This is a genomic window from Shewanella hanedai, assembly GCF_007197645.1.
In the GTDB taxonomy this organism is placed as follows: domain Bacteria; phylum Pseudomonadota; class Gammaproteobacteria; order Enterobacterales; family Shewanellaceae; genus Shewanella; species Shewanella hanedai.
In genome coordinates, this window is sequence record NZ_VKGK01000030.1 from 1 (window position 1) to 57,671 (window position 57,671).

Below are 57,671 nucleotides of genomic sequence, written 5' to 3' on the forward strand. Positions count from 1 at the left end.
CAATATAGGGTGCTGGGTAACAGAATACGCCTTAGTGGAGGCTTGAGCCGTATGCAGTGAAAGTTGCATGTACGGTTCTTAGGAGGGCGGTACTTGGTAACAAGTGCCGCCTATCCGACAGAAACGTGTTTTATCACTCGCAGTAAAATCGAAGAGATGAATAACCCGATGTAGATGCGGCGGTGGGCTTCGGTTTCAGGGATGAAACCGCAGAGCGGCCAGGGATGGCTTCACAGCGTCCCACTGAAGCACCTACATGTGAGCATGCTGCAAGCAATAGATAACAATGAAGCCATGCTTACCTAAAAATAACCAAATACCAAAACCGCCCAATGCAACCAACCTAAAGATATTTGAAACTTGCTATCAGGCAAGTCAGCAAGCTTTTGTCCAAAAATGAGCTAGCTACTAGAAGAACCTAAATCGAAGAGATAAAGAATCAGGTGTGAATGCGGCTATGACCTTTGACAGCATGGACGCTGTCGGAGAGGCTATAGGGATATACTTGCGCCGTGTCATAGAAGTATTTACGCATAAGGCATGCTGCAAGCAATAGATATCAACAAAGGTATGCTTATCAGGTAATAGCTAAATATGAATTCTGCCAAATGAGCCCAACTAAGAAGATATTTGAAACTTGCTATCTGGCAAGTCAGTCGTCACGAGTGTTGCAATTTATCTTAACCTCGTTAAGATAAATATCTGGGTCGGCAGTCCACCTAGGCATCGCCAATGCACTTACTATTAAGCGCAACGCTAAACCTGCTGAAATTCTATTATTATCGATATCTTTTTGATTGATATCAGGCAACCTGAATATTTGTGTGCCTTGTTTGGAATGGCGATCACTGACCCTTGAATGCGAATGCATTCTCTAGCTAGGCACCCAGAATACGGGTAATTCCTATGTCAAAAAGTCTAACTCCTTTTAGCTGCGACGATATCTCGGCGTTGGCTAAATCACTGCGTAAACAGTTGCAACAACATGAATCGTTTCCCAGTCATGTAGAGATGCTCAACATCTTAGCCAAGGCCTCTGGTTTACAAAACTTTCAGCAATTGCGTCAGCAGCATGCTGAACAGTTATTATCTGAACAACCTGAACTCTCTGTCCCTATCCCAAAACGTTTAAAGCCCTTTATGAGCTCTGACTACATCATGCATAGTTGGCCGGCAAAATACGCTATTCAGCAGCAGAGTTTGTGGTTTTTCTGGTGTCGATTTCAATATCAACAGAGCTACACTGAGCAGCAAGTTAATGGAATTTTAAGCGACTATCTCGATTCTCTCGATTTTAAGGACTTTGCCTTAATTCGGCGTGAGCTTTGTAATCATAAGTTACTTAAACGCACCGATGATGGCGGCACTTATTGGCGTGCATCAGCAACAACACCGGATGGATTTGAGCCATTGGCCGATTTCTGGCCTAGCCCATTAAAGCCTAGCCAATTGCAGCCTAATCAATTAGAACATAACCAATTAAAAAGTGATAATGAGGAGAATTAAATGAATTTTCAAGTGATTAACGAAGAATCTCCTCAGCTGGTGGATGAACTGGTTGAAGGTGTGCGGACGTTTGTTCATGAACAGTTGGGTGATGAAACTACACTTCCCCTGTCAGTCATCGCCAGAGACGATGATGGCGCATTAATGGGCGGCGTGTCGGGACGAACGATATACAGTAACTTTTTGATTGGCGTTGTTTGGGTCGATAAAAAATACCGAGGTACTGGACTGGGACGGAAGCTGATGGAGTCAGCAGAAACCCAAGCCATAGGGCGAGGATGTAAAGTCTCTCAATTAGATACTTTATCAATCCAAGCTCCGTTGTTTTATCAGAAATTGGGCTTTGAGATAGTTGGTGAAGTCCCTGAGTTCCCAGGCAGTCCCGCGCGCTATTTCATGATGAAAACGATTAGTTAGAGTTAAGTATGAGAGCCGTAAGTTATTAAATATTAATGATGGCTGACGCGGTTAATTGCACAATGGAATCAATCACTATGGATCACGTTATGTATCTTGTAGATGTTATACAGCCTACCGCTGCAGAGTTTTCTAGCCTTAGAGTCAAAGTTGGTTGGGGAGCGACTAACTTGGAGATGGCTCAACGTAGCTTAGAAAACTCTCTGTTTCATGTGACTGCTCGTATTGATAATAAACTGATCGGAATGGGAAGGGTTATTGGTGACGGGGTCATGTTTTTCTATGTTCAAGATGTGGTTGTTGATCCTGATTTCCAGCAGCAAGGTGTCGGTGGTGCCTTGATGCAGGAAATTGAACAATATCTGTCTATCACGGCTCAAAAAGGCTCTACAGTCGCGTTATTATCAGCTCAAGGAAAAGAGTCTTTCTATGCTCGTTATGGTTACTCTGAACGTTCAGGTGATCCGCTAGGTAAAGGTATGTGCAAGTTTATATAGGCTAAATGATGAATCAGTATGAAAGACATATAAGCAGATTAAGAGAAGAGCTAAGGCAAAGAAGCTCTGATGAGAAAGCGGAGTCTAGTCGTCGCTATTTTCCTGATGGCATTAATTGTATTGGGGCGAACGCTGCGGATATTAAGTCGATTATTTCCGGCTTTCACTCCGACTCTCACTCCGAGAATGCAGAGCTAACTGCAGTTGAGGTATTGGCGATTGCTGAGCATCTTCTGTTGACTGCGCAGTGTCATGAGGAGAATCTTATTGCTTTCGGTCTGCTGAATAAGCTAGTCAAAAAGAATTATGATGATGACTTGCTGCTGCGATTCGAATACTGGTTAGAACACTATGCAAGTAATTGGGCTCAGGTTGATGATCTGTGTATCAAAACCATTTATCAGTTCCTGTTATCTCGTCCCCATTTGATAGTAAAAACCCAGCATTGGGCAACATCTGAGGTGTCGTGGTGTCGGCGAGCGAGCAATGTTGTTTGGGTAAAGTTCATCAAACGAGGCATGGGTAAATCGACATACTATTTAGATAAGCAGCTGGCCTTTAAAAACTGCGACTTACTTATTGATGATAAAGATGAGTTTGTTCAAAAAAGCATTGGCTGGTTGCTAAAAGTCACATCCCAACACCATGAAAATGATGTCATTGAATATATCGAGAATAATGCCACTAAGATGACGAGGCCAACGATGCGCTATGCCATTGAGAAAATGGATGCTGCAACAAGACAAAGGCTGTTATCTCTAAAATGAAGAAGTACTTAACATCCATTTTGGCTTTTGTAATAGGGATTGTGATTCTTGTTATGATTGCAATTTATTGGAATGAAGCTAGAAAAGAGGTGGTATTTCTTTGTGGGAACTTTGTGCAAGGGGTTTCTGAGCATAGTGTTGGTAAGCAATTAGATACAGGTAATTTGTTAAGGTACCGTACTCAACCAACTCCCTTTGGTAAATTGATCAAGGTGGATAGCTTATACAGCTTTAGGCTTTATACATGTACCATTGACATCGATGCCAATGGTATCGTGCAAAGCGCCCAATTTGAGTAACATAAATCGAGTGTTTATCAGTTTAGATAACTCAGTAATAGCAAGCTCAGCTCATGCTTTAATAGAGAGCCTAACTCTGATCATTTAACGATATGACTTACTCTGCGAGTAAGACCATTAACTCTGTGGTTTTACGCTGCATTAATTCAATATCGCCTCTGGACTCGACATTGAGTCTAACGAGCGGCTCGGTTTTAGAGCATCGTAAGTTAAAGCGCCACAAGCCATTGGTTGCAGCGGGATCAGTATCAGAACCCGAATTAGGATCCGAACCAGAATCAGAGCTGGGTAGGATCATGCTGAGCCCATCAGTTTCATCTATCTCTATCGCCACACTTTCATAATAACGACGTATTTTTGCTATGACCTCATCTGGATTTTCAATCTTAGCGCTTATCTCCCCCGATGCTGGATAGGCATCGATACGCGCCGCAACAGCTTGGGAAAGAGTGAGCTTATTGTTCGATAATAGCTCGACGATTAGCAGCCAAGGGATCATGCCTGAATCGCAATAATTGAAATCGCGGAAATAGTGATGGGCGCTCATCTCACCGCCATATACCGCACCATGCTGACGCATCAGCTGCTTGATGTAAGCATGGCCAGCGTTAGATTGACGTGCTTGGCCTGCATTTTCATTGCAAATATCGATCGTGTTCCAGATGAGTCTTGGATCGTGAACGATTGTTGCGCCTTGCTCCTTACGCAAAAAAGCTTCAGCTAAGAGCCCGACGATGTAATAACCCTCGATAAATTGACCTTTTTCATCGAACAGAAAGCAGCGGTCAAAATCCCCATCCCATGCGATACCCATGTCTGCGTGGTGTTCGAGTACTGCATCTGAGGTGGCTTGACGATTTTGTACCAGCAGCGGATTCGGGATCCCATGAGGAAATTTACCATCGGGTTGATGGTGTATTTTGATGAACTCGATGGGCATATGTCGTCTGAGTAACTCAGCTTCTATTTCATCAAGCACGGGGCCTGCAGTGCCATTACCTGCGTTGACGACGAGTCTAATGGGCGATGACTGAGTTGCTTTGAGTTGATTACAGTCAATATAACTCAGCATCTGTTGAATATATTCAGCCATCACGCTGATCTTCCGATAGCTTCCTTTAATCGCTGATTTTGGCTTAAATGCTTGAGATTCAGCAAGCTCTTGAATCGCGATGAGTCCATTTTCGCGGCTAATAGGTCGCGAGCCGGTCGTGACCATCTTCATGCCGTTATAGTCGATAGGGTTGTGGCTGGCGGTGATCTCAATGCCGCCATCGAGTTTTAGGTAAGAGGTGGCAAAGTAGATCTCTTCAGTGCCTGTCATGCCAAGGTCGAGTACATTGACGCCGCTATCCATCAAGCCCTGAGCTAATGCCTGTTTTAAACTCGCTGAGCTTAAGCGGCAATCGCCACCGATAACCACAGTATCCGCGTTAATGACCTCTGCAAAAGCGCGGCCGATGCGATAAGCAATGGTATTATTTAGCTCATGGCCTAGCTTGCCACGGATATCGTAGCTTTTAAAACAGCTCAGTAAACTCATTATGCTGCCTCTAGTCTCGACCATATTTGTCTTTAAAACGGACAATGTCGTCTTCACCTAAATAATCCCCAGATTGAATTTCAATGAGCTCTAATGGTTGCTTGCCCGGATTTTCAAGTGCATGAACCATGCCCACAGGAATATAGGTCGATTGGTTCTCATTGAGCAACAGCTCCTCGTCGCCTTTGGTGACTTTGGCTATGCCAGAGACCACAATCCAGTGCTCAGCCCTGTGGTGATGCATCTGCAACGAGAGCTTCTCTCCTGGGTTAACCGAGATACGTTTAACTAAAAAACGCTCACCATTATCGAGTGCATCGTACTTCCCCCATGGGCGATAGACCTGCTTATGCTGTTTAAGCTCAGGGCGTTGCTCGGCATCTAGTTGCTCAACAATCGCTTTAACGTGCTGAACCTCGGACTGCTTAGCAATTAAGATGGCGTCTTTGGTTTCAACCACCACCATATTCTCAAGCCCTAGGGTAGTAACTAGCTTGTCTTGTGCGTAGATATAGCTATTTTTGGTGCGATGGGCAATGACATCGCCGCGCATCGCATTGCCATGAGTGTCTTTACTTGATGCTTCCCATAATGCAGACCAAGTGCCGACATCGCTCCAGCCACAATCCATCGGTACAACTATGGCCTTGTCGTTTGGTGACACGGTATTACACAAGGGCTCCATGACGGCATAATCGATAGATTCAGCGGGGCAATCGATGAAAGCGTGCTTATCAATGCGGGTAAAGTCGAGATCCATAAGAGGGCAGGCTAACGCTTGCTCGCAAGCGCTATAAATATCGGGTCTGTGTCGATGTAGTTCGGTTAAATAGACGCTGGCCTTGAACATGAAAATACCGCTATTCCAATAATACTCACCACTTTCAAGATAAGCCTGCGCAGTATCGATATCGGGTTTCTCAACAAACTTATCGATAATAAAACCAGCAGATGATGCTTCAAGATCAGTTGTTTGAGCGAATGCATTCCCTCGTTTGATGTAACCGTAACCCGTTTGCGGCGAGGTCGGCACTATACCAAAAGTGACAAGCTTACCAGCTTGTGCAAAGGCATTGGCTGACAGGACAGTTTGGCAGAAACTGACCTCATCTCTAATCACATGATCGGCAGCAAGCACCAGCAAGACAGGATCCTGTCCATTCTTTATGGCATGAAAAGCGGCGAGAGCGATAGCCGGTGCGGTATTTCGACTCACAGGTTCCAGCATAATACCGCTATGGGGCAGCTGATTGGCCCTGAGCTGCTCAGCGACTGCAAACCTATGTTCTTCATTACAAAGCACCATAGGTGGCTGATGCGCTATGCCAGCCAATCGCTGCATCGTCGTTTGTAACATCGAATGATCACCATCCAGTGTCAGAAACTGTTTTGGAAAGCATTGACGAGACAAAGGCCATAAGCGAGTCCCACTGCCTCCGGCTATGATGATGGGTAATATCAATTTATCATTCAATTTTTGCAGGCTTGTCGGCTGGCCGTTCATAGTTATCGATAGGCATTCAAAGTTGATGTAGATAATACCATTAACCTCTGTTTTACCTATAGGGCAGGAGGTAAATAGTAAAGTTGGCTAACCTTCGAATGAAGACTGATTACATTTTGTTAGTGTAAATCTGAGAGTTGATTAAACTTTCGCTGCGAATGACTTCTTTGACCGTCATCCTGAACTAGTTTCAGGATCCAGCTTGAAGACTTTGGATTAGTTGGTATTTGCAGGTGTGCTTGAAGCTCGTACCTTTATGGTTGTTTATTGCCTCCAGCAGGGGAATGTGTAGTTACTTCTGCGAGACGCTGGCTCTTGATTTCATAAGAGTCATCCCTATACGCTCTACGACTTCAAACAACGTCCATGTTTAACGGCCAGTTCGGCGTCCCTGCCTCTCGTTCGAAGAGTATCACTTCGCGATACCTCACCCTGAAGTCGAAGCTCGCAGCCGCACCTACACCTGTTCATGAATCTCTTCGATTTTGACTTATCTGAGTAAATCGCTAACACGGAAATGCCCCAAAATCATTTTCACTGATAAGAATGGTAAGTAGCGCAATTAAAGCTTTGGGCTTATAAAAGCTAATGTGAAAGGTTTTTGCATAGTCTATAAGTTATGCCAGCCCTATCTTTTGATGGCATAGCGTCTCCTCACCAGAACTGTGCATATAAACAGTTATAATAGGCATAGTGAAGTTGCGTCACTATTTTGGTGTAAGAAGGAAGGGGATTTAGAGCTGGCAACTACTAAGTTACTGTTTAAAAGCATTTATATTCAATAGTTAAATCAAACCACATCACAAATATGCAAATTCTGGTTTTCACTATAAGAAGAGTCAGTGAAATCGCAGTTAATCATTTCGTAAGGTATTGAACATAATTCTATTTCAAGTTATTTTGCTAGTCTAAAATCAACTTGGCTTACTGTTTTTATTCGGAATTCAGCCTAATACATTGTTATACCTATCTGGAGAATGTCGTTGGGACGAGCTAAGCACTTCGCAATGGAACAGGAAGAAAGAGGTTTTTCTTCTGTCGGAGACAAATATGTCTGTAGTACATGTGTTGGTGATAAAGGTTTAGGCCGATTCATTAAAGACAATGGAGATAAATCTCAGTGTACATATTGTCAGGGAAAGCACTCTATAGTTTTACATTTCGATGAATTGATGCAATTTATCCTTGAGTGCTTATCTCAGGAATATGGTGATCCTAATAATGTAGGTGTCGCATGGGATAATGGTTGGGTCGGTGAGGTATACGATACTTATGATTTTCTAGATGAAATAGGAATTTCAATTGAGAACATGGATTTTCAGGATGATATTATTGATTCCTTATCGGATAGGCAGTGGTGTAAAAGTGACTTTTATAACTTATCTCCTGAGTTGGTATTAAGTTATGGTTGGAAAGAGTTTGTTGATACTGTTAAGCATAAGTCGAGGTACGTTTTTTATCGCGTACCAGATGAATCTGATTTTAGAGGCCATGAAGAAATACCCCCAAGCTACTTTTTAGATGCACTGTGTGGCGTAATTGACTCCTTAAGCTTATATAAAAAAATCGAAGTTGGTACTAAGCTAACTCGCGTACGTATACATAAAAAGGATGAAAAATTTACAAAGGCAGCAGAGCTTGGCCCACCACCTGTAGAGTATGCAAGTTACCCAAACAGAATGAGCCCCTCAGGAATTCCTATGTTTTACGGGGCTTTTAATCTTAAAACAGCTTTAGCTGAAACATATACTCCTGATGGAGAATGTAAAGTTGGAACGGTTGGGAAGTTTGAAACTGTAAAAGAGCTTACTTTAGTTGATCTTTCTAAGCTTCCCCCGATAAAAGGAATTTTCTCTGGTGCCAGTAGAACTTATTGGCACGGGTTGTCATTTTTAGTGGAATTTTTAGATGATTTTACAGCACCAGTCAGTAAAGATGGTAGGGAGCATATTGATTATGTTCCAACTCAAGTGGTTAGTGAACATTTAAGATTTATTCATAAAACGGGTGAAAATGTATCTATTGACGGAATAATTTACCCTAGCTCTAAAGATCATGGAAAAAAGGCGGTTGTTCTTTTCTGTGATAATGGAAGCTGCTCAGATGAATCGACTGTGAACGACGATACTTTGTTGAAGCTCACTAAAGTTAGTAGAGTAAATCCAGAACGGTATATATAGGTATAACAAGGCCTTAAAGTCGGGTTTTTAACAGTTGACTCGGTTCCGTTTCGCTTTACATTTTAGCCAACTGTTACTCACCGCTTAAGGCGGCGTTATATGGAGAAATATGAGTACAGAAGATAGGTACGGAGATCTTGTTCTTGTTTTAAAGGACGGCGATCAAGTTGCAACTACTGTTGAAGAAAATGACGTTATAACTTTGCTTGATTTGTCAGGAAAACAAATATTTCCAGAGTACTGCCAAGTAGGATTAGGTTACCATACAGCGAAAGGAAAATTTAAAGTTACAAATAGTGTACCTTCAAATAATGAGTCTATTTCAACTAACTTGTATGAGTTGCTTTCGAAGTATGATGTCCTTTACGCGATTGATACAAATAAAAAGGTAATTAATGGCGTTGAATACTGTATTTCTAGCAGAATGCACCTCCAACTAGAGCTATTGAGTCCTCAGTATTGGGAGCTTAAATTGACTCGCTTACCAGCGTATGTTTTTACTAACCCAACTAAGGGCGAACACGAAGAAAAAATTGGTTGGGTACAATTTATCTGCTCTGAGCAGTTAGCAAATAAAAATGTACGCATAGGTCTAGTGACAGACCATGAACTTGGTTATCTCCCTTTATTCAATCGCAGGCAAAAAGAAATTACAGGTATGGGGCTATTACCTGAAAATATTGAGTTTATCTATGCTAGTGCAGACCGTGACAAGGGGAGCCCACTAAATAAAGCTATCATGTCGTGTGATGCTGATTCGAATAAGTTACTCAAACAAATTGCACTAGGTAAAATGAACCTTACAGATTTGAGTGAATCATCATCTAGTTTGTATGAACAATCAGGGATATTGTGCCCGAAATATAACTAATTGGGTAGCCGGATGTGTCTAGCCTCCAGCTCGACACAACCCTGAATAGGGCAGTTCAATTAGAACGGCTAACCTACACTCTTTGCTTAGCTTCTTTTTTGAAAGTGAACTGATCCCTGCAATCCATCAATCTCTAAGTGAACTTAAACCTGCTTTCTTAAGATAGTCATTAGTAATGATAATGTGAACTGTAAAGTTTAGAGCCTAAGCACTAAGTGATTTATGTCCAAAAATGAGTTAGCTACTCGAAGAACCTAAATGTGATCACATACTCGAAGAACCTAAATCGAAGAGATAAACAATCAGGTGTGAATGCGGCTGTGACCTTTGGCAGCATGGCCGTTCTATGACATCCATGTCACTACGGCATTTGTGAATCCATTCACATCAGACGCTGTCGTAGAGGCTATAGGGACTCTTTCCGTTAATAGAAAGAGCGCCGTCTCACTGAAGTATCTGACATTAGGTCGCTCCTTGGCATCTGACCCATAGGGATATGGGAAATGTCGTTATGGTGTAGGGAACATTATCGACCGAGTGATCACTACATTCGTATATCCATATACAGCACCTGCTGCAAGCAATAAACAACATTGAGCTTATGGTATCCAGCAAACCAACCAAATACCAAAACCGCCCAATGAAACCAACCTAAAGATATTTGAAACTTGTTATCCGACAAGTTAACTAAGGTTTGTTATCTGACAAGTCCCTAATCTCTACTCTTACTGTGTCCTTGAGATTTATGCTGCACACTTTGTTGCTGCGCTCTCTGTTGTGAGCCTTGCTGAGAACGTTGCGCAGATTGCCTGACCTGTCTGACCTGCTGGCTTCTCACTTGTTGTGTACTTTCTCGTTGTTGCTTGTGCATGCGCCGTTGAGCTTGTTGGCTCTTGGGTTGATGCACATTCCTTTGTGGCTGATGACTTTTTACTTGCTGATGGCTCTTTACTTGTTGATGACTCTTTACATCCCGCTGTTGATGACTCTTGATATCGCGTTGCTGATGGATCCTCTTCTCATTTTGCTGTTGGTGCCTTGTGTCGCGATAACTGTCTGTCCTTTTTACACTCGTTCTCTCTGGTTTAAGGTTTGGCTTAGTTTGCTTGTGCAGTTTATTGGTAAACTTCTGCTCTCTGTGTTGTTTAACCTGTTTGTTGTAATGCTTGAGACTCTTGTCTTGGTTAGCGTAATGTTTAGTGTTTTTTACGCTGTGCTTTACGTTATTGTGAGCCAGAGAATTTCTCTGCAATTGTCGTTCTGAATGACGCAGTTGCTTGCTGTGGGCGACACTCGGTCTATGGCTGTTATAACGTTGCTTCACATGATTATTTCGATATGCAACGCCACGTCTGTGTTGAGGCTTATGATTCCACTTTTGAGAACCGTGACTAGTGACAATACGGCCTCGGTGACGGTAGTGGTGTGAACGGTGATGATCGATCACAACGACTCTGTGATTGCTCCAATGAAAGGCGCTGAAAAAGAAGTTAAAGCTAATTTGAACGCCACTGTTCCAGTAAAATTGACCACGGGGACGGCCGACATAATAGGGGTACGGTGCCCAGTAGACTGGTGGGTAGTTATACCAGCGCCAGTTACCGTACACGGTGCGTGGGTCGTAATAAGGCACATAAACAATCTCTTTTTGTACTGGCTCTATCACTATTTGGTTGTTAACTCGGGTGACGGCCATGTTTTCCATTTCAGACAAGCTATCAGCCTCGTCGGCTTGTGCTCTGAGCGACTGAATACTGGCGAGCAGTTTCACCTCATCTTGAAGGAAGGCATCGCCTAAATCTTGGGTCCAACTGAGATCGCTGCTGAGTTTCTCTAACACATTGGGGAAGGCGAGCAGTGCGGTGACGCTGGGATCCCAGTTCATCTTTTCTGCCTTTTCCATCAATTGAGCTGTGGGTAGCAGCGTGTTTTTACTCTGTAATCGATTGGCCTGTATCAGCTCTATCGGGTAAGTGGCGGCGATTAAGATATGAGTTAATAGGCTATCAGGATACAAGGCGATGGGCGCCAGCATCTGTTCCAATTCAGCTTCACTGAATGGCGTTAGCTCCTCAATGTCCTGTGTACTAGCAGCATTGGCTAGCGATGCTGTGCTTGTGATAAGCACAACAAGACTGCTAATGATCGCGGTAAGTATCGAGCGATTAATCCGTAGTATGAGCGATTTCATAAGCTCTCCTGATCCGTTTTATGACGTTAAGGTCATTATAAAGAACCGAAGATGAACATAAGCTGAAGGGGGTAAAGTCGATTTCTATGGCTTGTTGTACAGCCCTGAGCCCGCTTTGTTATACAGCCTTGAGCTAGTTTTTAAAGAGCCTTAGCTAGCTTTTTTATACAGCCCTGAGCCAGTTTTTTTACAGAGTCCTGAGTTCGTTTTTTTGGTTAAAGGTAAGCAAAAATTTAGCGCCACCTAAGGATTCAGATCGCGAGATAACGAGTTGGCCATTATAGCTATCGAGTAGATCCCGAACGATAGCCAGGCCTATGCCGTGGCCTTGTTCATAGGAATCTGCGCGGGTGCCACGCTCAAATATTTTACTTTCCTGTTCTGCACTCACCCCTAAACCGTCATCCTCAATGCTGATGTTCAATGCAAGCTCAGAGATACTAACGGTCAGTAAAATTTGCGACTTGGCCGCTTTGCAGGCGTTATCCAGCAGGTTACCCAAAATCTCGGTTAAGTCGGCTTCATCGCCGCGGAAGATAGCATCGGGATCGACATCTGCTCTGATTTGGCGTGGCGGTTCGCGGTAGATTTTACCTAAGGTGCGGATTAGTTTTTCGGATATCGGTGCGATTTTAACACCGAGATGCCAGGAGGAACCCGCCGCCGATTGTGCGCGTTTTAGCTGGTGGCCGATGATGCGATTAATGGTCGATACCTGCTCGATTGATGAGCTGTCGAGCCCTTTTTGACTCTGAATAACCGCCAGTGGCGTTTTGAGGCTGTGGGCCAGATCGGACAGGGCATTTCGGTAGCGTTTACGTTGGTTTTGTTCGGTGATGAGCAAGGTGTTGAGTTGGTAAGCCACGGATTGCAGCTCGCTAGGATAGTCGACGCTGAGTTGCATCGCTTTACCATTTTCAACATCTTGCAGCTCTTGTTTAAACTTGGCTAAAGGCTTTAATGTCCATAACAACCATGCAAGTTGCGCCATGCCTAACAGAGCCATGAGGACTAAGAGCCAGCTCCATAATTGTCGATTAAATTGGTCTATCTGCTTTTGAAAATCAGCTTGATCTTTAATGATGTGCAGGGTGATAGGAAAAGCACCATCTTGCTGTTCGAAACTGACACTGAGACTGTAGATGATATGAGGTTTGCCATCTAAGATTATCTCACTAAATTCTCGACTGCCTATTGCTGGTTGAGGCAGGTTTTTGGGCTCACTCAAACCTAAAAAAGAGTCTGAGTGCCAAAGCAGATCTGCACCGTTTTCATCCTTTGTCGTCTTGGCACTATTAACGGAAGGAGTGGAAATAAGTGCGTAGAGACCTGATTGAATCACATTGAATTGATTTTCTAATAGCAATTCTGGCATCTGCAGTTGGTCGTTCTCTACCTCAGTGACCGCTAAAACGGAATAGATATAGGCGCTCAATTCATTTTTGGCCGCCGTTTTGACCTGTTGCTTAAAGGCGTCGTTGAGGGTGAAGCCTATCAGGGGCATTAAGACTAAAATTAGCAACAGGGCACTGATAACAAGGCGTGCCTTAAGGGAGTTGAGTAGGGATAATCTGTTTGGTTTGCTGGCCTGTTTATTGTTCATGGCTGTCTTTTGCTGGTGCTAAAGGAGCCAGACGATAACCTTGTCCACGTAGGGTTTCGATAAGTCCGTGCTGGTTATCGGGATCAAGCTTTTTTCTTAATCGTCTGATGAAGACCTCAATCACGTTTGAGTCCAGATCAAAGTCTTGGTCGTAAATATGTTCGGTGAGCACTGTTTTTGATTTAACTTCGCCGGGGTGCAACATGAAGTATTCAAATAGTTTATATTCTGAACCGCTTAACGCGATAAGTTGTTCGCCTTTTTTGACCTCTAAACTGCTGGTATTAATGCTAAAGGGTCCATTGTGGATTAAAGGGCTAGCTTTACCCGCTGAGCGTCGGATCAATGCTTTGAGTCTGGCGACTAATTCTTGTGGATGAAAGGGCTTTGTCAGGTAATCGTCGGCGCCAGCATCGAGTCCTTCGACTTTATCTTGCCAGCTATCGCGCGCGGTTAAAATCAAGATGGGAAAATCTATCTCTTTACTTCTGAGGGTGGTGATCAGTGCAATACCGTCGAGCTTAGGCAGACCCACATCGATGATGGCTGCATCGTAGCGATATTCGCAACCTTGAAATAAACCTATCTCTCCGTCACTGGCGACATCAACCGTATAGTTTGCGTCGATTAAGTGCTGTTTCAGGTTGGTTTGAAGCTCAATATCATCTTCGACTAACAGTATTCTCATCGGTTGGTCCTCTCGCTATTTTACCGCGTTATCGTATTCGTCCTGAGCTTAATTCCTGCGCACACTACCGGTTTGGGCATCGACAGAGACGTAAAAAACCACGCCTTGGCTGGAGAGCATTTTGACTCTATAACCCTGATGACCATTGACTTGACTCGATTGCGCTTTGAGTACTTTACCAGGGTATTGGCGCCTTACTAACTGGATGGCATGATCGCGGCTTTTTACTTTGAGTTGGCGATTACCTTGCTTTGATGATTGTCCAGCGATACTCATTGAGCTTGTCGCTGCACTTGTTAGGTACGCGCTGGCAGCCTGTCCGGTAAAGGAAAGCAGTGAACCTATGACTAATGTCGTTGCCAGTATCAAGATAGAACCTAACTTCATTCAGTGTGCCCGCCTCAATCTAGAGAATGTTAATGGTCATAGTGTAAAAGATCCCATCCTATTAAGAAACTCCCTAAACCTGTTTCTAAGTGCTTGTTTACTCGCCGTTGAACTCATTATATATACCCAAACGACCTCAAGATGCTCATTTCAGAGCTCCCGTAGGATAGCTGAACAAGGCAGTGATTGAGAGAATGGTTATTCCCTTGTTGATAGCACTAACACAGTGCAGATATTCTACGGGAACTCCCATAGGGCAAGGCGTGAAGCAACATGTTTCTGCGTTATAAAATATTGAATTAGAAAAACTAGTCCAGCAATTTCATGAAGACCGCCATGGATGGCGGGAATGTCGTTAATGCAGGAGCAATTAACTACCTTGAACTCTATCACTTCACGACATGCTGAATCCTGCATCTTGAAGTGGCTTGGGTATACCAGATTACCGAGCGCCGATGAACGCAAGCTGAATGCTAATACCGAGTATAACCCCATCAATTGATTATTTTTTAACGTTCAGCTTGTGTTCACATTAAATCGTCTCTAATGGCCGCAACAACGTAGATTAGATGAGGCTTAAGATATGAAACAGTTAACACAAGCATTAGTGAACAGTAACAAGCGTACAAAGCTGCTGGGTGTCATTGCTGCAAGTTTAGCCCTTGCGGGGCAGGTGAATAGTGCCGAACTTGATGCCGAGGGTTTTGCTATTGATAAAACCCATCACTCTATTGGACGTGAGCTGAGTAAAGCTCAGGTGGTCCCCGTGGCTTCCGGTCGTATTGGCTCTGTCGCGGAACTTGATGCAGAGCGCTTAAATCAGCTTCATTCGGCGCAAGGCGTTAAAAAGGGAGGTGACGGTAAGTTGGTGAGTGGGCCTAAAACCCGTGAAGAGATGATCAACGCGCATAAAAAAGGCTTGATCCCGGTAAAATACTTGCCACAAAAAGCCATGGGTGATGCACAAGCCAATGTCCCTTCAGCTTTTGCCAACAAGGTTACTAACGAATTTGCTATCTATGAAGCCAGCAGTCGATTATTTGAAGATGATGACAATGACGGCTTCTATCAAACCTTTAGCGTCACTTTTGATGCTGACGTATACGGTTACTATCCCAATCAGCATGCGGATGTTTACGCTGAAATGTATCTGAGCCGTGATGGTGGGCCCTGGGTGCATTACTACACCACCGACATTTTTACCGTCGTGGGAGATTCAACTGAAGATGATTTTGAAGTGTTAACGACGCTAAATAGCGGTTATCCGGCAGATTATTATGATGTGTTGATTGACCTGTATGAGGTGGGTTATACCGATATTGTGGCAACGGTTAATTCTGATGATTTTGATAGTTTATATGCATTACCACTTGAGAGTAGCGATAGGGACTATATTGATAACGGCAATAGCAGCAGCGAGGGTCATGGTGGTGGGTCTATGTCATTCATTGCTCTGCTTGGTTTAGGGCTGTTTGCAAGGTTTAGGACGACTTGCAAGGCTGAAAAGGTTGTCAGTCACTAAGCCGGTGAAAGCCCATTTAATCTAAGTCATAAACCTCTTAATAAGCCGACATTTGTCGGTTTTTTTAAATCGAATGCTGCAGCCTATGGAAAGGCAACTCGGTGAAACACTTACCCCATTGTTATCAGCTTGTTATTGAATCAGTTTCTGATAGGCTAGCATTAGCGTAAATATTTGATAATAGAGTGATGAAAAATAAAGTTTAATAATAATTTTTGAGGGGCAGAATATGAATAAATTACTCTTAGCAGTAGGGGCTCTTTTTACACTGCTTCACACGACATCAGCAAGCGCAGCACCAGATATTCAAGGTTATTATATTGGCGGAATGGGCGGTTATAGTGAGCTTAGTTTAGGTGATTTCAAAGACTCAGCAACCAGCTATGGCGGCTATGCTGGTTACAGTTTCGGTAAAGATTTGGCAGTTGAAAGCACATTTTTTACCACGGCTAATTTAGCGGATGAGGGCGATGTTAAAGCAAGAACCGCGACGTTTGCTGCCAAATTGAATCACTTTTTTAGTCCTACTTACTCTATGTTCATTAAGGTTGGGGTTGCTACCACTGAGGTGTCTGCAGGTGTCGATGATTACTCAGCCTCTGGTTGGATGTGGGGAGCTGGTTTTAATATGGCCATAACCGATAGTGTGAATATTCGATTGGGTTATGAGATGATTTTGACTGATCTTACCCATGACACCTCAGATGATGTGCTTGACTCTGATCTCTCAAATGTCTATTTGGGCGTCAATTATCAATTTTAACTCGGTTCTGCTACCGACTTTATCAGGCGCTATTTAGCGCCTTTTTTGTGCTCATTACTGCTTAAGTTTTAATTTACTTTGTAAGTAACATCGCTAACTTAATAAAAAACAATACAAACTGCTCAACTTTGTATCAGTTGGTGAAACATCTATTGCATTGCTAATGATAATCGTTATCATTCCGCCATAATACTTATGGGGGATATTAACCAATGCAACAATTTCGTTTTTCGCTTCTTGCCGTCGCTTGTGCGTCAACCTTTCTATCGGGCTCTCTTTTTGCTGCTGACGTGGCAAAAATAAAGACCAGTGAGCAACAGCAAGAGGAGCTGAGAAACAAGGATGTAGAACGTATTACTGTCTACGGAAGACAAAACCAAGTGGTCATGAATTCAGGTTTAGCCACTAAATCAGACATGTCGTTAATGGAAACTCCGGCGGCGGTGGTTATCGTTGATCAAGCGTTAATCCAGGCGCAAGGGGCTGATAGTCTGCAAGATTTGGTGCGCAACATCAGTGGTGTGACCCAGGCGGGAAATAACTATGGTATCGGCGATAATTTAGTGATCCGTGGGCTTGGGGCTAACTATACATTTGACGGCATGTATGGGGGGGCGGGATTAGGAAATACATTCAATCCAACCCGTTCATTGACTAATGTCGAGTCTATTGAAGTGCTTAAAGGCCCTGCTACCGGATTATATGGAATGGGTAGCGCAGGTGGCGTGATTAACCTTATTGAAAAGAAGCCTGAGTTTGAGTCAAAAAATGAAATTGAGGTTGAACTGGGCCAGTGGGATAGCTACGCACTGTCGATCGACAGCACTGGCGGTTTGACTGATAACTTGGCTTATCGTGTTGTTGCAAAAACGGCCCGTAGTGATGGGTATCGTGACATTGGCACTGACAGAGATGAAGTCTACACCTCACTAAAATATGTTATTGATGATAGTCAGGATCTGATGCTATCAGCTTCATACGTCAAAGATTCCATTGCTGTCGATTCTATCGGTCACCCTATCCGTATCTATAATGCCGCTTCGGTTGACGGTAAAACAGCGGGGCAGGTGGGTTGGGAAGATTTGGTTAATGATCCAAATGGTAACGGGCTTATGCTGACTGACACCCAACGTCAGGAACTCGCGGCTTCTCTTGCCACTGGTGATGGCTTAACGCCTTTTGCATTCGGTAAGGCTGGGATTATTTCACCGATTGCAAAAGATAATGAAGGCGAGGAACTCAGGTTTAAGCTGACTCATAATATCTACTTTAACGACAATTTATTTTTAAATCAGCAGCTACAGTACCGAGATTACACCTCTGGTTTTGCCCGTCAAACTGGCGCTTATAACTATGTCTACTGGGACCGAAGAGGAACCATTAATGCAGACCCTCGTGCGCCACTGGTTGAAGATGGTGTTTTACATCCTTTTGCAGCGCGTCGTCAGGAGTACCGTAAAGTTGAAGCCGATGAGACCTCATGGCAGTACTTTGCCGATCTAAGATACGATTTTGAACTTGCTGGTATTGAAAATGAATTTTTAGTGAATGCAAATTTTGAAGATCGCAGTATTCGTTTTAAACAACACTCTATCTATGATGCCGATAAGGTGATTAAGAACAAAGCGGGTGATGTTATCTATCGAGGTGTACATCCCTATATCTACGACATTCGTAACCCAAATTGGGGAACGGGAAGTTTTGAAGATTATGATCCACTCTTAACCAGCAACTACAACAAGACGGTGAATGCATGGGGAGTGGGTTTACAACATGTAGGTTACTTGGGCTTCGGTTTTACCACTCGCGTAGGCGTGGCGTTTAACGAGATTAAGCAAAGCTATGAGCACTTAGGTGTTGATGCGCGCTATCGTGCCAGTGCTGCTGAGCCAACGCCTGAGCAAGATACTACCGATAACGGTATTACGTATAATTTAGGCGTGACCTATATGCCGACCGATAACCTCTCTTTCTTTGTTAATCACTCAAAAGGGCGCACCGCTTACAGCATTTTGGGCAGAGTGACTGGTGATAACAGTGACAGACCGGACTCTGAGTCGGTCAGTGATGACTTGGGGATACGTTATAAGGCTTTTGGCGATCAAATGTTGACCTCGCTGGTGTTTTTTAAGAGTTCACGAACCAACCTTAGATACACGATTAAAGATAAGCTCGACCCTGAAGTGGTTGAGTACTTTTACGATGGCGAGGAGGAGACTTCTGGGGTCGAGCTGGATATGAATGCTGATCTGAATGATCAATGGTCAATCAATGTGAATGGTGTTTATCAAGATGCCAGAGACAAAAAAGATCCCACTCGGGGAAGTTTTGATACCCGCCAAAAAGGTGTGCCTTATGTGACGGCGAGTGCTTGGGTGACGTATGGTGCTGAGTGGTTTTCTCTCAGCAACCCACTCAACATCAGTTTAGGAGCTAAGTATGTTGATGATCGAAGTACTAATTCGAGCTCATTCGGTATTCCAGACGGATACGTGCCTAGCTACACAGTGATGGATACTGCGATAAGCTATCAGGCTGATAGCTGGAAGTTGCAGCTTAACGTCAACAACTTGCTCAATGAAAGTTATTATAGCAAGGCGATGTTCCTCGGCGGCATGCCAGGCGAAGAGCGTAATGCCAAGCTGACCTTTAGCTATCAGTTGTAAGTGATAAAGCGATCCATGTGAGATAAAACGCAGCCTGAATGCTGCGTTTTTTTGTTAGCCCTACATACCACTGAATAGTAGATTGGTCATTTTAAATGGTTTTTAAATAAACAAAGTACAACCCCTGTGATAGGTTGGTAATAATTTAAAAACAGCTGTTTAAAATAAGAAGATACCCAATGAAACTAACAAAAACTTCTTTAGCACTTTCACTTTCTTTGGCGTTAACTGCTAGCTTCTCTTCCATTTGTTATGGACAAGCAGATGATCTTAATCACTCTGTAGCCCAATCTATGCCTAAGCTTGAAAACTTGTATCTCCACCTGCATCAACATCCAGAACTCTCTTATCATGAGCAAGCCACGGGTCAACGTATGGCGAAGGAGTTATCGGAATTAGGCTTTGAAGTGACGGATAATTTTGGTGGCTATGGTGTAGTTGGGATCTTCAAAAATGGAGAAGGACCTGTAGTGATGATCCGCGCCGATACAGATGCGCTGCCTATCATTGAAGAAACAGGCAAACCTTATGCTTCTAAAGTGACGACAACCGATGCGGATGGTAAAACTCAGGGAGTCATGCATGGTTGTGGGCATGATATTCACATGACCAGTTTGATTGGTACCGCTGAGCAATTGGTTAAGCAAAAAGCGAACTGGCAAGGTACCTTGATGATGGTGGCACAACCTGCTGAAGAGATGGGAGGGGGGGCTAAAGCCATGCTTAAGGAGGGATTGTTCAGTGAGTTCCCAGTTCCAGATGAGGTTCTCGGCCTACATGTGAGTGCTTCTATTCCTGCAGGTAAAGTCGGCATCGTATCTGGGTATGCATTGGCGAATGTTGATTCGGTGGATGTCACGATTAAAGGAAAGGGAGGTCACGGTGCTTATCCTCATTTAACTATCGATCCTGTGGTACTCGCGGCTCGCACCGTGTTAGCGCTGCAAACTATTCCGAGTCGTGAGATCTCACCGCTTGAGCCAAATGTGGTCACTGTGGGGTCAATTCATGGTGGCTCTAAGCACAATATTATCTCTAATGAAGTCAAACTACAGATCACTCTTCGCTCATATAATCCTGAGGTACGCTTGCAACAAATAGCGGCAATAAAGCGATTAACGAAGGGGATAGCCATCAGTGCTGGTCTTTCTGATGACTTGATGCCAGTGGTTTATGTTCATGAGGATGAAACTATTCCCTCGACGTATAATAATCCTGAGTTGGCAGCCAAGGTTAAAACCAGTATTGAATCTGAAATCGGGTTGGACAATGTGGTTATCGCAGAGCCTGTGATGGCGGGGGAAGATTTTGGGCTTTATGGGCTGACGCCGCAAAAGCGACCCATTATGCTTTTTTGGTTGGGGGCAGTATCACCTTCACAATATGAGGACAGTGTTAAATCCGGTGAGAGTCTGCCTTCACTGCATTCAAGTAAGTTTGCCCCTGATTATCCATTGGCTATTAACACAGGCGTACGAGCAATGACACGCAGTGCCATGGATTTGTTTAATGAGAAATAAATAAGAGTGTAAACGTGTACCTCTTGATTTATAGGGGTACTGTTGATTTTGAATGTGGAAGTTTTAAGAATGGTTAATATATTTTATCAGCGGATTAAGAATATTACATCAATTAGATAAGCTAAGCTTCCGTGCTTATGTGAACAATAACGTCATGTTAATATTGATAGCTTTTGCCATATTAATTAAAATGTAAATTAACGTGTAATAGTCTTATTTAAATAGAATGGCGTTCTAATAAAGTACCGTAAGGTTTTACTGGATAAAAGTAACATTTAATTAGTTTAGCCATTGGTTCAGGGAACTGTCGGCTTTACCTACCACCTATTTTATCCAAGAGTAATACTTGATTTATATAGACTATTCTTTCTTGTTATAGCCATAGGTGGCTTGAGATTCATTTAGTTCTTTATCCAGCTTAGCGAGTATATCGTCTAAGCTTTTTAAGAGTTCATTTAATGAGTTAAGTTCTTTTTTTTCTAGTTTATCAAAACCATAAAGTTTATCCAGTGCAGCGAACTGTGTATCTAATTCTTTTTTATCTTCGTCTGACATCTTGTCAAAATTTATTTCACCGCCGCTGCTGGTTTCTTCCATTTTGCGTGATAGGGCGTTGAGTTGTTTATTTTCTTCTGGAGTGACTTTTCCGTCAGCAAAAATCTCGTCTATTTTTTTGAAGGTTTCTTCTAATGTTTTCTGATCTTCTTTACTGGGTTCTTTCATGTATTTACTGAAGATGCTGTCTATTTTATTGTGAATCTCTGTTTCTTGTTTTTTCTCACTTTCTGTAAGTTGTTTGGGGATCCCTGCTTGTTGTTGGAAATTATCCTTTCCTTCAAATAGGTTACCTAGATTAATGCCTAGGCCAGATAACTGGATATTATCCTCTGAATTTAATCGGATGGTTTCAACATTATCTCTGTCGACGATTTCTTTTAATCCAGATTTTGATTCTGTTTGATTAATGTTGGATAAGTAGGTATTTAAGTTATTACTTGGGATATGCATATTAACTCCTAGGGATATTTTGTTTGGATATTCCTTGAGAGCAATACTCATGCCATGCTAGTTAATTCCTCCTACTTGCTTACGTTATGTAGTACATCTATCTGTATTTGTCATTAATTAAAATTATTTTCATTATTAGGTGGGGAGTTTTTTCCGCAGTGGCAAATCAATAGCGGAATAACATTTCCGCCATAACAACTAATCATTTGGTAAGTTAAATGTTATATAGTGAATATTGTATGTAAATATTATTTAAATCATTGGGGTGACTAACTTAATGCCATTAAAATAGATATCTCTCTATTACGAGTATTTATTATTTACTGTATGCTGTTCTGTTAATACAAAGGTGTTCTAAATAGCTGGTTGAATTAAATATGTATTTTAAAATTGAAGTAGGCTTGTTTTGTTTTTCAGTAGCAAATTTTAATTGGCGAGTTCATGTCGATGATTTTCATATATTGATAGGGATAACAAGACTGTCATCGTATAAAGTAACTGAATAATATTGCCAAGCCCTGATTCATCTTTTCTGGTTTCATTCCTGCAAACCCGAGACGAACAAAGCGATTTTGGTTCTGCCCTTTATCTAGATGAAAGCTTGATTCAGAGACTAAGTAGATATCATGCGCTAAACCAAACTCTTCTAACTCCTTAGCGTTATTTTCCACGTCTAACCAGATAGCCATACCACCTGCTGGTGTGGTAAAGCTGATATCAAGTCCTTGTGTTTGATACTTTTTAAGCTCTGAGACTAAATTATCTCGTCGTTGTTGGTATATTTTGGTGGTTCGCCTTAAATGCCTTTCAAATGCGCCATCTTTCATCCAGCGTCCGATGGCGTCTTGCATCAATACATTGGGTTTATGATTCATGATGCTTCGATAGTTGATGATGGCTGGCGCTAAAGACTTGTCCACAGCCATGTAGCCAATACGGCAACCAGGAAACATAATTTTAGAGAAGGTAGAAACATAAATGACTAGTCCTTTGGGGTCGTCAGCCGCTAAAGGCGCCAAAGGTTGGCTTGAATAATGAAACTCATGATCGTAATCATCTTCGATAATGGCAAGGTTATACGTTGCGGCAAGTTGGTAAATTTTTATCCTTTCATGGATAGGTAATGTCACCGTTGTTGGATACTGATGTAAAGGCGTTAAATAGATAAGTGAGATATCTTGATTTTTAACTAACTGAGTTAAATGCTCAATATCAATGCCCTTAGGGTGTTGCTTAATTGCGACTAATTCAGCTCCTGCCGTTTTAAAAGCGTTCCATGCCGGTCGATAGCCAAGAGACTCAACAGCAACCTTAGCACCAGGTTTGAGTAAGACTCGGGAGATTAAATATAACGCCTCTTGTGAGCCATTGACTGTGATGATCTCTTTATCCGTGATTGAGCGTGCTCGGCGCAAATAGGTTGCCACTTGTGAGATAAATTGGCTATTCCCTCTATTATTACCATAGGACAAACCTGATAGCTCAGGTCGGGTGAGACTGTCGCTCATAAAGGGCTTAAGCTCATGGAATGGGAAGGCTGATATATCTGGATTTCCTCCCGCAAAGTTATAGCGATATTCGTGGGCTGGTTTAGCATTTTTCTCTTCGAAAATGAGAGGATTAATCCGCCACTTAAATTTGCTTTGCGTTATGTTCTGCTTGGTTTTTGGATACAGGCTGGACTCAAGCGGAAATGATTGCACGACTCGGTAACCTTGGCGCTCTACTGACTCTACCCATCCTTGTGCTATGAGCTCCTGGTAAGCGGCCATAACTGTGTGGCGGTTAGTCTGTAATTGCTCGGCAAGTTGACGGGCCGAAGGGAGTGCCTCCTTTGCTTCAACTTGTCCCTGCTTGATGGCAGAACTGATAGCTCTCGCAATCTGCAAAAATTTAGGTTTAGCAAATGGATCTAAAGTGAGTGAAAGCGTTCTCATCTCTGGTATAGGCTATTTTTGAAATCTGGATGTTTAACTTATACCAGATGCTGCAAGAATAGCCTATCAGTCGAAACAGGAGAATTCACTTGCAAACAACCACAGACTTTAATCCACGGCCTATAACCCTTAAGGCTAGGGATATCACACTTAACCCTTTAGCTAGGGAAGATATAAAGGGTTTTCACAATGCAGGTAACCATGAAGGCTTGTGGAAATGGGTTATTCCCAATCCTTGTGAATCGTTATCAAGCACTGAACATTGGATTGCTAACGCGTTGAATGAGCAGCAACTTGGCCATCAGATCCCGTTTGTTATTATCGATAACCATAGCAAGAAGATAATAGGCAGTACCCGCTACTGCTCAATTCGACGAGATGATAGAAATATTGAGATAGGGCATACATTTATAACCCCAGATTTTCAGCGAACCCATGTTAATACTCAGACTAAGTTTCTGCTGTTGAAGCATGCTTTTGAGATATTGGGAGCCATTAGGGTTGAGATTAAAACCCATGAAAAAAACGAGCAATCTCGCAACGCTATCTTGCGCATCGGGGCCAAGTTTGAAGGCGTATTACGTAATAATAGAATTTTGCCCAATGGCTATGTTAGAAGTACTGCCATTTTCAGCATTACTGAACAGGAGTGGCCACAAGTTAAGACTGATCTACAAGCTAAGCTGGATTTAAATTAATTCTATTATTGGGATTTTGTAGGGATAGACCTTGAATATAAATTGCTTGATTAATGAAAGGTGGAATAATGCACATCCCTGAAATGATGAAGATGGAGAGCAATGAGCTCATTCATCAGTTTATTGAAGAGTTTAGTTTTGGCACTTTAATAACGGAGCAGCTTGAAGCTAATCATTTACCCTTTGTGTTAAAAAAGTCAGAAGGTGATTTAGGAACACTTTATGGACATTTTTCAAGAGCAAATCGTCTTTTAGTTAAGCAAGATGGCTGTAATGTGATGGTTATTCTTGAAGGGCCACACAGTTATATCTCTCCAACTTGGTACGCTTCGTTTCCAGCTGGAACTACGCTGCTGTACATCTTTATGGAGAGATGACTCTGCTCCCTAATGATGAAACGATAATGGCATTGGATGAAATGGTAAGTAATTATGAACCTGAGTTACTCATTAAGGGTGACATCATTACCGATGAATACCGAGATAGATTAGCACAGGGAATAGTGGGCTTTAAAATCAAGCTCACCAAAATGCTGGGGAAACAAAAGTTAGGTCAAAATAGAAAGCTTGTCGATCAAGCCGGTGTGGTAAAGGGGTTAGAATTAAATGAAACTTCTGATGTTAAGAGGCTGCTGAGTTATATGCAAAAAAGAGGCATAGGGATTGGTTGAATTTAGCTTAAAAATATTAACAGTTAAATTAAATAGATAAGGCAGTAACCTGCCTTATCTATTGACTGTATTTACTTAACGAGCTTTGGTTGTATTTTATCTTTAAACCATTTAGTTAACAGTTCAGACTCATACGGAAATGGTTGGCTGGTAATTGGCTGAATGCCAAATAGGAAACCCATGTTTTGAATTTTCTCTGAACCAGACATAATCACTTTACCATCCTGGCTTAAACTGTAATCAAAACTAATTTTAGGGGGGTAGAGATCTGATACTACTCTAATGTCATCTGGAGAAGCACCAAAGGTGGGTTGTACATCACCCGCTAAATCTACATTCGTTACCATAAGATCTAATTTTTGATTTTTCCCTAGTGCTTTCTTGGTGACTAGTCCTAATTCCTCGGTTAGTTCACTAAATAAGTAAGGGCCAAATTTAGATTGTAGCCAAGTGGTTGATTCAATGTCTGTATATTGACTTGGATCTTTCCAAATAATGGCAAGATTACCATCATGGGTGACATAGTTTTCTATGGGCTCTTTTTTAGCAGTTGAAGTACACCCAGATAATATCGCCATAATAATTAAGGTTAGTAAAGATATTGTATATCTCATATCGACTCCTTTGTATTTGATTGTACTGAATATAGTTTAATGTTAAAGGCTGTAACTAGTCGAGCTAAATAAATTATTGAATAGGCAGTTTTATATAATTTTACGTGGGAAACAAGTTTTATTAACCACTAGATGGACCTGATTGTTAATTTATTTGTTGAGTATGTATTAAGCCATTGATTATTTTTGAGTTTTATAATTAGTTTATATTCTATAAAGTAACTGGTACTTTTGGCTTACTTTAAAAGGGTTGGCGTGATATTTATACGATACGTAATTTATTATATCATTATAATTAAATGCTATTAATTCTTAATTGTATAGATGTTTTCTATCGCAATCTGAAATCTAATATTAACATTCTTAGCATTAGTGACACGGTTAACCTATAAATTAAATATTATTAGATTGATGAATACATTATAGACCTGACTTCCTGTTGTAGAATCAACAATGTTCTAGTTCAACCTGATTATAAGGCTTTATGCTCGTAGGCTTCCATTGCTGTGTCGGACATATTATCCATAATGTTATCAGCAGTTTTATCATAGGGTTGCCAGAACATCTGCTTTGAGAAAAAGTCAGGATCATTATCAAGTAGCGGATTATTGTCGACTAAGTTTGTTGTTGAGACCATGCCTAATTCATTAACCAGTCTGGTTTGAACGGTTTTACCAATAAAGTAGTTGGCAACAATTTCAGCGGCTTCAAGCTTTGTACCGCTTAAGTGTTTGGCGAAATTAATGGTATCGAGCCAAACTGTGCTTCCCTCGTTAAAATAAACATATTCCCATTTACCACCTTGGGCATTCTGCTCCGCAATCTCAACACCGTAACTAGACGTTAATAACAGCTCTTGATCATAGTTTGGGGTGCCATCCCAAAAGGAACGAACTTGTTGATATAAAAGGTTCGTCTGTTTTTGAGCCGAGTTTTTGACGAATGTGATTGCTTCACGTCTTTTTCCTGCTTTAATGAGGTCATCAATATAGAAGGGGGGTTTATCCAATGACTGCATAACCAGAGCAATGTTAGGTTGGATTTGTCCTTTTGCTAATGATAGCTTTCCTTTCCATTTCTCATTCCAGAGGTCACTTATTGAAATGGGTAGTTCCTCTTTATTGAGTTTGTTCATGTTAGCCCAAATACCGTAAGCACCACCGCCGAAGGGAATATAAACCATACCTTTATCGCTCATTCCCATTGGAATCTGTGTTAACTCAGTTTTGAGATTCTTATAATTTGGCATTCGAGGGGATTGAGTGTTGATCACTTGCAATAGCTTAGAAGTTTTCTCTTCCTGCATTTTAATGTAATTAAGAGTCAGAAAGGATATGTCTGTTTTTCCAGCTCTAAGCACGTTAAACATCTGTTCGGGGCCGGAAGCAAGTAGGTTGATGACTTGTGCTTCTATTTGATAGCCCTGTTGTTTGAGCTGCTTGTTGACTGTGATTAAGTCTTGGGAAGTGACATAACCATCCCAAGTAAATATTCGTAAAATCTCCTTCGCGTATGAAGGGAGAGGTAGCAAAATTAACACGCATATAAAAAGAATGTTCTGCCGCATGGAAATCCTTGTAATGTGCGCAACCATTTTTGGCCGCTTTACAATCTAATACATTAATTTAGATAACTTATTTAATCACAGTCTGTTCCCCAGTAGGCAGTATTCTCTAAGGATCTTTTTATCGCAAGTGTAATTTTCGTATTCTGGTTATTTAATTGTTAATTAATCTCTTTGGTGCTAGATAGTGACGATTTGGCAAGGCGAAATCGACGTATTAAGCCTGACTTTTACTTTTTAAAAATATAATTACTTTCGATTTAAATCGTCAGTGAGCGTCAGGCATAAATTTCGTAAAGAATCTATCTGCTGTTCTGTAATACTTACTTTTGCTAAGAGCACTTGCTTTAGCGATAAAGCTTCTTGTTTAAGCGCGATGCCAGAAGGAGTAACTTTGATGATTTTCTTGCGCTCATCTTTACTGTCAACCCTCCGTATTAATAGGTTTTTAGTTTCGAGACGTTTAACAATTGGCGTTAAGGTGCCGAGATCCAAACGAGTTTCTTTCGAGAGATCTGTAAGACTAGCGTTATCGTTAAGCCATAAAGCTTGCATTACTAAATATTGTGGGTAGGTGAGATCGCACTGCTCTAATAAAGGACGGTATGCACGGACGAGTGCATTTCCCGCTGTGTACAAGGCAAAGCACACATTGTCAGATAGAGACTGAGTGTTGTCATTGTTGTCAACTTGCGTTGTTTTATTCTGGATAGAACTCTTCTGCACCTTAAATACGCCTTAAATGTGTTTATTTTAGTATCTGTAAAGCATTAATTATCAAATAGTTTGGATGTGTTTCAAACATTTCTGAAATATACTTTGCGCGCAAATTAGTTGTCTTTGTCGGTATTTGATAGTAGAGTTTACCACAATTAATTAGCGCGCAAAGTAAAAGAAGTTTTATGCAAGCTCAACAGATATTACTTGATTCACGCCCTGAAGGCTTACCCACTCATGACAACTTTAAACTGTCGTCTCTTCTACTTCCAGAGGTTCAAGAGGGTGAGTTTTTAGTTAAAAATCTATGGATGTCGGTAGATCCATACATGCGTGGTCGTATGATCGATAGAAAAAGCTACATTGCGCCGTTTTCGATTGGAGAGGTACTTGAGGGCGGTGCCATTGGTGAGGTGATAGAGTCGCGCAATTCTGACTTTCCTGTGGGCGTTAAAGTCACCAGTATGCTTGGCTGGCGCAGCCATTATGTGACAGATGGTAGCGATCACACCAAGCTCCCTGAAACGCCTTTGAGTGAATCTCATTTTCTTGGTGTACTCGGTATGCCTGGTATGACAGCTTGGGCAGGGTTAAATCGAATTGCCGAGCTAAAAGAGGGGGAAACCTTATTTGTTTCTGCGGCATCCGGTGCCGTTGGCAGCGTGGCATGTCAGCTTGGCAAGTTAATGGGCGCTAAAGTCATCGCCTCTGTTGGCTCCGATGAGAAAGCGGTTAATTTGAAAAGCTTAGGTGTGGATGCTGTGATCAATTATAAAACAGCAGAAAACTTAAGTGCAGCACTGAAAGAAGCAGCCCCACAAGGGGTGGATGTTTACTTTGAAAATGTGGGTGGTGAGCATCTTTCTGCTGCACTGGATAATATGAATGACCATGGCAGAATTGCCGTGTGTGGTATGATCTCCCAATACAATGATACAGCGCCAACACCAGGACCGAGCAACCTTGCTATGATCATCATGAAGAAGTTGAGAATGGAAGGTTTTATCGTTTTTGAGCATTGGGCGCATTACCCTGAGTTTGCAAAAGCGATGGGTCAATGGCTAGCAACTGGGGCTGTTAAAGCCGAGCAAACCATTTATGAAGGGTTAGCGAGCGCTCCCGATGCCTTTATCGGATTGTTTGAAGGCAAAAATCGCGGCAAGATGGTTGTTAAGCTAACTTAGGTTTAGATAACTTGACAAAAAGAGCCCTAGGGCTCTTTTTTGTTTTATACCAACCGCTATTTAAAAGTGACCTTACCACCAATCATTTTTAGTGCAGGAGTTCCTCGTACTAATGTATCTCTGGCAAACTCTTGGCCGCAATTGGGGCATAAGCACGCAGTGTGAGTATAATCTTCAACGATACGCTCCTTAAAACATTTGACCAGCGCACCTTTCCCACCTTTTCGGTATTTAAATAGTTGGTTTTTACACTTCGAACAGAAGATATCTACGGTTCGAGTCGGGCCTTTTTTATTAGGTTTTGCCATTTATTTTTATCTAGTCATGAGGCTTATAAGTCATACAGCTAATGAAATGTAAATCTACCATTTACCACCCTATAGATCGACAGTTCTCGCTCTTAACGATCAGGTTTTATGAGTATCAATGCAAAAGTGATATATCTCTTCTAGTCTTGTAGTGACAATGAAATGAAGATAATTGAGGAATAAATATGTTCAATACTAATAAGCGAAAGAGTCTGCTCCCTTCAATCCTACCTTTAAGCATAGGAATAGCGTCTATATTAATGTTAAGTGGATGCACTAACTATGAGCCTGTTGCTGCAGGCAAGTGTCCAGAGGTCGTCAAGCATGCTAAAAAGGTATTGGGAGCTATGGCTCCAGATGCTAAAACCATGATGGCGGATTGTAAGGCTGCGACTGATAGTGAGCGTGGTTGTGTGATGGCCGCGACTAAAAAAGGAGCATTAGCTCAGTGCATGTAGTATGAAATGGAATTTCCTTATTTCTATCTGAACGGTGAATGGGAATATTTAGGCTATAAATAGGCTTAACATTTAACTAACTTAATATATAGTAGCTAAAAGTTTGTTGAATCATGGCGTTAGTTAATGTCTAAAATAACTAGAATATTCTTCACCTTCGCTTTATCGTTAATTTTTATCACCATAGCGGCTGTTTACATTGGATTGAACCTGAGTTTACCTAAGCTTTCAGGTGATCTTTATAGCGCCCATATCTCCAATGACATTACTTTAGAGAGAGACATTCTCGGCACGGCGATCATTTCAGGTGATAGCCGCAAAGATATTGCTTACGGGCTAGGTTTTGCTCACGGGCAAGATAGATTCTTTCAGATGGATCTATTAAGACGAAATGCAGCTGGTGAGTTGTCAGAGATATTTGGCAGCAAAGCGCTTAACGTCGATAAACAACATCGCTTTCATCAATTTAGAAAGCGAGCTGAATCAATCGTGGCTAAGATGCCAATAGCCCAAAAAATGCTACTCCAAGCTTATGCTAATGGGGTCAATGCCGCGTTAGCAGAGCAGAGTCTCAATTCATTTGAATACCTTCTGACAAATTCTACACCGCGATCATGGGTACCCGCCGATAGTCTGCTCGTTATCTTTAGTATGTATTTGGACCTTCAGGGAAGAACCCCGACAAGAGACATGGTGCTAATCCATATTGAACAACTGTATGGCAAAAACATGTTGGCTTTTATTACGCAAAACAGCCCCTATCAGGCAGCGCTTGATGCGAGTTTACTCCCCACTGATAAGCTTGAAATCCCAGCTCTTTTAATGAAAAACCTTGCCGCTTCCAAGGTGACTTCCATTGAAGAACCCCTGGATATTGGCAGTAATAATTGGGCTGTGAGGGGCGCCTTAACAGCCTCAGGAAAAGGCATGCTATCTGATGACATGCACCTCTCGTTTGCGGTGCCCATTATTTGGTATCGGGCCCAGTTGAACTACAAGAGTCAGATAGGAGATGAAGTTAAACAAGTTCAAGTGACTGGCGTCTCGTTACCCGGCACCCCTGCCGTTGTCGTGGGGACGAATGGGCTGGTTGCCTGGGGATTCACCAATGCTTATATCGATACCGCGGATTGGGTATTGTTGGATGATAAGCAAATGCTCTCGACGGATATTGAATTAATCGAGTTGCCTGATTCAACCCTTGAATACCCCATTGAAATATCGGAGTTTGGCCCAGTTAAACAAATTAATGGTAAAGCCTATGGTCTCTCTTGGGTGGCGCATCAGGATTATGCGGTGAATATGGAGTTAATGGGACTGGAAACGGCCAGTAATGTTCAGCAAGGGTTAGCGTTAGCGACCAGTATCGGGATCCCGGTACAAAATATGTTGCTGGTCGACAGTGAGGGAAATGCAGGTTGGAAGCCAGCAGGTGCAGTGCCATCGCGAACGAATCCGAGTAATACTGCTCAGCAAGCTTATCAATTTCAAGATATTATGTGGCAAGAGAACGAGCCCAACTTACCTCAAGTCTTTAATCCTGACTCGAGTCGATTATGGTCGGCGAATTCGAGAGTAATGTCGGCGGATGAATCGACTCGATTTGGGGATGGTGGCTATGCGTTAGGCGCTAGAGCCCAACAAATAAGAGACCGGTTGTTTGAATCTGAACGTTTTAACGAACAAGATTTTTTAACACTGCAGTTGGATAATGAGGCAAGATTTCTTCTACCTTGGCATAAATTCTTAATTACCTTACTCTCAACTCAGCCAACGCGTTTCGCTAAAGATATTCAATATTTGAGAGACTGGCAGCAGTGTGCTTGTGCTGACTCTGTTGGCTATACCTTAGTGAGATCGTTTAGACATCAGTTCATTGATGCTAGCTTTGCGCCAATTGAAACTGGGCTCAATAAGCTAAATTTGAGTCTATCCGTGGTTAAACGCTATTTGGAACCTGCTATTTGGCAATTAATCGTTGAGCAACCTGCTGACTGGTTACCTGTCGAATTTAGTACTTGGGATGATTTTGCTATTTCTATCTATCAAGACTCAGTGGACACATTATTGGCTAAGCACAGTGAAAGCGAAGAGTTGGCCGACTTGCAGTGGGGGGAAGTTAATCGGTTAGAGATAAAACACCCATTTAGTCGGCAACTGCCATTCTTGAGTCGTTTTTTGGATATGCCAAGTCAAATTGGATTTGGGGATACGTTTATGCCAGCTGTTCAAAAACGTTCATTTGGCGCCTCACAACGTTTTATTGTACAACCGGGTTCGGAAGAAAGTGGCATTATGATGATACCTGGTGGGCAGTCTGGCCACCCTTTGTCTGACTATTATCGTTCAGGTTTTGAAGATTACGCCAATAATGTGACTACACCTCTATTACCCACTGACACCGTATATAAAATAACAATTAAGGTTGGTGACTAATCCAGTATAAAGATGTAATCACTTCGTGGTCGTTAGCATTTAATGGTGACTGGTTAGCTTATTTAATTATTTGTGTCATGAGACAATGTTAGCGGGAATGTAGTAATGGAGGATAACGGGCATAGAGCATGCCCGCTCTTTAATAAGGGGAAGACAGAGATAGGTAGCCTAGCTCTGTAATAGTTCCTTAGCGTTGGCTAATGTATTACTGGTGATCACATCTCCACCGAGGAGTCTAGCCAGTTCTTCGACTCGCTGGGACTTGTCTAAAGAGACCATTGATGTTTCAGTTTTACCCGCCTTAGTGTGCTTGTTGACGAACATATGCTGATGTCCATTACCTGCAACTTGAGGTAAATGAGTGACACAGAAGACCTGTGTTGAATCACCTAAAGTGCGCAGCATACGCCCAACAACAGCCGCAGTAGGGCCTGAAATCCCCACATCGACTTCATCAAAAATCAGGGTTGGCGTCGATACTTTCTTAGCTGTAATAACTTGAATACCAAGACCTATTCGTGAAAGCTCACCACCAGAGGCTACTTTAGAGATAGCTTGCAGGGGTTGGCCTGGATTTGTTGATACTTGAAACTCTATGCTATCACAGCCATTAGGCGAAATAAGTTCTTCGTTAAAGGTGACTGTGATGCAGAATTTGCCCTTCGGCATACTAAGTTCATGTATCGACTGCGTGACTTTTTTATCTAATTCTTTAGCGTAACGATTTCGACTTTGGCTTAACTTTTTAGCATGGATTAAGTAGCTTTCTTTGCTTGCGTTTACTTGCTCTTCTAGCTGTATTAAGGCCCCTTCATCTGAATCTAAGCTATTCAGTTCTGCTAACAACTCTTGATGGTGACCGAAGAGGGCACAAGGTAGAACTTGATGCTTACGTGAAAGCTGCATTAATTTGGACAGTCTTTGTTCTAGCTGTTCAAAATGTTCAGGATCCAGCTCTAATTTATCTAAGTAATGTTCAATTTCACTGCTACTTTCCTGAATTTGAATCAATGCATCATTAAGCATATTAACAACGCTTTTAAGATCTGGGTCATAAGACTCAAGTTCCTGAGCCTGCGTAATGCCAGCGTTGATCAGGGACTCAACACTGCCTTGATCATTCTCCTGTAAAATATACAGCTGGTTTTTACAGGCTTGGACAAGTGCAGTACCATTGGCAAGTTTCTTATGTTCAGCCTCTATCTCTTCAAACTCCCCCTTATTTAGGGCGAATTCATTGAGCTCTTCAACTTGATACTGCAATAGCTGTTTACGGGCTATGCGTTCATGTTGAGTTTGCTGAAGGACCTTCAGTTCCTTCTCTATTAACTTACAGCGCAGGTAGCTAGAGGAGACTGTTTCAAGGAGTAACCTGTGGTTAGCATAGCTATCAAGTAAAGTAAGTTGGTGCTCACTTTTTAGCATAGCATGGTGGGCATGTTGGCCATGTATTCCAATTAATAGCTGGCCGAAATCTTTAATCTGGGTGAGCGGAACTGGGTTGCCATTAATATAGGCTCTTGAGCGCCCATCACTGTTGATGGTTCGTCTAAGGATGCACTCTTGATCTAATTCAAGATCATTATCTTCAAGCCAGCGTTTTGCTAAGGGAACATCATCTAGTGAAAACCTTGCACTCACTTCAGCTTTTAATGCGCCAGGTCTAACGGTACTGGCGTCAGCCCGGTTACCAAGACATAAGCCTAAAGCATCAATTGCAATTGATTTACCTGCACCGGTTTCACCCGTAATGCTGGTCATTCCAGGTTTAAAATCCAGTTCGAGAAATCGAACGATGGCAAAATTATTAATGCTGAGTTGGCAAAGCATGATGAGACACCTCCACTTAAGTACTGTGTTTATGAACAGTATATACTGATTTTATATACAGTAAAGCTTTGTGTGAAAATTAACCGAGTATTGCATGAGGGATCCCCATTGAAATATGTAAAAGAAGATGAATATCAATATATTATCTATCGATGCTCTAGTGTAAAAAATTATCTATCAGAGGTAAGGTCACAATACTGAGTACGGTACCAAGCATAATGGCCTGCGCACTTATCATCACCTTAATCTGATACCTTTCAGCTAAAAGGTACACGCTTGCGGCTGTTGGAAGCGAAGCCAGTAGCACTCCCATGACAAAGTAATCGCCCTCAATCCCGAAGGCTGATAATAAAATATAGGCCAGTGCAGGCTGTATGAACAATTTAGCAACGTTTATCCAACTCAGCTCTGCAATTTGATTTAATACACTTGATTTTTCATTGTAGGATTCTTGGCTGCCACTCGCTTTAGCGAGCACCATTCCAATAGCAAAGAGGGCACAAGGGCTAGATGTCATTCCTATTTGCCTTAACATGATTGAGATAGGTTCGAATAATTCAAACTTTAAGGCAGACAAAAGAACGCCGATAGCGCTGCCAATCACGACGGGATTTTTGATTAAAGAGAGGGCAACAATTACCAGCGGGGATTGTTTATATTCTTGCTTTCCACTGCTTTTCTCTTGATATAATTCGATAACTACAAGAGCTAAAGCAAACACGATAACCGAAAGTAAACTGGCAATAGCGGCCGCTGTTAGGGCTGTTTGCTCACCTGGAAACAACATTGATAACAAAGGTATGCCGATAAACGCGGTGTTACCGAATGTGCTGTTAAGAGCCCTTAATGCGGCTAAGTCTGCACGACCTTTATTGGTGATATACGATACCAATATTACCAGAAGGTAGGTGATGAGCATGGCCAGGCTGTACCCAGCAATAAACCCCCATTGCAATATCTCATCGATTGGTGTTTGTGCCAGTGCGATAAGCATAATTGCAGGGAAGGCCACATAATACACATATTGGTTCAGCACCATATCGGTATCGGGGGGGAGCAGTCTAAGTTTCTGTACTAGCGAGCCTAATAACATCATGGCGAGTACAGCAAACAGGGGAGTTAAAATGGGTGACATTAAATGCAGTTCCAAAGTTGCTATACGTTAAAATATCATACTAGGGCTAAGGTGGACTATGACGTATTCGTCATAAACGTGCACTTTGGTATAAAAATAGAAGAGACAAGGCTAGAGTTAGCCTTGTCTCTTTATTGATATGACTTATTTGATTAGATAACGACGTGGGGGGATACGTTCGATTGCCGGATTTGTCTTTGTTCCTGTTTGCTTGTTGAGCTTGGTTGGCGGTAAAACACCAAGCTCACAATAGAAGTTTATTTGTCTTCTGAGCTCAAACAAAGAACCTGTTCGGCATTGACCGCTAATGGTAAGCGTCCAAGTATCAGTTAATCCCTTTGCATTCGTTAAAATATAACCTTGATAAATTAACTTACGCATAATGAGTCAGGAAAGTTAGCCTTCCTGTGTTCCTATACCAATATTTGAGACACCCGCATCGATAATCTCTTTGCGTAAGGACTTAATAAATTCAGCATTGAGCTTAGGATTATCTTCAATAAGCTCTAACAAGTTCTCTTGCAGCTCTTTTTCATCAAGCATGACTTCATGATTAAAGATGTAATCATCAAAGGCATCTTCATCAAGTTCTACGTCTGAAATCGCTTCAATATAATTTGCGACAGTACTTGATGACAACTTACTAATGTTGACAATATCTTCTTCAACTTTACTTTGAATAGCACTTAAAAGAGCGATCAAAGCGGTAGTTGCATCCATGGCTGGATAAACACCATAGACATCGAAGTTAGCGGGATCTGGAGTGATAAGCTCCAATCTTTCTAGATAAATATCGATGTTGAGCTTTAGCTTGGAATCATAGCTCGATTGCCACAGCAGGTTTAGTACAGTGTCTAATACCTGCGGGTCACCAAATTCACAGACTTCTGAGAAAAGTTGATAGTTAGGTAACATGCGTTGACACAAGGCAATAGCAAAGACTTTCTTCTGTGGAAAATCTAATGCTTTGACTCGTTTAAAGAAGCCTGGTTTCGTTGTCATCTATTACGTCCGTTGATAACTGGGATATCACTTGAGTTGCGGCTGATTCTACCTTACTTAGCTCGTCAAGTAACTCAAGTATTTCAGGCTCAACATCGGCAACAGCAGAACCGGCTTTTAAGCAGGATTCAATCTCTTGGCAAAGCTTCTGTGCTGTTGGCACGCCACAATAACAACACGCTCCGTGGAGTTTATGTACCGATGACAGCATTGAGTCTTGATCGAACTCCTCTAGCGCTTTTTTTATTAATTCCGTGGTCTCAGGAATTGATGCGACTAACATTTTAAGCATATCCAAGGCTAAGTCTTGCTTTTGATTCGCTTGGGCTAAACACAACTCCCAATTAAGCGTAAAGGGATCGAAATGGGTAAATTTAGGCCTAGTCTTCCAGCGAACGATCACACTTCTTAGTGCGGCTTCATCGATAGGTTTAGGCAGGTAACCGTCCATCCCGCTTTGTTGGATAAGCTCTCTCTCTTCGGCAATGGCATGAGCGGTGACGGCAATAATGGGAGTGTTGCGGTTTAAGGATTGCTGGCGGATGAGTTTAGTGGCACTAATGCCGTCAGTGCCTGGCATTTGAATATCCATAAAAATGAGATCAAAACTGCGTTCCTGAGCGACATCAACCGCGCCTTTTCCATTGTTTATCACGGTAACTTGAGTAACGAGTTCCTTTAATAGTGTATCAATTAGCTTAAGGTTTGCCGGATTATCATCAACAGCGAGCACACTCAATACTTCTCTGGCGACGGGCTCTGCTTGATTAAACTCTTCTTGCCTGTATGCGCTGCTAATATCGGGTTTGGGATCGAGCAGTATCTGAGCCAATGTATTTGTGCCAACGGGGCTGGGGAAGATTTTATCAACGGAACCAAACACAATATGTAAGTTTTGTTCATTAGTGCCAGAGAGAAAGATTAAGTAATGGCATGAAGCTTTAATGGCCTGCAACTGTTCTGAAAAGTCTTTATCTGGGTTTAATCCTTTGCAGCTCACTACGCCAAAATCGTAAATGGTAGAGTTTTGCTTGATATGTCTGTCGAGCTGGGTCGATGAATGCAGGTTGGTGACTCGCATGCCCCAATAGTCGAACTGTTTTGCTAAGGCATTATTAGACAACTCTCTTGGCTCCACCAATAACACGGTTTTATTCAGGAGTTTTTCTGTTGGTAAAAACTGACCTACCGGATATTGGCTGGTTTCAAGTGGCAGAGTGAAGCTAAAAGTAGAACCAACATTGGCTTCTGATTGGCAGCCTATCTGACCACCCATTCGATTCACTAAGCGCTTAGTGATAATTAAGCCGAGTCCAGTCCCACCAAAGCGACGAGAGATTGAGGAGTCCGCTTGTCCAAAGGCTTGAAATAGTATCTCTTGCTGTTTGGGATCGATACCTATACCAGTGTCGGTTATCTCACAGCGAAGTAGCACTCTCTCTTTTGAACTTTCAGCGAGTTTAAGGCAAAGCTGGACACTGCCTTTATCGGTGAACTTGATAGCATTACCTATCAAGTTGGTGAGAATTTGACTGATCCGCATTGAATCGCCACAAAGACCTTCTGGGATCGCTTGGTCTATGTCGACAACCAACTCGATGTCTTTTTCTCGTGCGCTATTGGACAACAAAGTGACGGTGTCACCTATGGTATCTCGTAAAGCAAAGGGTTGATTTTCTAATACCAGTTTTCCGGCTTCTAACTTAGAGAAATCTAAGATGTCGTTAATGATCTCTAATAAGTTACTGGCACTTTTTTCGATGGTGCTGATGTAATCTTGTTGGCTTGAGTGCAAAGGGGTTTTAAGCAATTGTTTAGCAAACCCAATCACGCCGTTAAGTGGAGTTCTGAGTTCATGTGACATGTTGGCTAAAAATTCTGATTTGATCCGGCTGGCTTCAAGTGCGCGTTTTTTAGCTAAATCTAACTCGACGTTTTGGATCTCAATTTGTTCTAAGGTTTCCCTAAGATCAGAGGTGGCTTGGTCGATATTTTGTTGCATCTCATCATGGTACTCAGACAAGGAACTTGCCATCGCATTGATACCACGCTTCAGCAGATCAAGTTCACCAATTAAGTTACCATCAACGCGAGTGTCAAGTTTACCTTCCCTTATCTTTGCAACTACCTTCACCATTTCAGTGATGGGTTGAGTGACATTTTTAACCAGTCGAAAGGTAAAGAGTAAGTTTAACTGAACGCCAATTAGGACGATGATAAAGGCGGCAACAGCAGCTCTGTGCTGTTCAAGTAATGAATTTTCTTTATTAACCAATATGGCAATATAACCAAGCTTGGTTGCGGCAAGATGCTGAGGATCCCTTTCATCAAAGGTACTGAGTTTGAGTTCGTGCTCTGAAGAAAAAATGGGGCTGCGTAGAATTAAACTATCACCAACTTGCTCTAGCTCTGTTCTCATTAGGCTACTTAATGGTTTATCGTAGCGCATTAACTCATGATCTTTATAATGATGAGAGGTGACAATAACTCGATTGTCCGTGTCGAAAATGGCGATAAATTGAACTAAAGAGGATTTGTTGAGCTGTGCTGCAGTGATCAGTTTCTTGGTTGTTTCAAAATCTTGCTTCTTCAGGCCTATTTCGGCAGCGATGGCAAGAGGCTCAATAATATTGCCGCCCTGCTCGATGAGTGTTTCTTCGAGTTCATAGAAACGATTTATGGTAAAATAACTGCCTAATAAGATCCCGATGAGAATGGTCGGAGCTAATGCCAATACGAGCACCCATGATCTAAGGCTATATTTGGTCATGCTATCGGCTTTATTCATTAGGCTCGCTGATTTGTCCAGTTCTTACACACGTAACACTAGACTGCCAGAAGTTATGCAGTCTTGGCCAGTATTATTATTGATTTAGAGGCCTAAATGGCACAGTTTTTTAAAGCAAAACCAAACAGTTCAAAGCAACTCTCTGCAAAAGTTCAACTCGAGGTGACCCGCTTAGATCATCTGGGGGCTGGGATTGCTCAGCATCAAGGGAAGATTGTCTTTATCCCCGGGACGCTACCCGGTGAGCAAGTGATGGTTCAGTTGACTGAACAGAAGAAGCGTCATTCGAAGGCTAAATTACTCAAAATTGAGAGCCGTTCAGCGGATCGTATCGAGCCCAAATGTGCACATTACCATGAGTGCGGTGGCTGCGATCTTCAGCATCTTGCTTTAGACAAGCAGCGTAGTCACAAAGAATCGGCACTGGTCGGTTTGATGGATAAATTAAGCCATACCCAAGCAGAGACTTTAGCACCGGCGATAATCGGTGAGCAATGGGCTTATCGTCGTCGTGCGCGTTTAGCGACTTATTACAATCAAGAGAGCAAAAGAATCACGTTAGGTTTTAGGGCTCAATCGAGTAAAGAGGTCATCAGCATTGGTGACTGCCCAGTTTTATCGACGTCTTTGTCACAGTTAATTTCGCCTTTAACTAAAATCTTAAATCAACTGTCAGGGAGAAGAGCATTAGGGCACGTTGAGCTTATCGATGTTGAAAACGGTCAATTTATCGTTGTTAGAATGACTAAAGCTTTATCGGACAAAGACAATACCCTATTGACCCTGTTTGCCAAGGAGCAAGGGGTTAATTTACTTGTTCAAGGTAATGAGGGTGAACTTGCCGTGCTTGAAGGGCCTACAGAGTTGCCTTTCTACACGTTAGATGGCGAGATTAAACTGAGTTTCACCCCAGGCAATTTTGTGCAGGTTAATGGTGAAATTAATGCCGCAATGGTGTCTCAGGCTGTTCAATGGTTGGAAGTGAAAGCCGATGAACGAGTACTTGATCTTTTTTGTGGAGTGGGCAATTTCAGTTTACCGTTAGCAAAATCGGGTGCCAAAGTGGTTGGGGTCGAAGGGGTACCAGAAATGGTGTCTCAGGCCAGAATTAACGCCAAACAAAGCGGCTTGTCAGACGTAACTTTTTTCCACACGGATTTAAGTGCTGATCTTTCAAAAGAGCCTTGGTTAGGTAAAGTGGATAAATTACTGCTTGATCCTGCCAGAGCTGGCGCGTTTGAGAGTCTGCAGTTTTTAAAGAAAATGAAGCCTAAATCGATTGTATATGTCTCTTGCGATCCATCCAGTTTAGCTCGAGACAGTGAGCCTTTACTTAAGCATGGCTACAAATTGAAAAAGTTAGGTTTAATCGATATGTTTCCCCAAACACATCATATTGAAGCTATGGCACTGTTCGAATTAACTTGAATTTTACATAAGTCACTTAATTCGATGAAAAAATAACTAAACAAATAATATTCAGCTTATGTTAATTGACAATAAGATCATAATGTTGAAGATAGGTATCTATATGATTATTTTGTTTCAAAGTTAAGGACGAAATTGAGATGGTATCAGTTCGAGAAGCACATTTTAGCGATCCTAATTTTCAACTAGAAGAGTGGGTAAACCGCTACATTAGTGACACGGATGAAGCTCAAACACTACTCGAACTGATTAGCCGTATCGAGACCATGCTTGTTGGAAGCCAAGAGCACAAAACGCTAACACTCCAACGTGCCAGAGAGATGATTGAGATCTTAGCGCCGTTGAATATGGATATCGAAACCTTACAGGCGTCAGTGTTATTTGTCGTTTTCGAAGCTGGGATTTTATCTAAAGAGGCGTTAGAGGAGAGTTTTGATAGCGAACTGGCTAAATTAGTGATGAGCGTCGAGACCATGAATGCCATTGGCGCACTCAAAGTCGACAACCAGTCTCGTACCAGTGACGTCAAAATCGATAATATCCGCCGTATGCTATTGGCCATGGTGGAAGATGTTCGTGCTGTGGTGATTAAATTGGCTGAGCGTATCTGTCTGCTTAGAGAGGTTAAAAATGCCGATGAGGAAACGCGAGTATTATTAGCGCGTGAAATCGCCGATATTTATGCGCCGCTGGCTAACAGACTGGGTATTGGTCAACTGAAGTGGGAACTGGAAGATATCTCTTTTCGTTACCTGCACCCGCAAACCTATAAAGAGATCGCGAAACAGCTCGATGGTAAAAGGCTCGATCGTGAAACCTTTATCGATGAGTTTGTTGAGCAACTTCAGACTCGGCTAGATAAAGATCAGATCAGGGCAAAAGTCTATGGTCGCCCTAAGCATATCTACAGCATCTGGAAGAAGATGAAAGGCAAAGATCTCAAGTTTGATGAGTTGTTCGATGTCCGCGCTGTCAGAATCGTGACCGATAGACTGCAAGATTGCTATGGTGCGCTTGGTGTTGTTCATACACTTTGGCACCATATCCCCCGTGAATTTGATGATTATGTTGCCAACCCTAAACCTAATGGCTATCAATCTATCCATACGATTGTCGTGGGGCCAGAGGGGAAAACGGTTGAGATTCAGATCCGTACTGAGCAGATGCATGAAGATGCAGAGCTCGGGGTTGCCGCGCACTGGAAATATAAAGAGGGCGCGAGCGGCGCTAAGCAAAGTGGATATGAAGAGAAGATAAACTGGCTACGTAAAATTCTGCAGTGGCAAGAAGATGTGGCCGAAAGCGGTAACTTGGTCGAAGAGGTTCGCAGTCAGGTCTTTGAAGACAGAGTATATGTCTTTACCCCAAGTGGTGAAGTGGTCGACCTTCCGTCTGGTTCGAGTGTGCTCGACTTTGCTTATTATATTCACTCCCACGTGGGACATAAGTGTATTGGTGCTAAAGTCGATGGACGCATAGTGCCCTTTACTTATCAGGTTGAGACAGGGCAGCGGGTTGAAATTATCACCTCTAAACACCCGAATCCTAAGCGTGATTGGTTAAACCCTAACTTAGGCTATATCCGCACTTCACGTGCGCGTTCTAAAATACAACACTGGTTCAAACAGCAAGATAGAGATAAGAATATCGTTGCTGGTAAAGAGATGTTAGAAGCTGAGCTTGCCAGATCTGGCCTTAAGCTTAAAGATGCTCAAAGTGCCGTTGAGCGTTTTAACTTAGTCAGTATGGATGATCTATTGGCCAGTATTGGCGGTGGCGATGTACGTCTTAATCAAGTGGTTAATCATGTGCAGAGCCACATGCGCATCAATCAAGTTGATGATGAAGCTGCGGTTGAAGATCTGGTTAAAAAGAGCGGCATTAAGTCTAAGAAAGTGGGTAAAGGTCAAGTCGAGGTTAATGGCGTCGGTAACCTCATGAGCCATATTGCTCGCTGTTGTCAACCTGTACCAGGGGATGAAATTTTTGGTTTTATCACTAAAGGCCGAGGCATTTCGGTACATCGAGCTGATTGTGAGCAGGTGAAAGAGCTGATGCGAGTCCACCCTGAACGAACCGTGGATGTGGTGTGGGGTGAACATTATTCTGGCGGTTATAAAATTCGCTTACGTATTATTGCCAGTGACCGTTCGGGATTACTCCGAGATTTAACCTCTGTATTAGCGGCAGAAAAGTCCCATGTGATGGCAATGAGTTCAACATCGGATATCAAAACTCAGACGGCGGCGATTGAACTTGAACTTGAGCTGTATAATTTAGACGGACTTTCACGTGTGATGTCTAAACTGACGCAGATTGAAGGGGTGAGTGAAGCCAGAAGGCTTTAATTACACCTTGTTATGACTTTTTAAATAAAGAGAAAATGACGGCTTAGGTCGTCATTTTTATTTTATAAAACACATTTTAAGGTGTAGTTATGCACAATAACGATATTCAACCTCTACTCGATATTATGGTTAAGTTAAGGGATCCTAAAACGGGTTGTCCTTGGGACAAAGCTCAGAGTTTTGAGACTATTGTGCCGTTTACCTTGGAAGAAGCGTATGAAGTGGCAGATACCATTGAGAGAATGGCCATGGATGAACTGCCTGATGAATTAGGCGATCTGCTGTTCCAGGTGGTGTTTTATTGCCAACTGGGTCGAGAAGCCGAATTGTTTGATTTTGGCGATGTAGTAGACAAAATCTGTAATAAACTTACCTCTCGCCATCCCCATGTCTTCGGGTCTTTGGAAGGCGTGAGTGCTGAACAGGTCAAAGATAACTGGGAGCAGATTAAAGCCAAAGAGCGCAGTGCTAAAGATTTGCATTCGGTATTGGATAATATTCCCGTGGGTTTACCGGCACTCTCTCGCGCTGTAAAAATTCAAAAGCGCGTTGCGAGAGTTGGCTTTGATTGGGCTGAACTTGGGCCAGTAGTGGATAAGATACATGAAGAGATAGATGAAGTAATACATGAGGTTAAGCAAGAGGAAATCAGCCAGGATAGGGTACAAGATGAGATGGGCGATCTGCTCTTTGCTGTCGTGAATCTTGCTCGGCATCTAGGGGTAGAACCCGAGCAGGCACTGCGTCAGGCAAATAGGAAATTTGAGAGACGTTTTCGTGGGGTTGAATCGCTGGTAAATCAAGCGGGGAAGCCGATGGAAGCCCACACTTTAGATGAGCTCGATCAATATTGGGATGAAGTAAAATTACAAGAATAAGCGACGAATATAAAAATTCTAATAATCTTGTTTGTCGAATCGCTAGGGCTTTGGTATAATAGCGCCCCGTCCTAGTGCTTCATTACAAGCACGTATTTCCAACTCATTTTCTCAGGTTCATAATGACTACAAGGTATATCTTCGTAACTGGTGGCGTGGTTTCATCACTAGGTAAAGGCATTGCAGCAGCTTCTTTGGCAGCAATTTTAGAGGCCCGTGGCCTAAATGTAACCATTATGAAGCTGGATCCTTATATCAACTTGGATCCGGGTACAATGAGTCCGACACAGCACGGTGAAGTGTTTGTGACTGAAGACGGTGCTGAAACAGATCTTGACTTAGGTCACTACGAGCGTTTCATTCGTACCAAGATGAACCGTCGTAATAACTTTACAACAGGTCGAATCTACTCTGAAGTACTTCGTAAAGAGCGTCGTGGTGACTACTTAGGTGCCACCATTCAGGTGATCCCGCATATCACTAATGCAATTAAAGAAAAAGTGCTTGCAGGTGGTGAAGGTCATGATGTCGCTATCGTTGAGATTGGCGGAACTGTCGGTGATATCGAGTCTCTTCCATTCTTGGAATCTATTCGTCAGTTAGGTGTTGAATTGGGGCGCGAGCGCACTCTGTTTATGCATCTGACTCTAGTGCCATTCCTTGGCGCTGCAGGTGAAGTGAAAACGAAACCAACACAACATTCAGTGAAAGAGCTTCGCTCCATCGGTATTGCACCAGATGTACTTGTTTGTCGTGGTGATCGTCCTGTACCTGCCAACGAAAAAGCTAAAATCTCTCTCTTCTGTAATGTGGAAGAGCGTGCTGTTATTTCACTTAAAGACGTGGATAGCATCTATAAAATTCCTGCTCTGCTTAAAGCGCAAGGTCTTGATGAACTTGTCGTTAAGCGTTTTGGTATCGAATGTCCAGAAGCTGATCTTCATGAGTGGGAGCAGGTTATCTATCAAGAAGCTAACCCTACTGGTGAAGTCACTATCGGTATGGTGGGTAAATACATTGAATTGCCAGATGCTTATAAGTCTGTCAATGAAGCACTTAAGCACGCAGGTCTATTTAATCGTGTGTCGGTCAATATCAAGTATATCGATTCGCAGACTGTTGAAGCTAAAGGTGATGAAGTGCTTCAAGGCCTTGATGGTATTTTAGTACCTGGTGGTTTTGGTGAGCGTGGCGTCGAAGGCAAGATTTTGGCGGCTAAATATGCTCGTGAAAATAATCTTCCTTACTTTGGTATCTGTTTAGGTATGCAAGTGGCATTGATTGAGTTTGCTCGTCATGTTGCAGGCCTTGAAGGTGCACACTCTACTGAGTTTAATAAACAGACTCCGTATCCAGTTGTCGGTCTAATCACCGAGTGGATCAATGAAGATGGTAATGTCGAAGAGCGTCATGAAGCATCTGATCTTGGTGGCACAATGCGTCTAGGTGCACAATTGTGCCACTTAGAAGAGGGGACTAAAGCGGCTGAAGCTTATAAGTCGACCACTTGTGTTGAGCGTCATCGTCACCGTTATGAAGTTAACAACAATTATAAAGATCGTCTTGAAAAAGCTGGCTTAGTGTTCAGTGGTCTGTCTTCAGATCGCCAGCTTGTCGAGATGATAGAGCTGCCAAACCATCCTTGGTTTGTTGCAGGTCAATTCCACCCAGAATTTACATCAACTCCCCGTGATGGCCAGCCATTATTTGTCGGGTTTGTTGCTGCAGCCGCTGCGTATCAAAAACGCGATTTAGGCTAACACCAAATACTCAGCCGTTTCCTCTCTTAGGAAGCGGCTTTTTTGTCTATGGAGTACTTGTCCTAAGCTCTTTTTTACTTACTGTGTTTTTTCATAGTGAAGTGCCGACCTTTTTTATCCTGAAGGTGGGGTTAGGATCTGTTTTGGTTATGTCAATTTTGGTGAACAGATTTCAGTTTTACTTTTTCACTTTATAAACTTAAACCGAGGGAATTATGGCTAAAATTATTAACGTCATTGGTCGCGAGATCATGGATTCACGTGGTAACCCAACAGTAGAAGCAGAAGTTCACCTACAAGGTGGGTTCAACGGTATGGCCGCTGCGCCATCAGGTGCATCTACTGGTAGCCGTGAAGCACTAGAACTACGTGATGGCGATAAAGCTCGCTACATGGGTAAAGGTGTATTAAAAGCGATTGCGAACATCAACGGTCCAATTCGTGATGCGCTAATGGGCAAAGATGCAACAAATCAAAGCGAACTTGATCAAATCATGATCGACCTTGATGGTACTGAAAATAAAGATAAGTTGGGTGCTAACGCAATCCTAGCTGTATCTCTTTCAGCTGCTAAAGCTGCTGCTGCATTTAAAGGTATTCCTTTGTATGCACATATTGCCGATCTAAACGGAACTCCAGGCCAGTATTCTATGCCTGTTCCTATGATGAACATCTTAAACGGTGGTGAGCACGCTGATAACAACGTGGACATCCAAGAGTTTATGGTCCAGCCAGTTGGTGCAAAGACGTTCCGTGAAGCATTACAAGTTGGCGCTGAAATCTTCCATAGCTTGAAGAAAGTACTTCAAGAGAAAGGTTTGAGCACATCAGTCGGTGATGAAGGTGGTTTCGCTCCAAACTTGGCTTCTAATGCTGATGCACTTGCAATGATCCAAGTTGCAGTTGAAAAAGCAGGTTATAAGCTTGGTGAAGATGTCACTTTAGCGCTTGACTGTGCTGCATCTGAGTTCTACAAAGATGGTCAATATAACCTTGCTGGTGAAGGTAAAATCTTCTCTGCAAATGGTTTCTCTGATTTCCTTAAGTCGCTAACTGAGCAATACCCGATTGCGTCAATCGAAGACGGTCTTGATGAATCAGATTGGGATGGTTGGGCATACCAGACACAAATCATGGGTGACAAGATTCAATTAGTGGGTGACGATTTATTCGTGACTAACACAAAGATCTTAAAGCGTGGTATCGACAACAACATCGCTAACTCAATTTTGATTAAGTTTAATCAAATTGGTTCTTTGACTGAGACTCTTGCTGCTATTCGTATGGCTAAAGAAGCGGGTTACACCGTTGTTATCTCTCATCGTAGTGGTGAAACTGAAGATTCAACGATTGCTGATCTAGCGGTCGCTACTTCAGCGGGTCAAATTAAGACAGGTTCACTTTGTCGTTCTGACCGTGTTGCTAAGTACAACCAACTGCTTCGTATTGAAGAGCAGTTAGGTGAAAAAGCACCATATCGTGGTCGTAGCGAAATTAAAGGCAAAGCATAATCTGTTTTGATTATCGAGTTATCAGTTTCGTTAGATAACCGATAAAACTGATTAAATGACAGCTAAGCTTTAAAAGGTCACCATTAAGGTGGCCTTTTTTGTTACTATCACTAAAATATTGTTGTACATCCACTGGCGGATTTTTAATTACAATGAGACCTCTTCTATTCGTACTTGTGTCACTGTTAGGCTTGCTGCAATACCAGCTCTGGTTTGGCGTAAGTAGCCTGCCAAAATCGTTGAAGCTACGAGATCACACTTCTATTCAACAAGCGAGTAATGACAAGTTAAATGATAGGAATCAAGTGTTGAGAGAGGAGATTATTGATCTTCGCAGTGGAACTGAAGCGTTAGAGGAACGTGCTCGAAATGAGCTGGGTATGGTAAAGAAAGGAGAAACTTTTTTCCGTGTCGTCGGTGATAAACGTACCAGTCAGATATTAAGTCATTAACGCTTCGTTATATATTGTGAGCTTTGAAATATGAATCACCGTCAAGATAAGATTGTTGCTGTTGTTCCTGCTGCGGGTATTGGCAGTCGTATGGGGGTCGAGATCCCTAAGCAATATCTAGAGATCAATGAGACGCCAATCTTAGGGTTAACCTTATCCATACTCCTAACGCACCCCAAGATTGATAAAGTGATCGTGGCGCTTCATCCACAAGATACACGATTTCACTCTTTGCCTGAGGCATCGCACCCAAAGCTGCAAACAGTGATCGGTGGTGGCGAGCGAGCTGACTCAGTATTAGCGTGCCTTAAGAACATAGATGATGAGGCTTGGGCTTTAGTGCATGATGCCGCGCGTCCCTGTTTAACACATAGTGATATTGATAAACTTCTCGCATCTCGAGAGCAATTCCCTCAAGGCGCTATTTTAGCGTCTCCTGTTAGGGATACCATGAAACGTGGTAAGTGTGATGGCACGATAGAAAAAACGGTGTGTCGCGATCAGTTATGGCATGCCTTAACACCACAGCTATTTTTAGGCGTTGAGCTAAGAGATAATTTAAGCGCGGCTCTGATAGAAAATGCCACGGTTACAGATGAAGCCTCTGCGATGGAATGGGCTGGGATTTCACCAGGGCTGGTGTCGGGCAATGTACAAAACATTAAGATCACTCACCCAGATGATCTTCGGCTAGCGAAACTGTTTTTAGCCCATTAATTTTATACTTCTTCGCTGAAGTGTCGTTTTAACCTATTTCAACTGACAGTGTAAACCTAGGGTCAGTAAGTGGATTTAATATGAATATACGTATTGGTCATGGATTTGATGTACATAAATTTGGTAGCGATTCCCCGTTACTGCTAGGTGGTGTTCATGTCCCACATGAAACGGGATTGATTGCCCATTCCGATGGGGATGTCGTGCTACACGCCATCTCTGATGCGGTTTTAGGTGCAGTTGCATTGGGTGATATAGGTAAGCATTTTCCCGACACTGACGATGATTTCAAGGGCGCAGATAGTCGACACTTACTTCGTCATTGCTATCAACTAGCTAAAGAAAAAGGCTTTGTTATCTGTAATCTGGACGTGACCATTATTGCTCAAGTACCAAAGATGGCACCGCACATTGAAGCGATAAGAGCAGTCTTAAGCCGTGATTTTGAGACGGACCTAGATAACATTAACGTTAAAGCCACGACCACTGAAAAACTCGGTTTTACGGGACGTAAAGAAGGGATTGCTGTCGAAGCGGTGATCTTACTGACAAAGTCAGCATAAATTATCACTCACATTGATTACTTCGATGCGAGGAAACACATTTTTAGTATCAACTCGGTTTAGCCGATTGAGAGAACAAAGTCACCATGATTGAACTTCATTTTTTGCACGGTAAACCCAATTCTAAAGCGGATCTTCGCACCTATAATAGCGACTTCCGAGTTCAGGAGATGTTGCCTTTTGCAGCAACAGGAGAAGGGGAGCATCACCTTCTTCATATCCGTAAAGAGGGACTTAACACTAACGATGTGGCGACAATTTTATCGGGTTTTGCCAAGGTTCATCCAAAAGAGGTGACCTATGCCGGACAGAAAGATAAAAATGCAATCACAGAGCAATGGTTTGGTGTGCGTATCCCGGGCAAAGAGACACCTGATTGGGCAAGTTTGAACAGTGATCAGATAACCATTTTATCCAGTAATCGTCATAATAAGAAACTGCGTATTGGTGCTTTGGCTGGCAATCGTTTTACCTTAACGCTACGTAATGTGACTCATATGGATGAGGCAATTGAGCGTTTAGCATTGATTAAACAAACAGGCGTGCCTAATTATTTTGGTGAGCAACGTTTTGGTCATGATGGCAAGAATTTAGTCTTCGGTCGACAGATGTTTACTGGCCGAGTGGTGAAAGATCGCAAAAAACGCAGCATGTATCTTTCTGCTGTGCGCTCTTATCTGTTTAATGTTGCTGTCTCGACGAGATTAGCAGAGCATGGCCTTGATAAACTGGCTGGTGATTGTGTCATGCTTGCTGGTAGTAATAGCTATTTTACCGCTGAACAGTGGGATGAAGCGACAATAAAGCGACTTGATGAAAAAGATATTCAACTTTCAGCTCCGATGTGGGGCAGAGGCGCTGCGCTGTCACAAGGTGAAGCTGGAGAGTTTGAAGCTAAGGTGTTGGCTGAATTTGATGCTGAGCGTGATGGCCTTGAACATGCTGGATTAACTCAAGACAGACGAACACTATTGTCCGAGCCGCAGCACTTAAGCTATGAAAAAGAAAGTGACGATGTGCTGGTGATTAAGTTTGCACTGCCTTCTGGATGCTATGCCACATCGATACTCAGAGAGCTTTTTGATTATGAAGATGTCAATGAGCGTGAGTTTCGTGCTCGTCAACAAGCGAGATTAGAGTCGGCAGAACCTGAATCTGAGGTTAAAGCGACACCAGAGCCAGAAGTTAAACCTGAATTAGCAATAGAAGCTAAATCTGAACAAGATAGTGTTAGCGAAAATTGCGCAGACATTGAAAAGCAAAGAATTAAGATCCTTGTTAGTAATGATGACGGGGTGACGGCGCCAGGGATTGTGGCGTTAACCAACGCGTTAGCAACTTCCTATGAAGTGATGACCGTGGGCCCTGATCGCAACTGCTCTGGTGCAAGTAACTCTTTAACCTTGACTAACCCTTTGCGAATTAATACCTTGAGTAATGGCTACGTCTCTGTCAGTGGTACGCCAACAGATTGCGTACATTTGGCGATTCGTGAACTATATACAGATGAACCACATATGGTGGTATCTGGGATCAATGCAGGCGCTAACTTAGGCGATGACACCTTATATTCAGGTACTGTTGCTGCAGCAATGGAAGGGCGTTTTCTTGGTTTGCCAGCCATCGCTGTGTCTTTAGTGGGATCTAAGCTTGAACACTATGATAGCGCCGCTTATTTTACCTGCAAAATAATAGAGGGTTTACTAAAGAGTCCGATCGCCAAAGATCAAATCCTCAATGTTAATGTGCCCGATCTTCCCATTGAGCAGATTAAAGGGATTAAAGTGACTCGATTAGGTGCCAGGCATAAAGCGGCTGGCATGATTAAAACTCAAGATCCTGCAGGTAAGGATATATTCTGGTTAGGTCCTCCTGGTGAAGAGCAAGATGCTAGCGAAGGGACCGATTTTCACGCTGTTACACATGGCTATGTATCAGTGACACCACTTAAAGTGGATCTGACCGCCTTTAATCAAATTTCATCAATGCAAGAGTGGATAAATAAGTTATGAGCCGGGTAGCAACAACTGCAGCACTGAACTTAGCAAAAAGTTTGCGAGAATCAGGGATCAGTCATGAAGGTGTTTTACAGGCGGTAGCAAATACGCCAAGGGAGTTATTTCTCGATGCTGCATTGGGACATAAGGCCTATGAGAATACAGCTCTTCCAATTGGAATGGGGCAAACGATCTCTCAACCCTATATCGTTGCTAGAATGACGGAGTTGTTGTTAGCACATAAACCGACAAAGGTGCTCGAAATCGGGACGGGTTCAGGGTATCAGTCGGCTATTTTGGCTCAGCTCACGGCCGAATTATGCACGGTTGAACGGATTAAAGGACTGCAGATCCAAGCCAGACAAAGATTGAAACGCTTAGATCTGCATAATGTTTCTTTTAAATATGGTGATGGTTGGCAAGGTTGGTCCAATAAAGGGCCTTTCGATGCGATTATCGTGACAGCTGCAGCAAGTAAAGTCCCCGAAGCTTTGCTAACTCAACTTGCTGACAATGGCGTACTGATTATTCCTGTAGGAGAAAGTTCTCAACAACTTTTGAAGGTGGTACGTCACGGTGAACAGTTCAGTTCAGAGGTTGTAGAAATCGTGCGTTTTGTCCCTTTAGTCAACGGTGATCTTGCATAGTCATATTGATCATTGTTGAATGTTTGCTTTTTTAACATTAAGAGCTGTCTTAATAAGTGGGTTTCTATGGCGTTAGGTGATTTCTTTGGCTGTTAAAATGAAGATGAACTGGTTTTATCCGGTTTTAGGCATTGTTTGTTTATTAACAATAGGATGTAGTTTTCAGTCCGAACGCCCTGCTCCAGTCGCTAGTGTAACAACGCCAGTTAAGACTGCTTATAATAAAGGTGCATTAAAATCAGATTTTTATCACGTAAAACAAGGTGACACGCTTTACTCAATTGCTTGGGCATCTGATAACGATTTTATTGATTTAGCTAATAAAAACAAGCTGAAGAAGCCCTACACTATCTTCCCCGGACAGAAGCTAAACCTCGATTTGACATCAAATGTTACAAATAGGGCTAAGGCTAGTGTAACGTCAAAAAATAGTCATAAAGTTGTAGTAGTAAATCATAAACCCATAGTTAAACAAGAGGTTAAGCCTGCTTTGGCAGCTAAAAACACTCAAGTAACACCGTCAAAAAAACCGCTTGATAATCAACAGAAGGATGGGTATTCTGTAACAACCAGTCAACAACGTGTTAACAATGTTATCCACAGACCTAAGTCTGAGTTACCTACAACAGTGACTCGATGGCAATGGCCGGTAAAAGGAAAATTGATTGGTACTTTCTCTGCCAAAGAGCAGGGGAGTAAAGGAATTAAAATTGCTGGAAACCGAGGTGAGTTAATTAAAGCCGCCGCCGATGGGCGAGTTGTATATGCGGGTAGCGCACTTCGAGGGTATGGTAACTTAGTGATAGTCAAACACAGTGATGATTATCTTAGTGCTTATGCCCATGCAGACAGCATATTAGTGAAAGAAAAACAGTTTGTTACTATTGGGCAAACATTAGCAAAAATGGGAAATACAGGTACAGATAGGGTCATGTTACATTTTGAGATCCGTCAACATGGTAAATCTGTTAACCCACTGAAGTACTTACCTAAACAATAATGGTTTAGGGCCGTCTTGGCATTTGGAGGATTACAACGTGCAGTAAACTAATTGAGCAAATTTTGGGAGATCATCTTATGGGTCGTAAATCAAACACCGCAATCGCGGAACCTTTAGTAGACTTGGCTAAGAATGAGTCAGATATTGATATTGAAAATAAAGGAGCAAAAGCAGACAGTGCTGAACTTGAAAGTCAGGTTCAGGGTGACTTACAAAAAAATCTAGATGCAACTCAACTGTATCTCAGTGAAATTGGTTTTTCCCCCCTACTTAGTGCGGAAGAAGAAGTGTTTTTTTCACGTAAGGCTCTAAAAGGCTGTGATAAATCACGTAACCGCATGATCGAAAGTAATTTAAGACTTGTCGTTAAAATTGCCCGTCGTTATAACAATCGAGGTCTTGCACTGCTTGATTTGATTGAAGAGGGAAACTTAGGTCTTATTAGGGCTGTTGAAAAATTTGACCCTGAAAGAGGTTTCAGATTTTCTACCTATGCAACTTGGTGGATCCGTCAGACCATAGAACGCGCCATCATGAATCAAACAAGAACGATTCGCCTTCCTATACATGTAGTTAAAGAGCTGAACGTTTATTTACGTACAGCAAGAGAGTTAGCTCATAAACTAGATCATGAGCCGACGGCCGAAGAGATAGCGGCGAAGTTAGACCTTCCCTGTTCAGATGTAAGCCGTATGCTAAAGCTCAATGAGAGGATCACCTCTGTCGATACGCCGCTAGGTGGCGATAACGATAAAGCATTACTGGATGTATTGGCTGATGATGACAATGTTGGTCCTGATTATAAAGTTCAGGATGAGGATATGTCTAAGTCGGTGGTGAAGTGGTTAGATGAACTCAACACCAAGCAAAGAGAGGTGTTAGCGCGCCGCTTCGGATTGTTGGGATACGAACCTTCAACACTTGAAAATGTAGGAAAAGAGATTGGATTGACCAGAGAGCGAGTACGCCAGATACAAGTGGAAGCTTTGAAAAGACTCAAAGATCTTCTTAGTGCTCAAGGCTTATCTGTAGAGGCTATTTTTAAAATCTAATAGCTTGTAGTCTACCTCACGCATTTGAGAGTTTCTTTCCTTAGAGGTAGGTCATAATGATTAGAGGAGTGTTAAGGCATAGCCTTAATATATGTAGAGTTCATCTTGGTGGTTTAACGTATTAGATGACTTAGATTCTTACTCCTGATTAATCACCAATAAAAAGCGCACTTAACGTGCGCTTTTTAATGCCTGTTATAAAATTTAGAGACTTAACCTCTTAAGTTCATATAGCATATCGAGTGCTTGTTTGGGGCTGAGCTCATCGGGTCTGATTGAATCCATTGCCTCCTGAAGGGGAGAGCTAGGTGCTTCTGGGAATACCATGCTTTGTTGCATCCCACCTGATTGTGCAATTTCACCATGTTGAGCATCACGACTTTCTAAGTGGTGCAACTTATGTTTTGCCGCCAGAATGACCGAATTAGGAACGCCTGCAAGCGCAGCTACTTGTAGCCCGTAACTCTTACTTGCAGCGCCATCTTGGACTGCATGCATAAAGATGATGCTATCGCCGTGCTCAATCGCATCAAGGTGTACATTGGCTACATTTGAGATGAGATCGGGTAGTTGAGTTAGCTCAAAATAGTGGGTTGCGAATAGTGTCATCGCTTCAATTTTTTGGGCTAGGTACTCAGCGGCAGACCAAGCGAGTGACAGTCCATCATAGGTCGATGTACCTCGGCCAATCTCATCCATTAACACTAAGCTGTTCGGTGTTGCATTGTGCAGAATATTCGCAGTTTCAGTCATTTCGACCATAAACGTAGAGCGACCAGATGCAAGATCGTCAGCAGCGCCTATACGTGTAAATATGCGATCAACTGGGCCAATAACGGCACTTTGTGCCGGTACGTAACAACCGATATGTGCCATCAAAGTGATTAAGGCTACTTGCCTCATATAGGTCGATTTACCCCCCATATTTGGTCCTGTGACAATGAGCATCTTACGTGTAGGATTTAGGGTTACTGGATTGGCAATAAAAGGGGTTTGGCTCACCTGTTCGATAACAGGATGGCGACCAGATTCAATCTGTATACCTGAGCTTTCGCTTAGTACAGGCCGTTGATAATTAAGGGTCTCAGCTCGCTCTGCAAAGTTAGCGATAACATCCAGCTCAGCAGCGCCTTGGGCAAACAGTTGCAGCTCATGAAGCTGTGGCAGAATAAGATCAAAGAGTTGTTCCCATAACTGCTTCTCAAGTGCCAGTGCTCTACCTTGGCTGGAGAGCACTTTCTCTTCATGCTCCTTAAGCTCTGCGACAATGTAACGCTCAGTATTTTTCAGCGTTTGTCTGCGTTGATAACTTAGAGGCACGAGATCAGATTCTCTGCGGCTAACTTCGATATAGTAACCGTGTACACGGTTGTAACCGACTTTTAGGGTTGAGATACCCGTGGCTTCTTTTTCTCTTGCTTCAAGTTCGGCTAAGTAATCTGTCGCACCTTGACTCAAGTCGCGCCACTGATCTAATTCCGCATTGTAGCCAGGCTTCAATACGCCACCATCACGGATCAGCATCGGTGGATTATCGACAATAGCACTATCTAGTAGTGCCAGCTCCTGAGGAAACTCACTGATAAGGTGGGCAAGTTGTCTGATGTGTCCTGATTGACATGTTGCCAAGACTTGCTGGATCTCTGGCAGAATAGCAAGTGCATGCTTAAGACGAGAGAAATCTCGAGGGCGTGCATTTCTTAAGGCCAGTCTTGCTGTGATCCGTTCCACATCTCCTAGGGATTTTAATAGAGGCTGAAGCTCGTCATAGAGTCCATTTTCTAATATCTCTTGCAGCGCATTTTGACGAGCTTCAATACGAGCATGATCTCGTAGCGGCTCGTGTATCCACCTTTGCAGCATACGGCTGCCCATAGGAGTGGTGGTATTATCTAATACCGTGGCCAAGGTATTGGTATGACCGCCTTGAAGGTTAATCGTCAGTTCAAGGTTACGCCTGGTCGCTGCATCAAGGATAATACTATCACCTTGATTAAATCTGACGATTGAATTGATATGTGGCAATGCAGTTCGTTGAGTGTCTTTAACATATTGCATAAGACAGCCAGCCGCTTGAAGTGAGAGTCGAGCGCCATCAACACCAAAGCCATGGAGATCTTTGGTGCCGAACTGATCGAGTAACAGTTTTTTACTCGTGTCAAAATCAAATTCCCATTCAGGACGACGACGTGTGCCTTGGAAACCGGCAATGAGTCCCATCTCACTGAAGTCTTCACTGTACAGAAGTTCTGCTGGACTGGTACGTTGAAGTTCAGCTTCTAGTGCCTCTGATGTGGCCAATTCTGCAATGACAAAGCGGCCAGAGCTGATATCTAATGTTGCGTAACCAAAGCCTGTTTTTCCATGATAGACAGCGGCAAGTAAATTATCACGTCTCTCCTGCAAAAGGGCTTCATCGGTAAGCGTCCCGGGGGTGACAAGACGGACAACCTTACGTTCCACAGGCCCTTTTGATGTCGCAGGGTCACCGATCTGTTCACAGATGGCGACAGAGACTCTTAGCTGAACTAACTTAGCTAAGTAGCCTTCTACTGCATGATAGGGCAGACCAGCCATAGGAATTGGATCGCCACCACTTTTCCCTCTTGCAGTAAGCGATATACCTAATAGTTTAGACGCTTTTTTCGCATCATCGTAAAAAAGTTCATAGAAATCCCCCATACGATAGAAGAGAAGTACGTCAGGGTTCTCGGCTTTTAACGTCAAATATTGACGCATCATAGGCGTGTGTTTTTCTAAATCTTGGCTGTCGATTACTTTCATCTACTGGTCGTCTCTTTGCTGACGTATTGAACAGGCCGCATCAATTTAAACTGGCCTTAATTGGTTGGCGCTAATATTAACAATATTTTTCCCATTATTGAGCCTTAAATTGTGATTTAAAATGCGAATGAATAATATCTGTGTATATAAGTACTTATTATCCAGTGATCTGGAGTGAATAAAAATAATCATCAACAGCACTTGATACTGTATGACTATACAGTATACTAGTTTGCATATTGTGACTCCTTTTAAAGCACTTCTAAGCAAGAGGTGGAGTCATTACAAGATTTTAAGCAGCGCGATCGCTGTGACTCTGAGGATATAGGAATGAAGATAGACGCGAACAAAGAGAAAGCCCTTAACGCTGTTTTAAGCCAGATTGAAAAGCAGTTCGGTAAAGGTTCTATCATGAAGCTGGGCGAGAACCGCTCAATGGATGTTGAAACTATCTCTACTGGTTCACTTTCTTTAGATATCGCACTCGGTGCCGGCGGCCTTCCTTTGGGACGTATCGTTGAAATATACGGCCCAGAGTCATCAGGTAAAACAACCCTGACCCTTGAAGTGATTGCGGCTGCACAACGTGATGGTAAAGTTTGTGCCTTTATTGATGCAGAGCATGCGCTAGACCCAATCTACGCAAAGAAGCTGGGCGTTGATATTGATAATCTACTTTGTTCACAGCCTGATACCGGTGAGCAAGCATTAGAGATTTGTGATGCACTAACACGCTCTGGTGCTGTTGATGTTATCGTTGTCGATTCGGTCGCAGCGTTAACACCAAAGGCTGAAATTGAAGGTGAGATTGGTGATTCGCACATGGGCTTAGCCGCTCGTATGATGAGTCAAGCGATGCGTAAGCTTGCTGGTAACCTTAAGCAAACCAATACTATGCTTATCTTCATTAACCAAATTCGTATGAAAATTGGCGTCATGTTTGGTAACCCTGAAACCACTACTGGTGGTAACGCACTTAAGTTCTATGCGTCTGTTCGTCTTGATATTCGTCGTACAGGTGCTATCAAAGAACGTGATGAAGTGATTGGTAACGAAACACGCGTTAAAGTGGTTAAGAACAAGATTGCTGCGCCATTCAAGCAAGCTGAGTTCCAAATTCTATACGGCCAAGGTATCAACCGTACTGGTGAGCTTGTTGACTTAGGTGTTGCACATAAGCTTGTTGAAAAAGCGGGTGCTTGGTACAGCTACAAAGGTGACAAGATTGGTCAAGGCCGTGCAAATGCGGGTAAGTACCTAT

Annotated in this window: 47 protein-coding genes and 2 pseudogenes (1 of these 49 running past the window's edge); 31 read left to right on the plus strand and 18 right to left on the minus strand. The window is 42.6% G+C overall.

From position 1 onward, the window contains the following. Window positions 1–906 precede the first annotated feature (906 nt). From FN961_RS19700 to FN961_RS19720, 5 genes are all read left to right on the plus strand, one after another. A complete protein-coding gene (locus tag FN961_RS19700) occupies window positions 907–1,506 on the plus strand; it encodes a DUF2087 domain-containing protein (protein ID WP_144041894.1) in 600 nt (199 codons plus the stop codon). Next, window positions 1,507–1,923 (plus strand): GNAT family N-acetyltransferase, encoded by a 417-nt coding sequence (locus FN961_RS19705; RefSeq protein WP_144041895.1) that lies wholly within the window; start codon window positions 1,507–1,509, stop codon window positions 1,921–1,923. It abuts the gene before it with no gap. Between the two features lie 89 nt (window positions 1,924–2,012). Next, window positions 2,013–2,420 carry a GNAT family N-acetyltransferase gene (locus FN961_RS19710; RefSeq protein WP_229814748.1) on the plus strand — a complete coding sequence of 136 codons (408 nt, stop codon included), beginning with the start codon at window positions 2,013–2,015 and terminating at the stop codon, window positions 2,418–2,420. An 8-nt stretch (window positions 2,421–2,428) separates the two neighbouring features. After that, window positions 2,429–3,187, plus strand: coding sequence for a DNA alkylation repair protein (locus FN961_RS19715; protein WP_221936138.1), 759 nt, complete (start codon window positions 2,429–2,431; stop codon window positions 3,185–3,187). Between the two features lie 53 nt (window positions 3,188–3,240). Continuing rightward, window positions 3,241–3,486, plus strand: a complete 246-nt coding sequence (locus FN961_RS19720) for a hypothetical protein (RefSeq protein WP_144041898.1) — start codon at window positions 3,241–3,243, stop codon at window positions 3,484–3,486. Window positions 3,487–3,583: 97 nt separating this feature from the next. Here FN961_RS19720 and FN961_RS19725 read toward each other — a convergent pair whose 3' ends face one another. Further along, entirely contained in the window at window positions 3,584–5,029 is a 1,446-nt protein-coding gene (locus tag FN961_RS19725; RefSeq protein ID WP_144041899.1) for a phosphohexomutase domain-containing protein, read from the minus strand. A gap of 10 nt (window positions 5,030–5,039) precedes the next feature. Further along, window positions 5,040–6,491, minus strand: coding sequence for a mannose-1-phosphate guanylyltransferase/mannose-6-phosphate isomerase (locus FN961_RS19730; RefSeq protein WP_280525070.1), 1,452 nt, complete (start codon window positions 6,489–6,491; stop codon window positions 5,040–5,042). Between the two features lie 1,049 nt (window positions 6,492–7,540). Between FN961_RS19730 and FN961_RS19735 the strand changes: the two genes are divergently transcribed. Then, the gene (locus FN961_RS19735) at window positions 7,541–8,713 is read left to right on the plus strand and encodes a HEPN-associated N-terminal domain-containing protein (RefSeq protein ID WP_185972850.1); all 1,173 of its coding nucleotides are present in this window, start codon (window positions 7,541–7,543) and stop codon (window positions 8,711–8,713) included. Window positions 8,714–8,822: 109 nt separating this feature from the next. Beyond that, window positions 8,823–9,584: a hypothetical protein gene (locus FN961_RS19740; RefSeq protein ID WP_144041902.1), complete on the plus strand. Its 762-nt coding sequence runs from the start codon at window positions 8,823–8,825 to the stop codon at window positions 9,582–9,584. Between the two features lie 712 nt (window positions 9,585–10,296). Here FN961_RS19740 and FN961_RS19745 read toward each other — a convergent pair. The 4 genes from FN961_RS19745 to FN961_RS19760 form a co-directional block, all read right to left on the minus strand. Beyond that, the gene (locus FN961_RS19745) at window positions 10,297–11,775 is read right to left on the minus strand and encodes a DUF3300 domain-containing protein (protein WP_144041903.1); all 1,479 of its coding nucleotides are present in this window, start codon (window positions 11,773–11,775) and stop codon (window positions 10,297–10,299) included. A gap of 187 nt (window positions 11,776–11,962) precedes the next feature. Beyond that, complete coding sequence (locus FN961_RS19750; RefSeq protein ID WP_144041904.1) at window positions 11,963–13,378, minus strand: ATP-binding protein; 1,416 nt, start codon at window positions 13,376–13,378, stop codon at window positions 11,963–11,965. Beyond that, window positions 13,368–14,066, minus strand: coding sequence for a response regulator transcription factor (locus tag FN961_RS19755; protein ID WP_144041905.1), 699 nt, complete (start codon window positions 14,064–14,066; stop codon window positions 13,368–13,370). Before FN961_RS19755 ends, FN961_RS19750 begins: the two co-directional genes overlap by 11 nt. Before the next feature lie 48 nt (window positions 14,067–14,114). Next, entirely contained in the window at window positions 14,115–14,453 is a 339-nt protein-coding gene (locus FN961_RS19760; RefSeq protein ID WP_144041906.1) for a PepSY domain-containing protein, read from the minus strand. Between the two features lie 349 nt (window positions 14,454–14,802). Here FN961_RS19760 and FN961_RS25885 point away from each other — a divergent pair, with 349 nt between their 5' ends. The 5 genes from FN961_RS25885 (at window position 14,803) to FN961_RS19780 (ending at window position 20,924) form a co-directional block, all read left to right on the plus strand. Beyond that, entirely contained in the window at window positions 14,803–14,955 is a 153-nt protein-coding gene (locus FN961_RS25885; RefSeq protein ID WP_185972851.1) for a hypothetical protein, read from the plus strand. Window positions 14,956–15,036: 81 nt separating this feature from the next. Further along, window positions 15,037–15,975: a choice-of-anchor H family protein gene (locus tag FN961_RS19765; RefSeq protein WP_144041907.1), complete on the plus strand. Its 939-nt coding sequence runs from the start codon at window positions 15,037–15,039 to the stop codon at window positions 15,973–15,975. Between the two features lie 229 nt (window positions 15,976–16,204). After that, window positions 16,205–16,738 carry an outer membrane protein gene (locus FN961_RS19770; RefSeq protein WP_144041908.1) on the plus strand — a complete coding sequence of 178 codons (534 nt, stop codon included), beginning with the start codon at window positions 16,205–16,207 and terminating at the stop codon, window positions 16,736–16,738. 212 nt (window positions 16,739–16,950) lie between these two features. After that, window positions 16,951–19,404, plus strand: coding sequence for a TonB-dependent receptor (locus FN961_RS19775; protein WP_144041909.1), 2,454 nt, complete (start codon window positions 16,951–16,953; stop codon window positions 19,402–19,404). 179 nt (window positions 19,405–19,583) lie between these two features. Next, entirely contained in the window at window positions 19,584–20,924 is a 1,341-nt protein-coding gene (locus FN961_RS19780) for a M20 metallopeptidase family protein (protein ID WP_144041910.1), read from the plus strand. A gap of 360 nt (window positions 20,925–21,284) precedes the next feature. On the opposite strand, the gene FN961_RS19785 is transcribed toward FN961_RS19780, so the two are convergent. Further along, window positions 21,285–21,932 (minus strand): lipocalin/fatty-acid binding family protein, encoded by a 648-nt coding sequence (locus FN961_RS19785; protein ID WP_144041911.1) that lies wholly within the window; start codon window positions 21,930–21,932, stop codon window positions 21,285–21,287. A gap of 482 nt (window positions 21,933–22,414) precedes the next feature. After that, a complete protein-coding gene (gene pdxR, locus FN961_RS19790; RefSeq protein WP_144041912.1) occupies window positions 22,415–23,869 on the minus strand; it encodes a MocR-like pyridoxine biosynthesis transcription factor PdxR in 1,455 nt (484 codons plus the stop codon). Window positions 23,870–23,958: 89 nt separating this feature from the next. Here pdxR and FN961_RS19795 point away from each other — a divergent pair, with 89 nt between their 5' ends. Continuing rightward, complete coding sequence (locus FN961_RS19795; protein ID WP_144041913.1) at window positions 23,959–24,567, plus strand: GNAT family N-acetyltransferase; 609 nt, start codon at window positions 23,959–23,961, stop codon at window positions 24,565–24,567. A gap of 92 nt (window positions 24,568–24,659) precedes the next feature. Then, window positions 24,660–25,237 (plus strand): annotated as a pseudogene (locus tag FN961_RS26085) (FMN-binding negative transcriptional regulator). A 71-nt stretch (window positions 25,238–25,308) separates the two neighbouring features. Here FN961_RS26085 and FN961_RS19810 read toward each other — a convergent pair. The 3 genes from FN961_RS19810 to FN961_RS19820 all read right to left on the minus strand — a co-directional run bounded on the left by FN961_RS19810 (window position 25,309) and on the right by FN961_RS19820 (window position 28,141). Continuing rightward, window positions 25,309–25,851, minus strand: coding sequence for a DUF3016 domain-containing protein (locus FN961_RS19810; RefSeq protein ID WP_144041916.1), 543 nt, complete (start codon window positions 25,849–25,851; stop codon window positions 25,309–25,311). Between the two features lie 472 nt (window positions 25,852–26,323). After that, window positions 26,324–27,418, minus strand: coding sequence for an extracellular solute-binding protein (locus FN961_RS19815; protein WP_144041917.1), 1,095 nt, complete (start codon window positions 27,416–27,418; stop codon window positions 26,324–26,326). A gap of 246 nt (window positions 27,419–27,664) precedes the next feature. Further along, complete coding sequence (locus FN961_RS19820) at window positions 27,665–28,141, minus strand: MarR family winged helix-turn-helix transcriptional regulator (protein WP_144041918.1); 477 nt, start codon at window positions 28,139–28,141, stop codon at window positions 27,665–27,667. A gap of 176 nt (window positions 28,142–28,317) precedes the next feature. Here FN961_RS19820 and FN961_RS19825 point away from each other — a divergent pair, with 176 nt between their 5' ends. Beyond that, window positions 28,318–29,316 carry an NADP-dependent oxidoreductase gene (locus FN961_RS19825; RefSeq protein ID WP_144041919.1) on the plus strand — a complete coding sequence of 333 codons (999 nt, stop codon included), beginning with the start codon at window positions 28,318–28,320 and terminating at the stop codon, window positions 29,314–29,316. A 56-nt stretch (window positions 29,317–29,372) separates the two neighbouring features. Here the strand turns inward: FN961_RS19825 and FN961_RS19830 are convergent, their stop codons facing one another. Then, the gene (locus tag FN961_RS19830; protein ID WP_144041920.1) at window positions 29,373–29,624 is read right to left on the minus strand and encodes a hypothetical protein; all 252 of its coding nucleotides are present in this window, start codon (window positions 29,622–29,624) and stop codon (window positions 29,373–29,375) included. Window positions 29,625–29,809: 185 nt separating this feature from the next. On the opposite strand from FN961_RS19830, the gene FN961_RS19835 reads away from it, so the two are divergent. Further along, complete coding sequence (locus FN961_RS19835; protein WP_144041921.1) at window positions 29,810–30,082, plus strand: hypothetical protein; 273 nt, start codon at window positions 29,810–29,812, stop codon at window positions 30,080–30,082. A 126-nt stretch (window positions 30,083–30,208) separates the two neighbouring features. Beyond that, a complete protein-coding gene (locus FN961_RS19840) occupies window positions 30,209–32,518 on the plus strand; it encodes a penicillin acylase family protein (protein WP_144041922.1) in 2,310 nt (769 codons plus the stop codon). 168 nt (window positions 32,519–32,686) lie between these two features. On the opposite strand, the gene recN is transcribed toward FN961_RS19840, so the two are convergent. The 5 genes from recN to barA form a co-directional block, all read right to left on the minus strand. Next, the gene (recN, locus tag FN961_RS19845) at window positions 32,687–34,348 is read right to left on the minus strand and encodes a DNA repair protein RecN (protein WP_144041923.1); all 1,662 of its coding nucleotides are present in this window, start codon (window positions 34,346–34,348) and stop codon (window positions 32,687–32,689) included. Window positions 34,349–34,505: 157 nt separating this feature from the next. Continuing rightward, window positions 34,506–35,483, minus strand: coding sequence for an AEC family transporter (locus FN961_RS19850; protein WP_144041924.1), 978 nt, complete (start codon window positions 35,481–35,483; stop codon window positions 34,506–34,508). Window positions 35,484–35,627: 144 nt separating this feature from the next. Continuing rightward, a complete protein-coding gene (locus FN961_RS19855) occupies window positions 35,628–35,864 on the minus strand; it encodes a DUF3319 domain-containing protein (protein WP_144041925.1) in 237 nt (78 codons plus the stop codon). A gap of 15 nt (window positions 35,865–35,879) precedes the next feature. Then, on the minus strand, window positions 35,880–36,485 hold the full coding sequence (locus FN961_RS19860) for a YjaG family protein (protein ID WP_144041926.1): 606 nt from the start codon (window positions 36,483–36,485) through the stop codon (window positions 35,880–35,882). Continuing rightward, complete coding sequence (gene barA / locus FN961_RS19865; RefSeq protein WP_144041927.1) at window positions 36,460–39,273, minus strand: two-component sensor histidine kinase BarA; 2,814 nt, start codon at window positions 39,271–39,273, stop codon at window positions 36,460–36,462. Before barA ends, FN961_RS19860 begins: the two co-directional genes overlap by 26 nt. Window positions 39,274–39,369: 96 nt before the next feature. Here barA and rlmD point away from each other — a divergent pair, with 96 nt between their 5' ends. The 13 genes and pseudogenes from rlmD to rpoS all read left to right on the plus strand — a co-directional run bounded on the left by rlmD (window position 39,370) and on the right by rpoS (window position 53,626). Further along, window positions 39,370–40,701, plus strand: coding sequence for a 23S rRNA (uracil(1939)-C(5))-methyltransferase RlmD (gene rlmD / locus FN961_RS19870; RefSeq protein WP_144041928.1), 1,332 nt, complete (start codon window positions 39,370–39,372; stop codon window positions 40,699–40,701). A gap of 140 nt (window positions 40,702–40,841) precedes the next feature. Then, window positions 40,842–43,049 carry a GTP diphosphokinase gene (relA, locus tag FN961_RS19875; RefSeq protein ID WP_144041929.1) on the plus strand — a complete coding sequence of 736 codons (2,208 nt, stop codon included), beginning with the start codon at window positions 40,842–40,844 and terminating at the stop codon, window positions 43,047–43,049. Window positions 43,050–43,138: 89 nt separating this feature from the next. After that, a complete protein-coding gene (gene mazG, locus FN961_RS19880; protein ID WP_144041930.1) occupies window positions 43,139–43,927 on the plus strand; it encodes a nucleoside triphosphate pyrophosphohydrolase in 789 nt (262 codons plus the stop codon). Window positions 43,928–44,049: 122 nt separating this feature from the next. Continuing rightward, entirely contained in the window at window positions 44,050–45,687 is a 1,638-nt protein-coding gene (locus tag FN961_RS19885) for a CTP synthase (RefSeq protein WP_144041931.1), read from the plus strand. Window positions 45,688–45,902: 215 nt separating this feature from the next. Next, window positions 45,903–47,198: a phosphopyruvate hydratase gene (gene eno / locus FN961_RS19890; protein ID WP_144041932.1), complete on the plus strand. Its 1,296-nt coding sequence runs from the start codon at window positions 45,903–45,905 to the stop codon at window positions 47,196–47,198. Window positions 47,199–47,350: 152 nt separating this feature from the next. Next, the gene (gene ftsB / locus FN961_RS19895; RefSeq protein ID WP_144041933.1) at window positions 47,351–47,650 is read left to right on the plus strand and encodes a cell division protein FtsB; all 300 of its coding nucleotides are present in this window, start codon (window positions 47,351–47,353) and stop codon (window positions 47,648–47,650) included. Window positions 47,651–47,680: 30 nt separating this feature from the next. After that, window positions 47,681–48,367 (plus strand): 2-C-methyl-D-erythritol 4-phosphate cytidylyltransferase, encoded by a 687-nt coding sequence (gene ispD / locus FN961_RS19900; RefSeq protein WP_144041934.1) that lies wholly within the window; start codon window positions 47,681–47,683, stop codon window positions 48,365–48,367. An 80-nt stretch (window positions 48,368–48,447) separates the two neighbouring features. Next, window positions 48,448–48,930: a 2-C-methyl-D-erythritol 2,4-cyclodiphosphate synthase gene (gene ispF / locus FN961_RS19905; protein WP_144041935.1), complete on the plus strand. Its 483-nt coding sequence runs from the start codon at window positions 48,448–48,450 to the stop codon at window positions 48,928–48,930. Window positions 48,931–49,016: 86 nt separating this feature from the next. Continuing rightward, window positions 49,017–50,114 (plus strand): annotated as a pseudogene (gene truD / locus FN961_RS19910) (tRNA pseudouridine(13) synthase TruD); the annotation flags it as partial. A gap of 81 nt (window positions 50,115–50,195) precedes the next feature. Beyond that, window positions 50,196–50,942: a 5'/3'-nucleotidase SurE gene (surE, locus tag FN961_RS19915; RefSeq protein WP_144041941.1), complete on the plus strand. Its 747-nt coding sequence runs from the start codon at window positions 50,196–50,198 to the stop codon at window positions 50,940–50,942. Then, window positions 50,939–51,574 carry a protein-L-isoaspartate(D-aspartate) O-methyltransferase gene (locus tag FN961_RS19920; protein ID WP_144041936.1) on the plus strand — a complete coding sequence of 212 codons (636 nt, stop codon included), beginning with the start codon at window positions 50,939–50,941 and terminating at the stop codon, window positions 51,572–51,574. Before surE ends, FN961_RS19920 begins: the two co-directional genes overlap by 4 nt. 103 nt (window positions 51,575–51,677) lie before the next feature. Beyond that, a complete protein-coding gene (locus FN961_RS19925; protein WP_185972853.1) occupies window positions 51,678–52,574 on the plus strand; it encodes a peptidoglycan DD-metalloendopeptidase family protein in 897 nt (298 codons plus the stop codon). Window positions 52,575–52,651: 77 nt separating this feature from the next. After that, window positions 52,652–53,626, plus strand: a complete 975-nt coding sequence (gene rpoS / locus FN961_RS19930) for an RNA polymerase sigma factor RpoS (protein WP_144041937.1) — start codon at window positions 52,652–52,654, stop codon at window positions 53,624–53,626. Between the two features lie 204 nt (window positions 53,627–53,830). Here rpoS and mutS read toward each other — a convergent pair whose 3' ends face one another. Continuing rightward, window positions 53,831–56,410 carry a DNA mismatch repair protein MutS gene (gene mutS / locus FN961_RS19935; protein ID WP_144041938.1) on the minus strand — a complete coding sequence of 860 codons (2,580 nt, stop codon included), beginning with the start codon at window positions 56,408–56,410 and terminating at the stop codon, window positions 53,831–53,833. Between the two features lie 330 nt (window positions 56,411–56,740). Between mutS and recA the strand changes: the two genes are divergently transcribed. After that, on the plus strand, window positions 56,741–57,671 hold the 5' portion of the coding sequence (gene recA / locus FN961_RS19940) for a recombinase RecA (RefSeq protein WP_144041939.1). It continues 131 nt past the right edge of the window; 931 of the gene's 1,062 nt are visible here — the first part of the coding sequence; it begins with the start codon at window positions 56,741–56,743; its stop codon lies beyond the right edge, outside the window.

Bases quoted from the DNA above. Each gene is read 5' to 3' on its own strand.
- FN961_RS19720 (WP_144041898.1), top strand. From the start codon at position 3,241: ATGATTGCAATTTATTGGAATGAAGCTAGAAAAGAGGTGGTATTTCTT.
- FN961_RS19765 (WP_144041907.1), top strand. From the start codon at position 15,037: ATGAAACAGTTAACACAAGCATTAGTGAACAGTAACAAGCGTACAAAG.
- FN961_RS25885 (WP_185972851.1), top strand. From the start codon at position 14,803: ATGTCGTTAATGCAGGAGCAATTAACTACCTTGAACTCTATCACTTCA.
- barA (WP_144041927.1), bottom strand. From the start codon at position 39,273: ATGAATAAAGCCGATAGCATGACCAAATATAGCCTTAGATCATGGGTG.
- FN961_RS19780 (WP_144041910.1), top strand. From the start codon at position 19,584: ATGAAACTAACAAAAACTTCTTTAGCACTTTCACTTTCTTTGGCGTTA.
- FN961_RS19840 (WP_144041922.1), top strand. From the start codon at position 30,209: ATGTCTAAAATAACTAGAATATTCTTCACCTTCGCTTTATCGTTAATT.
- FN961_RS19850 (WP_144041924.1), bottom strand. From the start codon at position 35,483: ATGTCACCCATTTTAACTCCCCTGTTTGCTGTACTCGCCATGATGTTA.
- rpoS (WP_144041937.1), top strand. From the start codon at position 52,652: ATGGGTCGTAAATCAAACACCGCAATCGCGGAACCTTTAGTAGACTTG.
- ispF (WP_144041935.1), top strand. From the start codon at position 48,448: ATGAATATACGTATTGGTCATGGATTTGATGTACATAAATTTGGTAGC.
- FN961_RS19920 (WP_144041936.1), top strand. From the start codon at position 50,939: ATGAGCCGGGTAGCAACAACTGCAGCACTGAACTTAGCAAAAAGTTTG.
- FN961_RS19825 (WP_144041919.1), top strand. From the start codon at position 28,318: ATGCAAGCTCAACAGATATTACTTGATTCACGCCCTGAAGGCTTACCC.
- mutS (WP_144041938.1), bottom strand. From the start codon at position 56,410: ATGAAAGTAATCGACAGCCAAGATTTAGAAAAACACACGCCTATGATG.
- recN (WP_144041923.1), bottom strand. From the start codon at position 34,348: ATGCTTTGCCAACTCAGCATTAATAATTTTGCCATCGTTCGATTTCTC.
- FN961_RS19710 (WP_229814748.1), top strand. From the start codon at position 2,013: ATGTATCTTGTAGATGTTATACAGCCTACCGCTGCAGAGTTTTCTAGC.
- FN961_RS19755 (WP_144041905.1), bottom strand. From the start codon at position 14,066: ATGAGAATACTGTTAGTCGAAGATGATATTGAGCTTCAAACCAACCTG.
- FN961_RS19700 (WP_144041894.1), top strand. From the start codon at position 907: ATGTCAAAAAGTCTAACTCCTTTTAGCTGCGACGATATCTCGGCGTTG.
- FN961_RS19735 (WP_185972850.1), top strand. From the start codon at position 7,541: ATGGAACAGGAAGAAAGAGGTTTTTCTTCTGTCGGAGACAAATATGTC.
- FN961_RS19760 (WP_144041906.1), bottom strand. From the start codon at position 14,453: ATGAAGTTAGGTTCTATCTTGATACTGGCAACGACATTAGTCATAGGT.
- FN961_RS19725 (WP_144041899.1), bottom strand. From the start codon at position 5,029: ATGAGTTTACTGAGCTGTTTTAAAAGCTACGATATCCGTGGCAAGCTA.
- rlmD (WP_144041928.1), top strand. From the start codon at position 39,370: ATGGCACAGTTTTTTAAAGCAAAACCAAACAGTTCAAAGCAACTCTCT.
- relA (WP_144041929.1), top strand. From the start codon at position 40,842: ATGGTATCAGTTCGAGAAGCACATTTTAGCGATCCTAATTTTCAACTA.
- eno (WP_144041932.1), top strand. From the start codon at position 45,903: ATGGCTAAAATTATTAACGTCATTGGTCGCGAGATCATGGATTCACGT.
- FN961_RS19830 (WP_144041920.1), bottom strand. From the start codon at position 29,624: ATGGCAAAACCTAATAAAAAAGGCCCGACTCGAACCGTAGATATCTTC.
- FN961_RS19785 (WP_144041911.1), bottom strand. From the start codon at position 21,932: ATGCATATCCCAAGTAATAACTTAAATACCTACTTATCCAACATTAAT.
- ftsB (WP_144041933.1), top strand. From the start codon at position 47,351: ATGAGACCTCTTCTATTCGTACTTGTGTCACTGTTAGGCTTGCTGCAA.
- FN961_RS19775 (WP_144041909.1), top strand. From the start codon at position 16,951: ATGCAACAATTTCGTTTTTCGCTTCTTGCCGTCGCTTGTGCGTCAACC.
- FN961_RS19745 (WP_144041903.1), bottom strand. From the start codon at position 11,775: ATGAAATCGCTCATACTACGGATTAATCGCTCGATACTTACCGCGATC.
- FN961_RS19740 (WP_144041902.1), top strand. From the start codon at position 8,823: ATGAGTACAGAAGATAGGTACGGAGATCTTGTTCTTGTTTTAAAGGAC.
- FN961_RS19855 (WP_144041925.1), bottom strand. From the start codon at position 35,864: ATGCGTAAGTTAATTTATCAAGGTTATATTTTAACGAATGCAAAGGGA.
- FN961_RS19715 (WP_221936138.1), top strand. From the start codon at position 2,429: ATGAATCAGTATGAAAGACATATAAGCAGATTAAGAGAAGAGCTAAGG.
- mazG (WP_144041930.1), top strand. From the start codon at position 43,139: ATGCACAATAACGATATTCAACCTCTACTCGATATTATGGTTAAGTTA.
- FN961_RS19705 (WP_144041895.1), top strand. From the start codon at position 1,507: ATGAATTTTCAAGTGATTAACGAAGAATCTCCTCAGCTGGTGGATGAA.
- FN961_RS19815 (WP_144041917.1), bottom strand. From the start codon at position 27,418: ATGCGGCAGAACATTCTTTTTATATGCGTGTTAATTTTGCTACCTCTC.
- pdxR (WP_144041912.1), bottom strand. From the start codon at position 23,869: ATGAGAACGCTTTCACTCACTTTAGATCCATTTGCTAAACCTAAATTT.
- FN961_RS19835 (WP_144041921.1), top strand. From the start codon at position 29,810: ATGTTCAATACTAATAAGCGAAAGAGTCTGCTCCCTTCAATCCTACCT.
- FN961_RS19770 (WP_144041908.1), top strand. From the start codon at position 16,205: ATGAATAAATTACTCTTAGCAGTAGGGGCTCTTTTTACACTGCTTCAC.
- FN961_RS19750 (WP_144041904.1), bottom strand. From the start codon at position 13,378: ATGAACAATAAACAGGCCAGCAAACCAAACAGATTATCCCTACTCAAC.
- FN961_RS19885 (WP_144041931.1), top strand. From the start codon at position 44,050: ATGACTACAAGGTATATCTTCGTAACTGGTGGCGTGGTTTCATCACTA.
- FN961_RS19810 (WP_144041916.1), bottom strand. From the start codon at position 25,851: ATGAGATATACAATATCTTTACTAACCTTAATTATTATGGCGATATTA.
- ispD (WP_144041934.1), top strand. From the start codon at position 47,681: ATGAATCACCGTCAAGATAAGATTGTTGCTGTTGTTCCTGCTGCGGGT.
- FN961_RS19925 (WP_185972853.1), top strand. From the start codon at position 51,678: ATGAACTGGTTTTATCCGGTTTTAGGCATTGTTTGTTTATTAACAATA.
- FN961_RS19860 (WP_144041926.1), bottom strand. From the start codon at position 36,485: ATGACAACGAAACCAGGCTTCTTTAAACGAGTCAAAGCATTAGATTTT.